The 57,394-nt window shown below is 62.4% G+C and carries 51 protein-coding genes and 1 pseudogene (2 of these 52 only partly in view); 17 read left to right on the top strand and 35 right to left on the bottom strand.

The annotated features are described in order from the left end of the window. Window positions 1-709: the 5' portion of a hybrid sensor histidine kinase/response regulator gene (locus tag B0G75_RS05720; RefSeq protein ID WP_106301607.1), read on the bottom strand. It extends 458 nt beyond the left edge of the window; only the first 709 of its 1,167 coding nucleotides appear in the window; it begins with the start codon at window positions 707-709; its stop codon lies beyond the left edge, outside the window. Window positions 710-1,017: 308 nt separating this feature from the next. Here B0G75_RS05720 and B0G75_RS05715 point away from each other — a divergent pair, with 308 nt between their 5' ends. Next, window positions 1,018-2,853: an ABC transporter ATP-binding protein gene (locus B0G75_RS05715; protein WP_106301604.1), complete on the top strand. Its 1,836-nt coding sequence runs from the start codon at window positions 1,018-1,020 to the stop codon at window positions 2,851-2,853. Window positions 2,854-2,886: 33 nt separating this feature from the next. Here the strand turns inward: B0G75_RS05715 and B0G75_RS05710 are convergent, their stop codons facing one another. Continuing rightward, window positions 2,887-3,108 (bottom strand): hypothetical protein, encoded by a 222-nt coding sequence (locus B0G75_RS05710; RefSeq protein ID WP_106301601.1) that lies wholly within the window; start codon window positions 3,106-3,108, stop codon window positions 2,887-2,889. Between the two features lie 422 nt (window positions 3,109-3,530). Here B0G75_RS05710 and B0G75_RS05705 point away from each other — a divergent pair, with 422 nt between their 5' ends. The 4 genes from B0G75_RS05705 to B0G75_RS05690 are packed head-to-tail and all read left to right on the top strand — an operon-like array spanning window position 3,531 to window position 12,747. Next, entirely contained in the window at window positions 3,531-4,784 is a 1,254-nt protein-coding gene (locus B0G75_RS05705; protein WP_106301597.1) for an efflux RND transporter periplasmic adaptor subunit, read from the top strand. 15 nt (window positions 4,785-4,799) lie between these two features. Beyond that, complete coding sequence (locus B0G75_RS05700; RefSeq protein WP_106301594.1) at window positions 4,800-7,925, top strand: efflux RND transporter permease subunit; 3,126 nt, start codon at window positions 4,800-4,802, stop codon at window positions 7,923-7,925. Continuing rightward, window positions 7,922-11,242: an efflux RND transporter permease subunit gene (locus B0G75_RS05695; RefSeq protein WP_106301591.1), complete on the top strand. Its 3,321-nt coding sequence runs from the start codon at window positions 7,922-7,924 to the stop codon at window positions 11,240-11,242. Before B0G75_RS05700 ends, B0G75_RS05695 begins: the two co-directional genes overlap by 4 nt. Beyond that, on the top strand, window positions 11,239-12,747 hold the full coding sequence (locus tag B0G75_RS05690) for an efflux transporter outer membrane subunit (protein WP_106301952.1): 1,509 nt from the start codon (window positions 11,239-11,241) through the stop codon (window positions 12,745-12,747). The genes B0G75_RS05695 and B0G75_RS05690 overlap by 4 nt, the downstream gene beginning before the upstream one ends. 45 nt (window positions 12,748-12,792) lie before the next feature. On the opposite strand, the gene B0G75_RS05685 is transcribed toward B0G75_RS05690, so the two are convergent. Then, window positions 12,793-13,512, bottom strand: coding sequence for an ABC transporter substrate-binding protein (locus tag B0G75_RS05685; protein ID WP_181309179.1), 720 nt, complete (start codon window positions 13,510-13,512; stop codon window positions 12,793-12,795). Window positions 13,513-13,698: 186 nt separating this feature from the next. Further along, the gene (locus tag B0G75_RS05680; protein WP_106301585.1) at window positions 13,699-13,926 is read right to left on the bottom strand and encodes a hypothetical protein; all 228 of its coding nucleotides are present in this window, start codon (window positions 13,924-13,926) and stop codon (window positions 13,699-13,701) included. Between the two features lie 320 nt (window positions 13,927-14,246). Between B0G75_RS05680 and B0G75_RS05675 the strand changes: the two genes are divergently transcribed. Both B0G75_RS05675 and B0G75_RS05670 read left to right on the top strand, forming a co-directional pair. Further along, window positions 14,247-14,747, top strand: a complete 501-nt coding sequence (locus tag B0G75_RS05675; RefSeq protein ID WP_146142477.1) for a hypothetical protein — start codon at window positions 14,247-14,249, stop codon at window positions 14,745-14,747. Window positions 14,748-14,949: 202 nt separating this feature from the next. Continuing rightward, on the top strand, window positions 14,950-16,017 hold the full coding sequence (locus B0G75_RS05670) for a catalase (protein ID WP_106301579.1): 1,068 nt from the start codon (window positions 14,950-14,952) through the stop codon (window positions 16,015-16,017). Between the two features lie 64 nt (window positions 16,018-16,081). Here the strand turns inward: B0G75_RS05670 and B0G75_RS05665 are convergent, their stop codons facing one another. The 16 genes from B0G75_RS05665 to B0G75_RS05595 all read right to left on the bottom strand — a co-directional run bounded on the left by B0G75_RS05665 (window position 16,082) and on the right by B0G75_RS05595 (window position 31,210). Next, the gene (locus B0G75_RS05665; RefSeq protein WP_374956875.1) at window positions 16,082-17,185 is read right to left on the bottom strand and encodes a porin; all 1,104 of its coding nucleotides are present in this window, start codon (window positions 17,183-17,185) and stop codon (window positions 16,082-16,084) included. Between the two features lie 26 nt (window positions 17,186-17,211). Next, complete coding sequence (locus tag B0G75_RS05660) at window positions 17,212-17,580, bottom strand: Rieske 2Fe-2S domain-containing protein (RefSeq protein WP_106301572.1); 369 nt, start codon at window positions 17,578-17,580, stop codon at window positions 17,212-17,214. A gap of 12 nt (window positions 17,581-17,592) precedes the next feature. Beyond that, a complete protein-coding gene (locus B0G75_RS05655; RefSeq protein ID WP_258194232.1) occupies window positions 17,593-18,456 on the bottom strand; it encodes an intradiol ring-cleavage dioxygenase in 864 nt (287 codons plus the stop codon). Between the two features lie 8 nt (window positions 18,457-18,464). Then, on the bottom strand, window positions 18,465-19,556 hold the full coding sequence (locus tag B0G75_RS05650) for a branched-chain amino acid ABC transporter permease (RefSeq protein ID WP_258194231.1): 1,092 nt from the start codon (window positions 19,554-19,556) through the stop codon (window positions 18,465-18,467). Between the two features lie 10 nt (window positions 19,557-19,566). Further along, window positions 19,567-20,433: a branched-chain amino acid ABC transporter permease gene (locus tag B0G75_RS05645; protein ID WP_106301566.1), complete on the bottom strand. Its 867-nt coding sequence runs from the start codon at window positions 20,431-20,433 to the stop codon at window positions 19,567-19,569. Then, a complete protein-coding gene (locus B0G75_RS05640; RefSeq protein WP_106301563.1) occupies window positions 20,430-21,140 on the bottom strand; it encodes an ABC transporter ATP-binding protein in 711 nt (236 codons plus the stop codon). The genes B0G75_RS05645 and B0G75_RS05640 overlap by 4 nt, the downstream gene beginning before the upstream one ends. A 2-nt stretch (window positions 21,141-21,142) precedes the next feature. Next, window positions 21,143-21,865: an ABC transporter ATP-binding protein gene (locus B0G75_RS05635; protein ID WP_106301560.1), complete on the bottom strand. Its 723-nt coding sequence runs from the start codon at window positions 21,863-21,865 to the stop codon at window positions 21,143-21,145. A gap of 20 nt (window positions 21,866-21,885) precedes the next feature. Beyond that, window positions 21,886-22,836 carry an ABC transporter substrate-binding protein gene (locus tag B0G75_RS05630; protein WP_258194230.1) on the bottom strand — a complete coding sequence of 317 codons (951 nt, stop codon included), beginning with the start codon at window positions 22,834-22,836 and terminating at the stop codon, window positions 21,886-21,888. Window positions 22,837-22,859: 23 nt separating this feature from the next. Then, entirely contained in the window at window positions 22,860-23,174 is a 315-nt protein-coding gene (locus B0G75_RS41185) for a hypothetical protein (RefSeq protein ID WP_258194229.1), read from the bottom strand. A gap of 41 nt (window positions 23,175-23,215) precedes the next feature. Continuing rightward, window positions 23,216-24,274, bottom strand: coding sequence for a maleylacetate reductase (locus B0G75_RS05625; protein ID WP_106301557.1), 1,059 nt, complete (start codon window positions 24,272-24,274; stop codon window positions 23,216-23,218). A 6-nt stretch (window positions 24,275-24,280) separates the two neighbouring features. Next, entirely contained in the window at window positions 24,281-25,744 is a 1,464-nt protein-coding gene (locus B0G75_RS05620; RefSeq protein ID WP_106301554.1) for an aldehyde dehydrogenase family protein, read from the bottom strand. Window positions 25,745-25,839: 95 nt separating this feature from the next. Beyond that, window positions 25,840-26,835, bottom strand: a complete 996-nt coding sequence (locus B0G75_RS05615) for a hydroxyquinol 1,2-dioxygenase (RefSeq protein WP_106301551.1) — start codon at window positions 26,833-26,835, stop codon at window positions 25,840-25,842. A 35-nt stretch (window positions 26,836-26,870) separates the two neighbouring features. Continuing rightward, complete coding sequence (locus B0G75_RS05610; protein ID WP_106301548.1) at window positions 26,871-27,362, bottom strand: hydroxyquinol 1,2-dioxygenase; 492 nt, start codon at window positions 27,360-27,362, stop codon at window positions 26,871-26,873. Between the two features lie 164 nt (window positions 27,363-27,526). Then, window positions 27,527-28,492: a LysR family transcriptional regulator gene (locus B0G75_RS05605; protein ID WP_106301545.1), complete on the bottom strand. Its 966-nt coding sequence runs from the start codon at window positions 28,490-28,492 to the stop codon at window positions 27,527-27,529. Between the two features lie 71 nt (window positions 28,493-28,563). Continuing rightward, window positions 28,564-29,937: an MFS transporter gene (locus B0G75_RS05600; RefSeq protein ID WP_106301542.1), complete on the bottom strand. Its 1,374-nt coding sequence runs from the start codon at window positions 29,935-29,937 to the stop codon at window positions 28,564-28,566. 139 nt (window positions 29,938-30,076) lie between these two features. Further along, window positions 30,077-31,210: a porin gene (locus B0G75_RS05595; RefSeq protein ID WP_106301539.1), complete on the bottom strand. Its 1,134-nt coding sequence runs from the start codon at window positions 31,208-31,210 to the stop codon at window positions 30,077-30,079. A gap of 543 nt (window positions 31,211-31,753) precedes the next feature. Between B0G75_RS05595 and B0G75_RS05590 the strand changes: the two genes are divergently transcribed. Then, on the top strand, window positions 31,754-32,308 hold the full coding sequence (locus B0G75_RS05590) for a DUF4863 family protein (protein ID WP_106301536.1): 555 nt from the start codon (window positions 31,754-31,756) through the stop codon (window positions 32,306-32,308). Window positions 32,309-32,447: 139 nt separating this feature from the next. Here B0G75_RS05590 and B0G75_RS05585 read toward each other — a convergent pair whose 3' ends face one another. The 3 genes from B0G75_RS05585 to B0G75_RS05575 all read right to left on the bottom strand — a co-directional run bounded on the left by B0G75_RS05585 (window position 32,448) and on the right by B0G75_RS05575 (window position 34,909). Further along, entirely contained in the window at window positions 32,448-33,095 is a 648-nt protein-coding gene (locus B0G75_RS05585) for an NADPH-dependent FMN reductase (protein ID WP_258194227.1), read from the bottom strand. Window positions 33,096-33,126: 31 nt separating this feature from the next. Next, entirely contained in the window at window positions 33,127-33,816 is a 690-nt protein-coding gene (locus B0G75_RS05580) for a nitroreductase (RefSeq protein ID WP_106301946.1), read from the bottom strand. Window positions 33,817-33,937: 121 nt separating this feature from the next. Continuing rightward, the gene (locus B0G75_RS05575) at window positions 33,938-34,909 is read right to left on the bottom strand and encodes a LysR family transcriptional regulator (RefSeq protein ID WP_106301530.1); all 972 of its coding nucleotides are present in this window, start codon (window positions 34,907-34,909) and stop codon (window positions 33,938-33,940) included. Between B0G75_RS05575 and B0G75_RS05570 the strand changes: the two genes are divergently transcribed. Further along, window positions 34,908-35,411, top strand: a complete 504-nt coding sequence (locus B0G75_RS05570) for a hypothetical protein (protein WP_106301527.1) — start codon at window positions 34,908-34,910, stop codon at window positions 35,409-35,411. The genes B0G75_RS05575 and B0G75_RS05570 overlap by 2 nt on opposite strands. Window positions 35,412-35,561: 150 nt before the next feature. Here B0G75_RS05570 and B0G75_RS41180 read toward each other — a convergent pair whose 3' ends face one another. Beyond that, window positions 35,562-35,843, bottom strand: coding sequence for a hypothetical protein (locus B0G75_RS41180; RefSeq protein WP_106301524.1), 282 nt, complete (start codon window positions 35,841-35,843; stop codon window positions 35,562-35,564). A 616-nt stretch (window positions 35,844-36,459) separates the two neighbouring features. On the opposite strand from B0G75_RS41180, the gene B0G75_RS05560 reads away from it, so the two are divergent. Next, window positions 36,460-37,632 (top strand): porin, encoded by a 1,173-nt coding sequence (locus B0G75_RS05560; protein ID WP_106301521.1) that lies wholly within the window; start codon window positions 36,460-36,462, stop codon window positions 37,630-37,632. 474 nt (window positions 37,633-38,106) lie between these two features. Here the strand turns inward: B0G75_RS05560 and B0G75_RS05555 are convergent, their stop codons facing one another. After that, complete coding sequence (locus B0G75_RS05555; protein WP_106301518.1) at window positions 38,107-39,840, bottom strand: FAD-dependent oxidoreductase; 1,734 nt, start codon at window positions 39,838-39,840, stop codon at window positions 38,107-38,109. 214 nt (window positions 39,841-40,054) lie between these two features. After that, window positions 40,055-40,357 carry a DUF4148 domain-containing protein gene (locus B0G75_RS05550; protein WP_106301515.1) on the bottom strand — a complete coding sequence of 101 codons (303 nt, stop codon included), beginning with the start codon at window positions 40,355-40,357 and terminating at the stop codon, window positions 40,055-40,057. Window positions 40,358-40,495: 138 nt separating this feature from the next. Here B0G75_RS05550 and B0G75_RS05545 point away from each other — a divergent pair, with 138 nt between their 5' ends. Beyond that, on the top strand, window positions 40,496-40,918 hold the full coding sequence (locus tag B0G75_RS05545; protein ID WP_106301511.1) for a VOC family protein: 423 nt from the start codon (window positions 40,496-40,498) through the stop codon (window positions 40,916-40,918). Window positions 40,919-40,943: 25 nt separating this feature from the next. Here the strand turns inward: B0G75_RS05545 and B0G75_RS05540 are convergent, their stop codons facing one another. Further along, window positions 40,944-41,465, bottom strand: a complete 522-nt coding sequence (locus B0G75_RS05540) for a heme-binding protein (RefSeq protein ID WP_258194226.1) — start codon at window positions 41,463-41,465, stop codon at window positions 40,944-40,946. Window positions 41,466-41,804: 339 nt separating this feature from the next. Here B0G75_RS05540 and B0G75_RS05535 point away from each other — a divergent pair, with 339 nt between their 5' ends. Beyond that, window positions 41,805-42,812, top strand: coding sequence for a TIGR03571 family LLM class oxidoreductase (locus tag B0G75_RS05535; RefSeq protein ID WP_106301506.1), 1,008 nt, complete (start codon window positions 41,805-41,807; stop codon window positions 42,810-42,812). A gap of 60 nt (window positions 42,813-42,872) precedes the next feature. Further along, window positions 42,873-43,037: pseudogene (locus tag B0G75_RS05530) on the top strand (cupin domain-containing protein); the annotation flags it as partial. Window positions 43,038-43,397: 360 nt separating this feature from the next. On the opposite strand, the gene B0G75_RS05525 reads toward B0G75_RS05530, so the two are convergent. Together B0G75_RS05525 and B0G75_RS05520 are read right to left on the bottom strand one after the other, a co-directional pair. After that, window positions 43,398-43,952, bottom strand: a complete 555-nt coding sequence (locus B0G75_RS05525; protein ID WP_106301503.1) for a carbonic anhydrase — start codon at window positions 43,950-43,952, stop codon at window positions 43,398-43,400. An 88-nt stretch (window positions 43,953-44,040) separates the two neighbouring features. Then, window positions 44,041-45,027 carry a nitrilase-related carbon-nitrogen hydrolase gene (locus B0G75_RS05520; protein ID WP_106301500.1) on the bottom strand — a complete coding sequence of 329 codons (987 nt, stop codon included), beginning with the start codon at window positions 45,025-45,027 and terminating at the stop codon, window positions 44,041-44,043. 214 nt (window positions 45,028-45,241) lie between these two features. Here B0G75_RS05520 and B0G75_RS05515 point away from each other — a divergent pair, with 214 nt between their 5' ends. The 3 genes from B0G75_RS05515 (at window position 45,242) to B0G75_RS05505 (ending at window position 49,140) form a co-directional block, all read left to right on the top strand. Continuing rightward, complete coding sequence (locus B0G75_RS05515; protein WP_106301497.1) at window positions 45,242-46,198, top strand: GlxA family transcriptional regulator; 957 nt, start codon at window positions 45,242-45,244, stop codon at window positions 46,196-46,198. A 270-nt stretch (window positions 46,199-46,468) separates the two neighbouring features. Next, the gene (locus B0G75_RS05510) at window positions 46,469-48,145 is read left to right on the top strand and encodes a 3-(methylthio)propionyl-CoA ligase (RefSeq protein WP_106301943.1); all 1,677 of its coding nucleotides are present in this window, start codon (window positions 46,469-46,471) and stop codon (window positions 48,143-48,145) included. 71 nt (window positions 48,146-48,216) lie between these two features. Continuing rightward, entirely contained in the window at window positions 48,217-49,140 is a 924-nt protein-coding gene (locus B0G75_RS05505) for a phosphorylase (protein WP_106301494.1), read from the top strand. A gap of 119 nt (window positions 49,141-49,259) precedes the next feature. Here B0G75_RS05505 and B0G75_RS05500 read toward each other — a convergent pair whose 3' ends face one another. The 5 genes from B0G75_RS05500 to manD all read right to left on the bottom strand — a co-directional run bounded on the left by B0G75_RS05500 (window position 49,260) and on the right by manD (window position 55,320). Further along, entirely contained in the window at window positions 49,260-50,093 is an 834-nt protein-coding gene (locus B0G75_RS05500) for a GntR family transcriptional regulator (RefSeq protein ID WP_106301491.1), read from the bottom strand. A gap of 95 nt (window positions 50,094-50,188) precedes the next feature. Next, window positions 50,189-51,481: an MFS transporter gene (locus tag B0G75_RS05495; RefSeq protein ID WP_106301488.1), complete on the bottom strand. Its 1,293-nt coding sequence runs from the start codon at window positions 51,479-51,481 to the stop codon at window positions 50,189-50,191. 108 nt (window positions 51,482-51,589) lie between these two features. Then, the gene (locus tag B0G75_RS05490) at window positions 51,590-52,636 is read right to left on the bottom strand and encodes an L-idonate 5-dehydrogenase (protein ID WP_106301485.1); all 1,047 of its coding nucleotides are present in this window, start codon (window positions 52,634-52,636) and stop codon (window positions 51,590-51,592) included. Between the two features lie 31 nt (window positions 52,637-52,667). Further along, a complete protein-coding gene (locus tag B0G75_RS05485; RefSeq protein ID WP_258194225.1) occupies window positions 52,668-54,065 on the bottom strand; it encodes an MFS transporter in 1,398 nt (465 codons plus the stop codon). A gap of 46 nt (window positions 54,066-54,111) precedes the next feature. Continuing rightward, on the bottom strand, window positions 54,112-55,320 hold the full coding sequence (gene manD / locus B0G75_RS05480; protein ID WP_106301482.1) for a D-mannonate dehydratase ManD: 1,209 nt from the start codon (window positions 55,318-55,320) through the stop codon (window positions 54,112-54,114). Between the two features lie 229 nt (window positions 55,321-55,549). Here manD and B0G75_RS05475 point away from each other — a divergent pair, with 229 nt between their 5' ends. Continuing rightward, window positions 55,550-57,040 carry a mannitol dehydrogenase family protein gene (locus tag B0G75_RS05475; protein WP_106301479.1) on the top strand — a complete coding sequence of 497 codons (1,491 nt, stop codon included), beginning with the start codon at window positions 55,550-55,552 and terminating at the stop codon, window positions 57,038-57,040. Window positions 57,041-57,156: 116 nt separating this feature from the next. Here B0G75_RS05475 and B0G75_RS05470 read toward each other — a convergent pair whose 3' ends face one another. Further along, on the bottom strand, window positions 57,157-57,394 hold the end of the coding sequence (locus B0G75_RS05470; RefSeq protein WP_106301476.1) for an acetoacetate--CoA ligase. It continues 2,828 nt past the right edge of the window; 238 of the gene's 3,066 nt are visible here — the last part of the coding sequence; the start codon falls outside the window, past its right edge — the gene reads right to left on this strand; it ends in the stop codon at window positions 57,157-57,159.

Below are 57,394 nucleotides of genomic sequence, written 5' to 3'. Positions count from 1 at the left end.
TGTCGAGCAGCGTGGCGATCAGGCGCGTCGCCCTGACCGCGCGCGTGCCGCCGCCAGAGGCGGACTTCTGGCCGCCGCTCTTGTGCACGGTCGCCCAGAACGACGAGATCAGCGTCAGGCAATACTGCGCGTTGTTCAACATGGACTTCGCCGCGAGGCCGATCTCCCGCTGACGCTCGGGATCGTATTGCTCGGCCACGTCGTTCTCGACGGAGCGCGCGAATAGCGAGATCGTGGCCAGCGGCGTGTTCAGTTCGTGAGCGAGGAAGGCGAGCGTCTCGTCCATGGCGAGCAGCCGCTGCTGACGCGTTTCCCGTTCGGTGTAACGCGCGGTTGCGAGGTGCAGCACCTCGCGCACCATGTCCGTTCGCAGCGGCTTTTCGATAATGCGGAACACGTCGCCGGTATTGACCGTTTGCAGCAGCATGTCCTTGTCGGCATAAGCGGTCACGAGAATACGCACGATCTGCGGATACTCGCGCGCCACCTCGCGCAGCAGATCGTCGCCGTCGCGGCCAGGCATGCGGAAGTCCGTCACCAGCACGGCAATCTCGGAGGCGTGCCTGGCTAGCACCGTTATCGCCTCATCGGCGCTTTGTGCGACATACACTTTGTAATCGGCACTCATCGCGCGCGCGAAGTGATTGCGCGACATCTCGTCGTCGTCGACGAAGAGAATGGAAAACGGCGGCTGCATAGGGTCACTCATCGCATTCCCAGGCGGATGGCGGCGGCTCGACATTGAACGAAGCCCGCGTTGCGGATGATAAAAATGGCTTGCCGCGCGGCAAGCAGTGGATCGTTTTGGCGTTTGGAAGTATAGGGTATCGCGTCTCTCGAAAAATGGGGAATCACCGCACAGCCTTATCCAATATGCATGAGCGCAAACCAGCCCGGCTCGCTGCGTACAGCGGCACGGTGCTTGCGAGCGGACAGAGCCGGACTGATCCACTGTCGCCTGCGCCGCGGGGTCGCACAGCATGGACGCCGACACCTTCCACCAGGGAAAGCCGTGTCATGGAACTGACCAACGATGGCGATGCAGGCCGGGCCGGGCGCGTGCGCAGACGGCGGCAGTCGCGCGTGCTGTCGCGATACGCCGGGCGGCCCATCCGGCTGATCTGGCGTTACGTGGCGCGCCGCAAGCTGGCGCACGCCGTCGTGCTGGCCAGCGTCGTGGCTGCCATCGGCTGCGCGCTGGGGTCGCAATACGGGATCCGCAATCTGGTCGACGCCTTGCCGGGCGGCCGCGCGCATCCGCAACACGTGATTCACGCGTTTACCGTACTGGTCGCGCTGATCCTCGCCGACAATCTGTTCTGGCGCATCGCCGGCTGGGTCTCGGCCCACACGTTCGTGGCCGTGACGGGCGACATCCGGCGCGAGATGTTCGACTATCTCACGGTGCACGCCCCCACCTTCTTCTCCGACAAGCAACCCGGCGTGCTGTCGAGCCGGATCTCGGCGACGGCCAACGCGGTGTACGTGATCGAAAACACGGTGGCGTGGACGGCCTTGCCACCGTGTCTGACCGTGATCGGCGCCATCGTCATGGTCGGTGCGGTCAGCATTCCCATGAGCCTCACGCTGGTCGGCATTTCGGCCGGACTGGCTTTCTGCCTGTTCCTGCTGGCCCGCAAAGGCACGTCCAGGCACGAGGCGTTCGCTGCGCAGGCTGCCTCGGTCGACGGCGAACTGGTGGACGTGATCGGCAATATGGGGCTGGTCCGGGCATTCTGCGCCCTGGTGCTCGAGCGGCGCCGCTTCGACGCGCTGCTCGCCGCCGAAGGCGACGCCCGCAAGCGCAGCCTGCTTTATCTCGAGAAGCTGCGCCTGTTGCACGCGTTCGCTATCTGCGTTCTGTCGGCTGGCGTGCTCGGGTGGACCGTGTGGCTGTGGAGCGTCGGGCGTGCCACAACCGGCGACGTCGTTCTGGTCGGCTCGCTCGGCTTCTCGATATTGCATGGTTCGCGCGACATCGCCGTGGCGTTCGTCGATCTGACGCAGTATGTCGCCCGGCTCGGCGAAGCCTCGCAGACACTGCTGATCCCGCACGCCATGCCGGAGCCGACCAGAGCGACGCCGCTCGAAGTCCGGCAAGCCACCGTCGACTTCGAAAACGTGACGTTCGCGTATCCGGGCCGCCGCCCGGTGTTGACCGGTCTGAACCTGCATATCGGCGCGGGCGAGCGCGTCGGTCTGATCGGCCCCTCGGGCGCGGGGAAATCGACCATCCTCGCGCTCCTTCAACACTTCTACGAGCCGGACTCCGGCTGCGTGCGGATTTCAGGCCAGGATATCGCGCATGTCACGCTACAGAGCTTGCAAGGCGCCATCTCGGTCGTGCCGCAAGACGCGTCGCTGTTTCACCGCTCGCTGCTGGACAACATCCGCTACGGTTGCCCCGACGCCACCGAGGCCGACGTGCGCCGCGCGTGCGAGGACGCCTACTGCCTCGATTTCATCAACGCGATGCCCGAAGGTCTCAACACCATTGCGGGCGATCGCGGCACCAAGCTTTCCGGCGGACAACGGCAGCGCATCGCGATCGCCCGGGCCATCCTGAAAGACTCGCCCATCCTGCTGCTCGACGAAGCGACCTCCGCGCTCGACACTGCATCGGAGATCGCCATTCAGGCCGCGCTCGAACGGCTCATGCAGCATCGCACCGTCGTCGCGATCGCTCACCGGCTGTCGACCTTGCAGTCGTTCGACCGGATCGTGGTGCTCAACCGCGGCCGCGTCGTTCAGCAAGGCACGCCGGCCGAGCTGGCCGCCGTGCCGGGCATCTATCGCGACACGCTGGCGCGGCAGATCAGACGCACGCCCGCACCGCGCCCCGATCTCATGTGACCGAGACGCCGTTGACGGCGCAAGCTCTTTCCTTCACACGCCGCCGCCCTCGCCAAACAGACGGCGCACGAGTTCACGGCCCCGGCTCGTCAGCCGCAGCGTCGATGTGCCGCCCACCATCACGCCCTCCTCGCGCCGGTCGATTTCGATCAGCTCGTATCGGCTCAGCGCGAGCACATCGGAATCGATGGCCTCCAGACGCCGACCGGTGTCGGCAAGACGCAGCAGTGTCGCGAGTTCATGATGGCTCAGCATCGGTTACCTCGTCGGTTGAGACTGGACAAGGCCGTCATGCTAGTTCGCGAGTCCGACATTCAGGCTACGGTTCTGTTGCGTCAAGTTACGCGGTTACACGCCGGCAGCGCGCGTATGCGCCGCTTGTTCCCCCGGCACGGCCCGCGTCGTTGCTACTTTTCCCGTATGACCGCGCTTGCGCCCGGGCAGACGGCACGGCGCCACGGCCCGGCCGGCCGTAACAAATCGAAACGCCCGTCAAGGCACTGTCGTGAGAATTAGCTCCACACTCGGATAGACTCTGTTCGTGATTGTCTGGATTCCTGTCGCCGGCAACGGCGATGCCCCATCCTGGGAGTTCGTATGACGCTCTTCGACAGCAATTGGCCGGGCCGTCCATCGACGCCGTTCGGCGGATGCCACGGATCCGGCGGGAGACCGTTATGAGCGAAGCGCCGGCAATCCAGGTCAAGCGTCCACGGCGTGGCCGCATCGTGCTCGCAATCGTGGTGCTGGCGCTGATCGCGCTGGTGGCGTTTCATGTGCTGCGCTCGAAGCCGGCCAAGCCCGCCGTGGCGCCCCAGGTCGTGACGGTCGCCGCCGCCACCACGGGACCGATGCCGGAAATTTTGAGCGAGCTAGGCACCGTGACGCCCGTCGCCACCGTCACCGTGCTGCCGCAACTGAGCGGTTATCTGACCGCCGTCGGCTATCGCGAAGGCCAGGACGTGCAGAAAGGCCAATTCCTCGCGCAGATCGACCCGCGCCAGTACGAAATCAGCAAGCGGCAAGCGGAGGCGCAACTCGCCAAGGACAAGGCGGCGCTCGCCCAGGCGCGTGCCGATCTCGCGCGCTATACGCAACTGAACGAGCATAAGTCGATCGCCGAGCAGACCTATGCGGACCAGAAGTTTCTCGTCCAGCAGGATGAGGCGGCCATCAAGGCCGACGAAGCCAACATCGCCCAATTCGATCTCGACCTGATCTACTGCCGCATCACCGCGCCGGTATCAGGCCGGGTCGGGTTGCGTCTCGTCGACCCGGGCAACTACGTGACCGCGTCGAGTCAACCTGGCATCGCGGTCATCACGACGATGAAGCCGACCACCGTCCAGTTCACGGTTCCGCAGACCGCGCTCGATAAGGTGCTGCAGCGCGTCAACGCCGGCGCGCAATTGCCGGTCGCCGTGTTCAGCAGCGACAACTCCCGGCAGATCGCGACCGGCATGCTGTACGCGATCAATAACCAGATGGCGACCGCGACCGGCACCGTCACGCTGCGCGCAACCGTCCCCAACGACGACGAGGCGCTCTTTCCCAACGAGTTCGTCAACGTCAGGCTGCTGGTCGATACGCTGCAAAACGCTGTGCTGGTGCCCACGCCCGCGGTGCAGAGCGGCGCGCCTGGCGACTACGTGTATCTGGTCAACGCCGACAATACGGTGTCGGTGCGCAAGGTCACGCTGGGACCGGGCGACGGCCAGCATACGGTGATTACGGCGGGGCTCGCCGCGGGCAACGTGGTCGTCACCGACGGCATGGACCGCTTGAGTGACGGTGTGAAGATCAAGCCGTCGGCGGCGCGGCCGGCTTCGGGTGCTTCGGGTGCAACGCCGGCGGCGCCGCCCGGGTCCGCGTCCACCGCGCGGCGCACACGTCCGGCGTCCGCGCCCGGCACGGCATCCACAGCCTCTTAGCACGCCGCCCTGTCGATGAAGTTCTCCCGCCTGTTCATCCTGAGACCCGTGGCGACGTCGCTGCTGATGGTCGCGCTCGTACTCGTGGGTCTGGTCGCGGTGCGCTTCCTGCCGGTCTCGTCGCTGCCCGCCGTCGATTATCCGACCATCCAGGTCCAAACGTTCTACCCGGGCGCGAGTCCGAACGTGATGGCGACCACCGTCACCGCGCCGCTCGAAGTCCAGCTCGGCGAGATTCCCGGCTTGCAGCAGATGGTGTCTTACAGTTCGGAAGGCGCGTCGGTGATCACGCTGCAATTCGATCTCTCGCTGAATCTGGACATCGCCGAACAGAACGTGCAGCAGGCGATCAATGCCGCCAACAGCTTCCTGCCGGCCGGCCTGCCCGCGCCGCCGACCTACGCCAAGGTCAATCCAGCCGATCAGCCAATCCTCACACTCGCGGTCACGTCGAAGTCCATGTCGCTGACGCAGTTGCAGGACACCGCCAACAATCGCCTCGCCACCAAGATTTCTGAAGTCCCCGGCGTCGGTCTCGTCACGACTGCCGGCGGCAACGTGCCGGCTGTGCGCGTCGAAGCGGACCCACAGAAGCTCGCCGCCTACGGCCTGAATCTCGACGATCTGCGCACGCTGCTCGCGAACGTCAACGTCAGCCAGCCAAAGGGCAATTTCGATGGACCGGAGCTCGACTACACGATCAACGCGAACGATCAGATCGTCGACCCGCAAGATTATCTGGCCACGGTGGTCGCGTATCAGAATGGCGCGCCGGTGTATCTGCGTGACGTCGCGCGCGTGAGCCAGGCCGCGCAGGACGTGGAACGCGGCGCGTGGTACAACCGCACGCCGGCCATCGTGCTGAACGTGCAGCGTCAGCCCGGCGCGAACGTGATCGCCACCGTCAACCAGATCATGAAGCAGTTGCCGGCGCTCGAATCGACGCTGCCCGCCGGTTTGCAAGTCACGGTGGTGGCGAACACCACCGGTGTGATCCGCTCCTCGGTGTCGGACGCCGCATTCGAACTGGTGCTCGCCGTCGTGCTGGTCGTGCTGGTAATTTTCGTGTTCCTGCGCAACGTGCCCGCCACCACCATTCCGAGCATCTCCGTGCCGGTCTCGCTGATCGGCACGCTCGCCGTGATGTACCAGCTCAACTATTCGATCGACAACCTCTCGCTGATGGCGCTGATCATCGCCACGGGCTTCGTCGTGGACGATTCGATCGTGATGATCGAGAACATCGTGCGCTATCTGGAGGAAGGCAAGACGCCGCTCGAAGCCGCGCTCGAAGGTGCCGGCCAGATCGGCTTCACGATCCTCTCGCTGACGGTCTCGCTGATCGCCGTGCTGATTCCGCTGCTGTTCATGGGCGGCGTGATCGGCCGGCTCTTCAGCGAATTCGCCATCACGCTCGCGGTGACGATCGTGATCTCGGCGGTGGTCTCGCTGACCGTCGTGCCGATGCTATGCGCGCGTCTGTTGCGCGCGCAGGCGCAACGTCATCCGAGCCGCTTCGAGCGCATCAGCGAAGGCCTGTTCGACAAGACGCTCGCCGCGTACGAGCGCGGCCTCGTCTGGGTGCTCGATCACCAGTTGCTGACGCTGGTCGTCGCGCTGATTACCGTCGCGCTCACCGCGATCCTGTACATCGTGATTCCGAAGGGACTGTTCCCGGTGCAGGACGTCGGCGTGATTCAGGGCATTAGCGTGGCCGACAACTCGGTTTCGTACACGGCCATGGTCCGGCGTCAAAGCGCCCTCGCCGACGCCATTCTGAAGGATCCGGACGTGGTGTCGCTGACTTCGTATGTCGGCATCGACGGGACCAATCCGACGCTGAACAACGGCCGCTTCCTGATCAATCTGCGCCCGCGCGACGACCGCTCGGTCACCGCCGAGGAAATCGGCCGCCGCATCCAGCAGGAAGTCGCCGACGTGCCCGGCATTCGCCTCTATGTGCAACCCGAACAGGACCTGACGCTCGACACCTCGATCGCGCGCAACCAGTACAACTTCGTGCTGCGCGGGCCGAACCAGCAGGCTTTCAATCAATACGTGCCCGCGCTGATCGCGCGCATGAAACAGATTTCCGCGATCACCGACGTCACCAGCGATCTGAACACCAACGGCCTGAGCGTGAACGTCGAAGTGAACCGCCAGCTTGCCGCGCGCTACGGCATTACGGCAGCCACGATCGACAACGCGCTGTACGACGCGCTCGGCCAACGCATCGTCTCGACCATCTTCCAGCAGTCCGATCAGTACCGCGTGATTCTGGTGGCGAAGCCCGAGACGATTCCCACGGTGCAATCCATCGGCAATCTGTATTTGCCGAGTCAAACCAGCAGCACCGGGCAGGTGCCGCTGTCGGGCATCGCGAAGATCAGCATCACGCAATCGCCGTTGTTGATCAGCCACCTCGCGCAGTTCCCTTCCGTCACGATCTCGTTCAACCTCGCGCAGGACGCGTCGCTCAGCGCCGCCGTGGCGCAAATCCGCGACGCCGAGAAAGCGGTGGATCTGCCGCCTTCCATCACGACATCGTTCCAGGGCGCGGCCCAGGCGTTCGAAGATTCGCTTTCCAGCGAGGTGTATCTGCTGATCGCCGCGCTAGTCGCGGTGTATATCGTGCTCGGCGTGCTGTACGAAAGCTACATTCACCCGGTGACGATTCTCTCGACGCTGCCCTCGGCGGGCATCGGCGCTCTGCTCGCGTTGATGATCGCGGGCAGCGATCTCGACGTGATCGGCATCATCGGCATCGTGCTGCTGATCGGCATCGTCAAGAAGAACGCGATCATGATGGTCGACTTCGCGCTCGAAGCGGAGCGCGTGCACGGCAAGCCGCCGCGCGAAGCGATTTTCGAAGCATCGCTGCTGCGCTTCCGGCCGATCCTGATGACCACGCTCGCCGCCATGCTCGGCGCGCTGCCCATGCTGCTCGGCACCGGCACCGGCTCTGAACTGCGCCGGCCACTCGGGCTTGCGATCATCGGCGGGCTCACGCTCAGCCAGGTGCTGACGCTGTTCACGACGCCGGTGATCTATCTGTTCTTCGACCGCCTCGCGCAGCGCGTGAAGAACCGCCGCCGCGCCGCGAATGACGGCGCCACGGCACCGCCGGAGAACGCGCCGTGAACATCTCGGCGCTCTTCATCCGGCGCCCGGTCGCGACCGTGCTGCTGGCCTTCGCGATCCTGATATTCGGCGCGCTTGCCTATTTCCGCCTGCCGGTGGCCCCGCTGCCGAACATCGCCTTTCCGGTGATCGCGTTGCAAGCGAATATGGCCGGCGCGAGTCCGGAAATCATGGCGGCCACGGTTGCCGCACCATTGGAGCGGCGCCTCGCCACCATCGCCGACGTGAACCAGCTCACCTCGATCAGTTACGTGGGCTCGTCGCTGATCATCGTGGTGTTCGGCCTGAACCGCGACATCAACGGCGCGGCGCGCGACGTGCAGGCCGCCATTCAAGCCGCGCGCGCCGATCTGCCGACCACGCTGCGCAGCAATCCGACGTATCGCCAGTACAACCCGGCCGGCGCGCCGATCATGGTGCTCGCGCTGACCTCCGACACGCTGACCAAAGCCCAGCTCTACGACTCTGCCGATTCCGTGATCCAGCAGCAGTTGTCGCAGATCACCGGCGTCGGGCAAATCACGCTCGGCGGCGGCGCGTTGCCCTCGGTGCGCGTCGAGTTGGAGCCGGGCAAGCTCAACAGTTACGGCATCGGCCTCGAAGACGTGCGCGCGGCGATCGGCGCGGCCAATGCGAACAGCGCGAAAGGGCATGTCGATCAGGGCGAACAGCGCTATGTCGTCACGTCGAACGATCAGATCAGCAAGGCCGCGCCGTATCGCGACGTGGTGATCGCCTATCGCGACGGCGCACCCGTGCTGCTGCGCGACGTCGCCCAGGTGCGCGATTCGAATGAAAACATCCGCAATGCCGGCCTCTACAACGGCAAGTCGGCGGTGCTCGTGATCGTTTATCCGACGCCGGGCAGCAATGTCGTGCAGACAGTCGGGCAAATTCGCGCACGTCTGCCGATCATCGAGGCGGCGTTGCCGAGCGCGATTCATGTGAACGTCGCCATCGACCGCTCGGAGTCCGTGAACTCCTCTGTGGCCGATACCGAGCGCACGCTGTTCATCGCGGTGCTGCTGGTGGTGGGCGTGGTGTTCGTGTTCCTGCTGTCGCCGCGCGCCACGCTGATTCCGGCGGTCGCGCTGCCGCTGTCGATCGTCGGCGCGTTCGGACCGATGTATCTGCTCGGCTATAGCATCGACAACCTCTCGCTGATGGCGCTCACCATCGGCACCGGGTTCGTGGTCGACGACGCCGTGGTGGTGCTGGAAAACATCGTGCGTCATCTCGAAGCCGGTGTCGAGCCGAAAGAAGCCGCGCTGCGCGGCAGCGCCGAGGTCGGCTTCACCGTGATCTCGATGAGCCTCTCGCTGATCGCGGTGTTCTTGCCGATCCTGTTGATGCCCGGCATTGTCGGGCTGCTGTTTCACGAGTTCGCGGTCACGCTATCGATTGCGATCATTTTGTCGCTGATCATCTCGCTGACCGTTACACCGGTCATGTGCGCCTACCTGCTCAGCCACGAACGCGCGACGCATTCGAAGGCGCGCTGGGCCCGCTGGATCGAGGCGCAGTTCGAGCGCTTCAAGCAGGCCTATTCCCGCTCGCTCGCGACGGCGCTCGACCATGCGCTAGCGGTCGTCCTGCTGCTGATCGGCCTGCTAGTGGCCAACGTGTTTCTTGTGCGGCTGCTGTCCGGAACGTTCTTCCCGGAGCAGGACACCGGCATACTCATCGGGCAGATCATCGCCGATCAAAGCGTCTCGTTTAGCGCCATGGAAAAGAAGCTCGCGCAATTGCAGTCGATCGTGAAGCAGGATCCGGCGGTGGCCTCGGTCGCGGGCTTCACCGGCGGACGTGCGCTGAATACCGCGAACGTATTCATCGAACTCAAACCGCTCGCGCAACGCCATCTATCGGCGACTGAAGTGGTCAACCGCTTGCGGCCGAAGATCAACGCGGTTTCCGGAGCACGGCTCTTCCTGCAGGCGCAGCAGGATCTGCAGATCGGCGGACGCCAGGCCGCGGCCGAATACCAGTACACGCTCTCCAGCGACGATGCCAACGCGCTCTTCACGTGGGTGCCGAAACTCGTGACCGAACTCGGCAAATATCGCGGCAAGATGGAAGACGTGAACTCGGACCTGCAACAGAACGGCTTGCAGACCTACGTGAACTTCAGCCGCGCGACCGCCGCGCGCTATGGTTTTCAGCCGAACCAGATCGACAACGTGCTGTACGACGCTTTCGGCCAGCGCACCGTGTCGACCATTTACAACCCGCTGAACCAGTACTTCGTGGTGATGGAAGTCGCGCCGGCCTATTGGCAGTATCCGCAAGCGCTCAATCAGATCTACCTGAGCACCGCCGCCGGCAACGCGAACGGCACGCAGCAGACGCAGATGTCGCGCGCTACCGTCACAGCCGTGCAGCAGCCGGCGGCTGTCAGAAGCGCGTCGAGCACCAGCGCGAACACAAATTCGCTGAACGCCGATGCCGAAGCGAACCAGCAGACCAACAGCATCTCGAACAGCAAGGGCGGCAATTCGAGCGGCAGCGCGGACAGTACCGCGGCTGAAACCATGGTGCCGCTCGCCGCGCTAATGACCTTCTCGAACAGCCACACCGCGACGCAGGTGAACCACCAGAGCGGACTCGTCGCCGGCACCATCTCGTTCAATCTGCCCGCGGGCGGATCGCTGAGCGAGGCCGGCCAGATCATTGAGCAGGCCGAGCGCGACATCGGCATGCCCGCATCGGTCCATGGCGCGTTCGCGGGCGCCGCGCAAGCGTATGCGCAATCGATGGGCGCCGTGCCGCTGCTGATTCTCGCCGCGCTGGTGGTGGTGTATCTCGTGCTCGGCGTGCTGTACGAGAACACGGTGCACCCGCTCACGATCCTGTCGACGCTGCCGTCAGCGGGCATTGGCGCGACATTGGCGCTGCTGATCTTCGGCACGCCCTTTTCGGTGATCGCGATGATCGGCATCATTCTGCTGATCGGCGTCGTCAAGAAAAACGGCATCATGATGGTCGATGTCGCGATTCAGTTGCAGCGGCACGAAGGCATGAACGCGCGCGATGCGATTCACGAGGCCGCGGTCGTGCGGCTGCGTCCGATCATGATGACGACGGCCGCCGCCGTGCTGGGCGCCGTGCCGCTCGCGATCGGCATTGGCCAGGGCGCGTCGCTGCGCCAGCCGCTCGGCGTGACGGTCATGGGCGGCCTGCTGGTCAGCCAGGTTTTTACGTTGTACACGACGCCGGTGATTTATCTGTATCTCGACCGGCTGCGCGCAAGACTAGCAAGATGGTCAGCGCGCCTGCCGTGGAATCGCCGCGGCGAAGCACCGGATACGAGCGCATGATGAAGACGATCTTCCCCACCCGACTGGCCGGCGCGATGCTGGTGTTATCGACCGTGTTATCGGCTGTGTTGACAGGCGGTTGCACGGTCGGCCCCGACTATCATCGCCCGCCCGTCGCGACGCCGGCCACGTGGAAAGAACTGCCCGGCTGGACCGAAGCGCAGCCCGCCGCCGAGGCTCCCAAAGGCGACTGGTGGACAGGCTTCAACGATCCGCTCATGGATGAGTTCGAGCCGCTCGTCTCGGTCTCGAACCAGACCGTGCGCCAAAGCTATGCGAACTACCAGCAGGCGCTGGCTGAAGTGCGGCTTGCGCGCAGCGCCCTGTTTCCGACGATCGGCGTGACCGGATCGGCGACCCGCTCACGTTCGTCGACCGGCAATTTCAGCAGCGGGTCACTTGGCGGCCTTGCGGGCGCGAGCAGTTTTCAGCGCATCAACAACGCCGGCTCGCTCGAAGCCAACGCCAGCTGGGCGCCCGACCTGTGGGGCCTCGTGCGCCGCAATATCGAGGAGAGCGCCGCCACCGCCCAGGCGAGCCAGGCGACGCTCGCGAACGCCACGCTCTCCGAACAGATCGCGCTGGCGAACGCGATCATCGATCTGCGCGTGACGGACGCGAATATCGACTTGCTCACTCACACCGTCGATGCGTTCCAGCAATCGTTGCGCGTCGTCGCCGAACAGGACAGAGCCGGCACCGTGCCGCCGTCCGATCTGGTGAGCGCGCAGACACAACTGGAGTCGGCGCAATCGAGTCTGATCGCGCTGGGCGTCGCGCGCGCTCAGAACGTTCATGCGATCGCCGTGCTGGTCGGCAAGAATCCGGAAGAGCTCGACATAGCCCCGAACACCACGCTGCCGACGCTGCCGTCCATTCCGGTCAGCGTACCGTCCACGCTGCTGCAGCGCCGGCCCGACATTGCCGCCGCCGAGCGCCAGATGGCCGCGCAGAACGCCGCGATCGGCGTGGCCGTCGCCGCGTATTACCCGACGATTTCGCTGTCGGCGCTGGACGGCTTCACGCAGTCGCCGTTGGCCGGCCTGCTGCATATCGGCAACTATGTGTGGTCGTTGGGCGGCCAGGCGAGCGAGACGCTGTTCGACGGCGGCCAGCGCAGCGCGCAGGTCGATGCGGCCAAGGCGTCTTACGAAGCGGCCGTGGCCAGTTATCGCGGCACCGTTTTGACGGCGTTCCAGGGCGTGGAGAACGACCTGGCCGGCTTGCGCATCCTCGCGCAGCAATCCGAAGTGCTGGAGCGCGCCGTGCGCGACGCAACGCGCGGTACCGAGATCGCGCGCAATGAATACCAGGCCGGCACGGTGGACTTTACGACGGTCGCGACCGCGCAAGCCACTCAACTGAATCTTCAGCAAACCGCTTTGAACGTGCAGCAAACACGCTTGCTCGATGCGGCGTCGTTGATCGGCGACCTGGGCGGCGGCTGGTCCGATAGCGAACTGAGAGATCCGCGCAAGCCAGGGCAACAGAGTGCGTCGCCCTAAGCCCTGACTCGCCGTTCTGTTTCGCCGATCTGTTCGCTTGAGACGTTAGTCGCTCTCTTTCGCCACCACCGCGCCGGCGATCTGATGCCGCGCCAGCGACGCCGTGACGAAGCCGGACGCCTTCATGTCCTCGACGAATTTCGACAGGTACGCGGCGGCGTCATCGCCTTTTGCTTTGGGTACGCCCATTGCCTGACGGATCACCATGAAGCGCTGATCCAGTATTCGCAGCCCATTTTTGCCGGCCGCGTCTTTCTCGAGTTGCTGCTTGACGCCAGCGGCCACGTCCAGATGCTGCTCTAGAAAACCCTGTACGACTGCGGGCGAAGTCGGAATGCGGACGAGAGTCGCATGGTGCAGCTCACGCGTCAGAAACAGATCGTAGGCGCTGCCCTTGCCGACCGCGACGGTCAGGCCGGTTTGATCGACCTGCTCGTTCGTGGTGATCGGTGAGCCGTCGCGCACGAGATAAAAGCCTTCTATCAGCACGTACGGTTTCGTGAAAGCGATTTCCTGTCCACGCTTCGGATCGGCGGCGAAGAAACCGATGTCGGCCTTGCCCTGCTCGACATTCTCAACCGACGCGCCCGCCGACTTCACCGCGATCAGTTGCAGCGGCACGCCGAGCCGCTTGGCGAGTTCCGTGGCGAGATCGACGGATACGCCGACGGGTTGACCCGTCGCCGGATCGAGCGCGGCCAGCACGGGGTTGCCGAGATTGATCGATGCGCGCAGCGTGCCGCTCGGAGCGAATACGGCGGCCATCGATGCGCTGGCGGGTTTTGACGTGGCGGCCTGCGCGGCGCTCGCGTCGTTGGGTTGCGCGAATGCGGGCAAGACCGCGCTGGATACCAGGATGGATGTGAGTAGTCTAAGCATGCTGCTGTGTCGCTTCGTACTTTAAAAGTTTGTTATAGGGCATGCAGGCCCTCCCGGAGCATCCCAGCCTCCTCAGGATAGCGAAGCAAGCATGTTCGACAGCCGTCTGATGTGAGCCTTGAATGCGTCGCTAGCTTCGCGGTCGGTGGTGGGGTTCAGTTGCGAGGTCTCGGCGAGTTGCGCCTGCTCGTGGAAATCGTTAGCGACCGCGCGTCGCACGTCCGGCGGCAACGAGCGCACGATGGAGACCAGCAGTGCCTCTTCGGCGTGGATCATGCCCAGAATCGAATGCGTGTCCATGGCAACAACTCCGTTGATGGCGCAATAAGTTCAATCTAGCACGCTCCGCGCCGAATATTCCGGTTACTTCCGCATACCTCTCGTTACAAACCGCCGGCGGCCGGTTGGTTATGATGTGCGATCGCATCGCTCTGAGCATCCGTTGGCTAATTATGAGGAATTTCGGAAAAGCATTGGTAGTCGGCCTGGTGCTAGCAGAAGTCGCATTCGCCGTTTACCTACTGTCCCCCAAAAATGATCCGTCGACCCGCGATCCGGGAGCCGTTACGGATGGCTCTGCCGCGCTGGCTTCGGATAAGGTTCAGTCCGGCACCCTGCAAGTGACCGCCGGCAATGCAAACGGCGCACCGTCGCCCGGCGCGAGCACGGATGACGCCGCACGCGTGCCCGCGCAAATCCCCGCGCAATCTGTGCGGGGACACATCACATCTGCGCCCGCGCCCGAACCGTCAACAGAGCACACCGCGCAATTGCCGCAGCAACCGGCGCAACCGCACCCGCAAACCGTGCAAACGCCCGCAGTGGCGACCGTGCTGGCCGGCAACGATTCAAAAACAGCCACCGTCGTGCAACCCGGCCGCGGCCGTGACGGCCTGCACCGCCGCGATTCGAGTTCGGTCTCGTCCTCGGCAACGGACGAACTCGTCAGGGAATCCGCCAAGCTCGATCCGACGCTGCCGCCGCCTGAGCCATTCGTGCACGATGATCAGCCTCATCGCGGCTCGAACGCGGTCGGGGCCGCGATGACGGAACAACTCGTCAGAGAGTCCGCCAAGCTCGGTCCGTCATTGCCGCCGCCGAATCCGTCGGGCGTGCACTAATTGGGTGAACCGCCGCGCGTGCGACCACGTCGATCGACGTGAGCGCCACGATCACGCGCCAACTGCTCAAGCGATGATGAGTTCGATTGCGCCGTAGTCTACGATGTAGTGCACGTCCATGTGCTCCAGCAGCAGCACAGCCGCTATCCCGGCGCAGGCTTGGACGCATTCCCATCGCAGCGCCCCTTGATGGAGGACGAGCATGGCCAACGACTCCCCCGACATGGCAGAACGCGGCACCGGCTGGATCGACCAGCCCGACAATGCTCAGGCGATCGCACTGCTCGTCGAAAAAATCAAGGCACAGCAGGCGACGATTGCCGCGAGCAGCGCGACTCATCTTGACGGACGCATCGATCGCGGCCAGCATCAGAAGCAAACGCTGGGCGCCTTCGGCACGCTGCGGATCTTCGAAACGATCCCCACTGCGCTCAAGCATGGTCCTTTCGCGAAACAGGACGAGCTGGAGCGCTCGCTTTGCTATCGGGTCGCCTGCCGTTTTTCGAACGGCCAGCCCTGTCCTTTCTCCGACCAGGCCGCCGACGTTCGCGGCGTCGCCATCAAGTTCTTCACCGCCGAAGGCATTGAAACCGACCTCCTCATGACCAACGAGGGCGGCCGTTCGCACGCGCGAAACGCGGTGCAGTTCATGGATTTCGCCGATATCCTCGTCGCCCAGATCGCCAGGGGCGCGTTTGGGGCCTTGGAGCAGGCGTCGATGGAACTGTTGAGCGGCACGCTGGGCCCAGTCGAGACGGCACGTATCGTCGCGATCCTTGCCAGGGAAACGACGCTGCACTCCGTCGAAAGCCTGACGACCGAGCGGTTCTGGGGCTCGGTCGTGAAGCTCGGTCCCGCAGCAATCAAGTATTCGCTGCAACCTGAAGACACGACTGCGCCGGGGACCGACGGCGACCGTCACGGCGACGACTATCTGCGCGAAGACCTGTTGAACCGCCTGAATAAAGCTCCGCTCAAGTGGCAACTCTGCGCGCAGTTCTTCGTGGATGAAGAAAGCACGCCGGTCAACGATGCATCGGTGGTATGGGCCGGGACGCCGATTGCGATCGGCGTGCTGGAGATTGCGTCGATGGCTTCCGCCGACGACGAAGCGCGCATCAACCAGATGGCATTCAACCCGGCCAACGGCTTCGAACCGCTCGGCATCACGCACGCCCGCAAGGACGTCTACGCGGCCAGCGCCGCAAATCGCAAGGACCGCGGCGTCTTGTCGAGCGAGGAAGCGCGCCGGTGCATTGGGCCGGCGTGAAAACCGCATGCAGCGAGGTGGATCGTCGCGAAGCTTCGCGACGAGACCGTGCGCCGCTGCCCTGTCAAAAGCTCGTACGCAAACCAATGCGCGCAAGCGTCTGCGACCGGTTGCTCGCCGCGCCATCCGGTTGCAGCAAACCGTTGATCCATGCCCGCGTCACAGCCGCGTCGCCGCTGGCGCGCTGATAGATCGCCTCGACGTAAGCGGTGGTGCGTTTCGAAAAGCTGTACTGCAACGCGGTGGTGACCTGTTGCGCCTTGTTGTTCAGCAGCACGTCGTTGCCCTTCATATACGCGTAGTCGAGACCGAGCGTCCACGGCGCTGAGATCGTCCATGACGCGCCGCCCTTGTAGACGTCGATCTTCGCGCCGCTCGCGGTATTTTTCGTATTGGTGTAGAGCAGCATCGCCAGCACGCTGCCGAAGTTGTAATGCGCGCCAAAGCCAAAATTGCGGATGCCGTCGTGACCGTCGCCCAGTTGCGGGTACTTCACCTCGACATACGCCGCGCCGATACCCAGCGGGCCGTTCGCATAGTTGGCGCCGAAGCTCATTGTCGAGTCCGACGAGAAAGAGCCGGGCACGCCGCCGAATCCATAGAGCGCCCCAAACGTGAAACCCGAGATGTCGGGGCTGCGATACTTGACCGAGTTTCCTACTCGCGTCGCGCCTGCCATGCGGTCGAAATCGAATGAACCGGCTGGATTGTTCGGCACGCCAAGCGCGGTGAACGGCCCCTGGCGAAAATCGTAGATGCCGCCGAACAGGAATGCGCCGTCGTACAGGCCGAGTGTTAGCGTCTCGAACATGAAATCGTACTGGTTGCCGAAGGTCAGCGAGCCGAAGCGGTCGTTGGTGAGACCGACCAGCGCCGTGCGGTTGAACAACTGCCCTGCGCCTGGAATCGTCGCGCCGGTGCCCAGATCGAACTGCGACGTGAGTTCGAAGATCGCCTTGTTGCCGGCGCCCAGATCTTCGCTGCCTTTGAACGTCAGCAAGTCCGGCGACAGCACGCCGCTATCGAACAGCGTCGCGGCGCCGCCATGCTGGTTATTCACGTAGGTGACGCCCGCGTCGATCACGCCTTGCAGCGTCACGCTGCTTTGCGCGCCGGCTATATTCGGCACGATACCCGGCGCGATGCAGGCGAACGTGAAGCCTGCGATCGCCAGGCACTTCGGTTTCCTGCGTTTCATAGCTGTCTCCTCCAGTCGTTGTTGAATATCTGTCGTTGTTCGATGCGGATCTCGACCGGCGTGAGCGATGCGCCCTCACACGGTCCATCGACGCACGCGCCGTCTTCGAAGCGGAACATCGCGCTGTGATGCGCGCACATCAGCAGTTCGGCGTCGTAGGCCCAGAACGTGTTCGGTTCGTAGTTCAGCGGAATCGAAAAGTGCGGGCACATGTTGCGGTATGCCCATGCGTCGTCGCCGCGGCGCAGAACCACGATGCCTGGCGCGCCAGCCCGATCAGCGGGGATTTCAAGCGCGCCGCCGTCGGGAATGTCATCGAGCGTGCAGAGAAAGCCTTGAAGAGGATCGGGACTCGCCGCGTTCATCGCCTCGCCTCCTCATGCGCGATGAGCGGACAGCACGAAGTCGCGCTGTACTTCGAAGAACGGACTCGGCAGCGCCCACTCTTTTGCGGCGGCTGCGTCGTGATTCGGCACGTAGTCGATCACGAGCGACGGCTTCGAGCCGAACACCGCGTCCGATTTGACATAGGGATCGCCGTCGGAGTAAAGCGCGGTTGTCAGCGTCTCGTAGCCGGGCGCGACGATCAGGAAATGGATATGGGCAGGCCGCATCGGATGACGTCCGGTCGCCAGGAGCATCTGCCCGACCGGGCCGTCGGTCGGAATGGGATAGCTGGTCGGTTTGATGGTCCTGAATGCGTATTCGCCGTTCGGCCCTGAGCGGAATTTGCCGCGCAGGTTGCTCTCGGGCTGATCGGGATCCTGGCCTTCGTACATGCCGTTGTTCGCGGTTTCCCACACCTCGATCAACGCACCGGCCACCGGCGCGCCGCGCTCATCGACGAGACGGCCATGAATCAGCGTCGGCTCGCCTTCCGTGCGCGCGATGTTGGCGCCGAATTCCTCTTCCTTCGCACCCTCGCGATAGAACGGGCCGAGCAGGCTGCTTTCGGTGGTGACACCGCCGCGCTCGTGATTGATCGCATCGACCATGATCGACAGGCCGAGCGTGTCCGACAGCAGGATGAACTCCTGGCGGATGCCTTTGCACATCTTGCCGGTGGCCGTCAAAAACTCGATGCCGCGAAGCCATTCGTCGCCGGTCAGTTCAACTTCGCTGGCGAAAGCATGCAGGTGTGTGACCAGCGCGGTCATGATCTGCTTGAGGCGTGGATCGGTGCAATCGGCGAACGTATCGAGCACGTTCTGAGTTAAGGGATGGATGGTTTTATCGTTCATGGTTGGCCTCATGCGCGGTGTGCCGCCGAGCCCGCGTCGAGCGAATCCGACGCGCCGTCGGGCGAGCGTTGTTGAGCCGGGCCGGCGTCGCGAAACACGACGCGCCGGCCCACGGGGAACAATTGCAGGCCGTAACGGTGCGAGACGAAGCCCCATAGTCCTTGCGGAAAGAACAGGGTCACGACGATCGCCAGCGCACCGAGGCCGATCAGATACCAGGTGCCGAAATCGGACAGGAACTGGTTCAATAGAAAGAAGATCAGCGCGCCGATGATCGGCCCTTCGAGCGTGCCCAGCCCGCCGATCATCACGATGAAAATACCGAACGCGCTCCAGTTCACCGAAAACGCGGCGTCGGGCGAAATGCGCAGGTTGCCGATGAAGTACAGGCCGCCCGCCAACGCGGTGCCGCACGCCGACACCAGATAGACGATCAGGCGCGCGCGCTTCACGTCCACGCCCTGACTGCTGGCCGCCACCGCGTTGTCGCGCATCGCAGTGAGCGCGAGACCGGCTTTCGAACGCAGGAACAGATACAGCAAGCCGATCGCCGCCGCGACGATGGCCAGCGCGAGCCACAGCGTCAGCGATTCGCGCAATGCACGCGGCACGTCCTGCAATGCGGTAAGACTCGTGCCCGAGCCGCCGCCGAGCAGCGAGACGTTCGCCACCGTGAGCCGGAACACTTCAGCGATCACCCAGGTGCCGATCGCGAAGTAGCCGCCTTCGAGCCGGAACGCCACCATCGACACCGGAATCGCCACCACCGTCGCAATCATCGCCGCAATCGGCACCGCGATGAACGGCGAGATGCCGCAGTAGTTGGCGAGAATCAGCATCCCGTAGCCGCCGATGCCGAAGAACGCCTGCTGGCCGATCGACACCATCCCGCCATAACCCGCCAGCAGGTTCCACATCAACGCGAATACCAGGTAGGACGCCAGCTGTACGAAGTCGCGCATCGCATCGCGTCCGGCCCACCACGGCGCACTTGCCACCGCCAGCGCGACGATCAGCAGCACGATCACCGCCACGCGGCTCGCACGCGTCGCGCGCCGCACCTCGAAGCCCGCTGCGGGCTGGTTCAATTGCATGGTCATGTCGAAGCCTCTATGCGGTTTTGGGCAGCAAGCCCTGCGGCCGCGCCACCAGCACGCCGAGAAACACCACGTGGCCGAGCCAGATGCCCCAGCCGGGGTCGAAGTAAAAGCCCACCTGCTGCGCGATACCCAGCGCCATACCGCCGACGAAGGTGCCCCAGAACGACCCCATGCCGCCGATGATCACCGCCTCGAACGCATACAGCAGCAGGGCCGGCCCATCGGTCGGCGACACCGCTGTGCGCATCGAATAGAGCGCCGCGGCCACCGCGGTCAGCACGAAGGCGATGCCCATCGCCAGCGCATAAGTGCGGCGATACGAGACACCCATCAGCTGCACGATCTCGCGGTCGTCCGAGGTGGCGCGAAACGCGCGGCCGAGCGGCGTGCGGCCGAACAGCCACTGCATCGCGAAGGCGAGCGCCACGGTTGCCACCAGCGTGACGAGCGGCAGATAGCCGAGCGTGATGCCACCCGCCAGCGTGATGCTGCGCGACTCGAAACTGCCGGTGGCGATGGAACGTGGATCGGCGGAAAAGATCTGCTGCAGCACGTTCTGAATCACGATCGACAGACCGAACGTGACGATCAGCGACGGCAGCGGATCACGGCTGCTGACGCGGTTGAGCAGCGCGAACTGCACGCCATAGCCCGCACCGAACGCGATCACGAGCAACAGCACGAGCGCGACGGCGAGCGGCAGATGGGCGAAGCTCGTCAACGCGAACAGCACGAACACCAGCAGCACGATAAAGTCGCCATGCGCGGTATTGGTGAGCCGCATCACGCCGAACACGAGTGACTGGCCCATCGCGAAGAGCCCGTAGAGCGCGCCCAACAGCACGCCCTGCACGACGATATTGATGAACGTGTTCATGCGGCCACTCCAAAATATGCCTGCGTGATCGCCTCGTCCGACACCTCCGCCGATACGCCCGTCAACGAAACACGCCCTTCCTGCAAGCAATAAAAACGCGACGACACGCGGCGTGCGAGCTGCACGTCCTGTTCGACGACGATCGCGCTCATGCCATGCGCGACGATCTCAGGCAACGCCGCATAGATTTCGCGGACGATCACCGGCGCGAGGCCGAGCGAAAGTTCGTCGCACATCAGCAGATCGGGGTTGCTCATCAAGGCGCGGCCGATCGCCACCATCTGTTGCTGACCGCCCGACAACGCGGTGGCAGCGTGATGGCGGCGCTCCCGCAACGCCGGGAACAGCGCATAGACGCTTTGCAGATTCCAGCGTCCCGGCCGCTTGCTGAACGCGCCCAGCAACAGGTTTTCTTCGACGGTCAAACTCGCGAACAGGCGCCGCCCTTCCGGCACCAGCGCAATGCCCTTACCAACGATGCTCGCTGCCGCAGCAGCGCCGATCGGCTCGCCGCGATAGAGAATCTGCTCGGCAGTGCGCGGGCGCAGCAGGCCAGCCACCGATTTCAGAAAGGTCGATTTACCCGCGCCGTTCGATCCGATCAGCGCGACTACTTCGCCCGGCGCAACCTTCACGTCGATGCCGAACAGCGCCTGGAAGTCGCCGTAAAACGCGCTCAGCGCATGAGTCTCCAATAGTGCCGCCATGGTCAAGCCTCCAGTCCGAGATACACGCGCCGCACTTCGGGGTCGTCCATCACGGCGGCGGGCAGGCCCTCCGCGAGGCGCTTGCCGAAGTTGATGACCAGCAGACGGTCGGCCACCGCGAGCAGCGCATGCACGACATGTTCGATCCACACGATCGTCACGCCACGCTCCTTGACGCGGCGAATCTCGTCGACGAGGGCGTGCGTTTCAGGTTCGGTAAGGCCGCCCGCGATCTCGTCGAGCAGCAGCAGTTGCGGCTGCGTGGCGAGCGCGCGAGCCAGTTCTAGCCGCTTGCGGTCGAGCAATCCCAACGTTCCGGCCAACTGGTTGGCCCGAGCTTTGAGGCCAGTGCGTTCGAGCACATCGACGCAGACGTCGTACGCGGCGTGGCCGCTCAATTGGCCGCCGAAGGTCGCACCGACCAGCAGGTTCTCGAACACCGTCATTCCGCCGAACGGCCGCGGCACCTGATACGAGCGGCCGATCCCCGCCGCGCAACGTCGATGCGGCGGCAAGTGATTCACATCCGCGCCGTCGAACTCGACGCTGCCCTGATCGGGCCGCACGTCGCCGCTGACGAGGTTGAATAGCGTGGTCTTGCCGGCGCCGTTCGGACCAAGAATGCCGTACGTTTCGCCGCGTTCGACCGCGAAGCTGATGTCGTCGGTCACCTGCAGCGCGCCGTAACGCTTCGACACGCTGGTGAGTCTGAGCACTGGGTTCATCGCTGCTCTCCGCTTTGAATTCAGGCAATCAACTTGAGTGGGCCGGATAGCGGCACGCTCGGCGCGAGCTGGTTGTTGACGATGGCGAGATCGAAGGGATGCTTCTGCCCTTTCACCCATTGGCCGCCGACGAGCGGCGTCTTCGCGACGTTCTTCACCGGACCGTTGCCCCACGCGACATGGCCGACCAGCGTATCGAGCTTCGTCGAGGCCACGGCGTCGCGGATCGCTTCGTTCGAGTCGACGTCTTTTGCGCGCTTCAATGAATCGACCGCGATTTCGAACAGCGCGTGAGCGAAGCCGATTGGCTGGGTCCATTGCTTCGAGGTAACGCGTTCGTAGTCGTCGGCGACTTGCCGCGCGCTTTGCCCCGTCAGCGACGATTTGAACGGATGCGAAGGCGACCACCACACCTCAGTGGAAAGTCCGTCGCCGAGATCGCCGAGCGCTTCGATCGAGGTCGGAAACAGCAGCGCCTTGCCGATCGAAATGACCTTGGGTTTCAAACCCTGCTGACGCGCCTGAACGAGAAAGTTCTTGGCGTCGGGCGGAATCACGACACCCGTGACGATCTGCGCATTCGACTGCTTGAATGAAGAAATCTGCGCGGAGAAGTCCTGCGTCATGCTCTGGAAGCGGCCCGGGTCCTTGAGCGTGAAGCCCTTCTGCGCGAGCACCGGCGGAAAGCCGAGCTTTGCGTCGCCCCATGCATTGCCGTCGCCGTCGTTGGGGAACAGACCGCCCACGCTGTGATTGGTCTGCACCGATTGCCACATGCCGGTATAGACGGTGATCACATCTTCCAGTCCCCAGAAGAAGTGATAGGTGAAGCGGAAGCCTTTCTTCGGATCGCCCTTTCTGCCGAAGAACCACGGCTGCCACGGCACCACCGTCGACACGCACGGCATCTCGTTCAGCTCGCACGCGTCGCTCACGGGATTGGCGGTCTCCGGCGTGCCGGACACCAGCATGATGTCGACCTTGTCCTTGAGGATCAGGTCGTTGGCGACTTCGCGGCGCGGTTCGGGTTCGACTGGCTGTCCTTGACCACGATCGACACCGGATACGATTTGCCGCCGATCACGATGCCGTTCTTCAGCGCGGTCTGCATCTGCTGGATCGTGAAGCGATCTGCTTCCCCGAATGGCGCGAGCGGTCCGGTTTGCGGCGATACGTAGCCGATTTTCAGCGTGCGCGGACCGGCCGCGAAAACAAGCGGCGAAAACGCCGAGGTCGTGGCGGCGAGCGCGCCGCCTGCCGCGAGGCTGACAAAGCGGCGGCGCCTCGCATCGAAAGTATGTGAGTCCATGGTTGTCTCCTGAATTTTTTTGTATGAGTGAAGTGGGCGCGCTAGTCGGGTCGCCGTCCGTCGAAGGCGGCTTCGAGCAAGGCACGCAGTGGTATTCGTTCGACCGGCCGCGGATTCCAGTACGGGTTCTTCAATGCGAGATCGAGTGCGACATCGAGATCGGTTGCGGTTAGGCCGATGTCTTTTAACGCCGTCGGTGCACCGTGATCGTGTGCGAGATCGAACACGGCTTGCGCCGCGTCGTCGGCGTGCAATGCATGGGCGATACGCTTCATCGCCTCGGGAGCGGCCGCGCGGTTGTAGGCGAGCACGTGCGGCAAGACGATGGTGTGCGTCTCCGCGTGCGGCAGATTGAAGGTGCCGCCAAGCGTATGGCACAGCTTGTGATGCAAGGCCATGCCGACACTGCCGAGCACCGCGCCGCATAGCCAGGCGCCGTACAGGCAATCGCCACGTGCGCTAAGGTTTTCCGGTTGTTGCATCACGCGAGGCAGTCCCTGACCGAGCGCGCGAATGCCCTCTTCCGCCATCAGGCTGACGATCGGATTCGCGTCCTGTGCGTAGAGCCCTTCCGCCGCGTGGGCGATGGCGTTGATGCCGCTCGTCAGCGACAACGCGGGCGGCAGCGACGTCGTCAATTCCGGGTCGTAGATCACCGTCTTCGGCAGCACACGCAAATCGCGGCCGGTCTTTTTGACGCCGCCCTCGGTGAGGCCGTAGATCGGTGTCATCTCGGAGCCCGCATACGTGGTCGGAATCGCAATGATCGGTAGCGCGGTTTCGAGCGCAATCGCCTTGCCGAGCCCTGTGGTGGAACCGCCGCCTATCGCGATCGCGCAATCGGCGCCGACGCTTGCGGCGAAGTCGCGTGCCGCGCGAGCGGTTTCGACTGGCACGTGCATCACGGCTTCGGCGTACACGCCTGCCGCCCGCGAGCCGAGACTTGCCGCGAGCGCTTCGGCCTGCGCACGCTGTTGCGGCGTGGACAGCACGATCGCCCGCGTGGCGCCGAGCAAACCGATCTCGCGATCGAGCTGGTCGAGACTCCCCGCGCCGAAAATCACGCGTGACGGCAGTCCGTTATAGATGAACGGTTCCATGGTGGCTCAGCGCGGGTAGTAAGGCGGAATCTGCGCGTCCACGTTGACCCAGACCGACTTGGGCTGCGTGTATTCGCGCATCGCTTCGAAGCCCATTTCACGGCCGTAGCCGCTTGCGCCGACGCCGCCGAACGGCGACGCGGGGCTCACGCGCTTATAGCAGTTGATCCACACCATGCCGGCGCGAATCTCGCGAGCCACCAGATGCGCGCGTTGCAGATCGCGGGTCCACAGACCCGCGCCGAGACCGTATTCGGTGCCGTTCGCAATCGCTAGCGCTTCTTCGTCGGTGCGGAATGTCGTGACCGTCATGAACGGCCCGAACACTTCTTCCTGCGAGACCCGATGCTCCGGCTTCGCTTCGACGATGGTCGGCTCGACATAGCAACCGTTGGCGAGCGCGGCATTGTCCGGCGCTTTGCCTCCTGCCAGCACGCGGCCGCCCTGTTCGCGGGCGACATCGACAAACGACAGCACGCGGTCGCGATGCTGACGCGACGTGAGCGGCCCCATTTCGGTGGATGGATCGAGCGGATCGCCGATCTTGATCGTGCGGCTCAATGCGGCGAACTTTTCGAGCACCTCGTCGGCGATCGATTCATGCACGATCATCCGCGAACCGGCGATGCAGGCCTGCCCCTGGTTGTGAAAGATGGCGAACGCGGAGCCTTGCACCACGGCGTCGATATTGGCGTCGCCGAATACGATGTTCGCGCCCTTGCCGCCGAGTTCGAGCTGCACCTTCTTCAGATTTCCGCTCGACGCCTGCACGATTTTGCGGCCCACCGCGGTCGATCCAGTGAAGGCGACCTTGCTGATCTCCGGATGTTCGGCAATATACTGCCCCGTCACGTGCCCTAGGCCTGGCAGAATATTGACGACGCCTTCCGGAAAACCCACTTCGGCCATCAGCTCGGCAATCGCGAGACTCGAGAGCGGCGTGAGTTCGGCGGGCTTCATGATCACGCAGTTGCCTGCGGCGAGCGCCGGCGCCATCTTCCAGCTCGTGAACATCAACGGGAAATTCCACGGCACCACTTGCCCAACGATGCCGACCGGCTCGCGCGTCATATAGTTCAGAAAGCCCTGCTCGACCGGAATCACCGAACCTTCGAACTTGTCGGCCATGCCGCCGAAATAGCGGAACGTGACTGCTGTGCGCGGCACATCGAGATTGCGCGTATCGCGGATCGGGTGGCCCGTATCGAGCGATTCGAGGCGCGCGAGTTGATCGGCATTCGCTTCGATCGCGTCAGCCAGTTTGAGAAGCAGGCGCCCGCGCTCCATCGCGGCGAGATTGCTCCACTTCGGAAACGCCGCCTTCGCTGCCGCGACGGCGCGATCGACATCGGCCGGGCCCGCCATCGCGACTTCGGCGATCACCGAGTTGTCGTGCGGATTGAGGGAGGCGAGCGTTTCGCCGTTTGCAGCCGGCACGAAGCGGCCGCCGATGAAGAGTTGCGTTTGCATGTCAGTCCTGTGCAAGTAAAACCTGGACGCGACTTTCCCCGCGGCGCCAGCGGTCTGGCGCCGTTCGATCGACGATCAGGGGGAATGCCGGAGAGTTACATCTGGATCGGATACGGCGGCAGTTCACCGCTTTCGTAGCGCTTGGGCAGATCGGGCGTGGCGTTCTCCCACACCAGCAGCATCGAACGCTTCTGCGAGTAGCCCTTGTGGCGGATATCGGCCGGCATCGCGGCAATATCGCCTGCGTTCATCGTGATGCGTGCGCGCGGCTCGCCGCTGTCCTTGTCGGCGACATCCCAGATGATCTGGTCGGACAGTTGCAGGAACCACTCGACGCGGTCGTTGCCGTGAAACACCGGCAGCACGAATTCCTCGGTGGTCGGGCAGAACAGGCTCTGCTGGCACACCGACGTGACCGACGGATTCCACGTCACGTCCGAGCGCGACAGGTATTTGAAAAGACTGAACGCATGCAGCGCGCCTTCAAAACCCGGCTCCGCGTGAATCTCGGGTTCGTCCTGGCCGACGTCGGCAAACTGGCGATTGACGGGCAGATCGTCGCGCAACGGCGAGTCGCCTTCGAGGCCCGGCATGCGCTTGGTGGCAATCCGCGTGCGCTCGATTGCGGCAATGTTGTCGCCGTGTTTCGTGCCGAATGCGGAGCCGGTTTCTTCCGGCGCGGCGAACGGGTCGAAGCCTTCGTTGACCCAGTCCTTCAGGATCGCCTTGAAGGTCGCCATGATGAGCGGGGTGTCGAATTGCTGCATATGATCGACGCCCGCCTCCTTGAAGCTCGCGTTATACGCGCCGGCGTACATGTCGACCTTGCCGTAGTGATTGCGCGTGCCGATCACCTCGTCGAAGTTGACCCAGCCGTAGAAGAAACCCCATGCGACGTCGCGCATCATCGCGCGCAGGAAGTCGTCGGCGTGCATCTGGTGCGAGCGGGTCTGGCCTTTGGCCGGCCATCTGACGGTGGCGAAATAAGCGTCGCGGCTGAATTCGAAATCGCCGAGGCAGAAGGTGCGATAGCCGGTGACCGCGTCGGCCTCGCTCGCGGTGACGTTTTGCAGGGTGCTCGGTTTGTTCATGATGGGCTCCGGATGGATCGATCGTGTAGAGGGATTCAGTGGATGCAGATGTCGGCCCACTTCTCGACCGAATAGCGTCCGAGGATCGTCTGCACGAGCAGCACGCCTTTGGTCTTCGCTTCGAAGCGATAGGCGGCGCCGGCGGGCAGGAGTGCCTGATGGCCGCGACGCAGCCGCACGTGTCCCATCGACTGGCCCGATGGCTGGCCTTCGAGGCGCACGCTGCCTTCGGTCTGCGCGTCGACCAGCGGGCCATCCGAGGGCTTGATGAAATAGATGTCGATCTCGCCGTCGAGCACGACCGCGAACTCATCGTGCGACGCAGCAAACCACGGCGACGAACCTTCCGCGCGCAGCGTCTCGATCACGTACTTGAGATTCTTGCCGACGACGACTTTCTCGTAGGGCTCAGCGCGGCTCGCCACGTCGAACACATTCGACATCGCGTAATGTTCCGGTTTGCCCTTGATGATTTCGATGGAGCCTTTCCGAAAGTTGTCCAGGCTGCCGAACCAGGTTTGTTGCATGTCTGCCTCCAGTTGATCCACGAATGCGTTGCTTGCATCGAAGATTAAGCGGCGGCAGGCGCTACAGCAATGCTCTGAGGGTCGGGAAACACGAACCTTAGGTGCTCCAGAATCGCGCCAGGGAAACTACCTGGTGGCGAACCCTGGGCGGCCTCGAACGGCCCTCAACTGTCGGATAGTTCCTCGCCGACGCTTTTCGTTTCGTCGTCCGGCGGTGCGATGCCGAGCGCCCTGTCCCACTGCGGCTCACGCAGATAGCGCGCGCGCAGGAAGTCGACGAAGGTCTTGACCTTGGTGGTCGAGCGGTGCGATGCAGGATACACCGCCGAGAGCCACAGCGGCGGCGCCGCGTACTCGGGCAGCACGCGCTCGAGCCGGCGCTCGAGCAGGTCGGCGGCGGCAACCATGGTCGGCAGATAGACGACGCCCGCGCCGGCTCTCGCGAATTCCAGCAGCAGGTGCACGCTATTGGTTTTGAGCACCGGATTCAGCGCGATTTCAAAGCACTCGTTGCCGCGCATCAGCGGCCACTTGTCGCCCCACGGGTAATACGAATAGCGGGCGAAATCGTGGCGCAGCAAATCGAGCGGTGTCTCGATCAGCGGTTCCTCCTTCAGATAGCCGGGCGCGGCACAGAGCACCCCGCGCACCGGAAAGAGACGGCGTTCGACCAGCAGGTTCGACGCCGGCGGATAGATTTGCAACGCCAGATCGAAGCCTTCCTGAACCGGATCGATAACGCGGTCGTTGACGGTCACGACGAATTCCACGCGCGGGTATGCGGCGCGGAATTCGATCAGCGTCTGCGAAAAATGGCCGAGCGCGAAGCCCGGCAGAACGTGGATATTGAGCGTGCCCGCGAGCGCCTGCGGATCGCCGCGCGAGCGGCCGGACAGATCGTGGACCTTGGTGACCAGTTCGGCGCACTCGCGGTAATACGTCTCGCCGAGTTCCGACAGGCGCACCGCCCGGGTCGAACGATGAAAGAGCGGCACGCCGAAATGGTCTTCGAGCTGCTTGACGCGCGAGGTCACCACCGACTTGGCGACACCCAGCTGGCGCGCCGCGCCGGCGAAGCTCTGCGCTTCCGCGGCGCGGACGAACGCTTCCATCGATGTGAATAGATCCAATGCTGTCTCCTGTCGCCGTCATCTCCTCTGTACCGAGATGCTAACTCGAATTCGGCGACGTGCCGCTTTTCTTATGGACTCGGATCGACAATTGCGGCTTGCAAGCTCCCCTGCTTACTATTGACCGACACCGCCACAAGCAATGCCATCGCCGCGACACAGGCGGGCGCCGCCATCGAAGTCAAAATGGCGATCATGCTATAGCCGGCAGCTGAGAGCGCGCCCCCACCGAGCGCACCGAGAATACCGCCCAGGCGCCCGATGCCCAGCATCCACGCAACGCCGGATGCGCGCCCGTGCGTCGGATAGAACAGCGCCGCAAGGGCCAGCATCGACATTTGCGCGCCCGTCATGCAGACACCCGCCACGAAAGTCGCGATCCCAAGCGACTGAACATTGGCCGTGCCTTGCCCCATTGCGCAGACAGCGCCACCTAGCAGCAGAAATGCGAGCGCGACCACTCGCCAGGGATTAAAGCGGTCCATCAACCAGCCGCAGCCCAAAGCGCCGATTACGCCTCCCGCCGGAAACAGTGCCGACACCAGCGACGCCTGACGCAATGTGAACCCCGCGTCATGGATCATCGTCGGCATCCAGCTCGTCAGCATGTAATAGACAAGCAGGCCCATGAAGTACGCTACCCACAGCATCAACGTGCCGAATCTGTAACGTGCGGAAAGGATAAGCGCAAGCGGCGCTTTTTCCTTCTCGCTCACCCGCTCGGATACAGAGAACTTGGAAACAGTCACCGGTTCTCCATTGGCAATTCTTTGAAGTACTCGGCGAATCTGCTCAGCTGGCCAACCCTTGATCACCATGAATCGCACCGACTCCGGCAGCGCGACAAGGGCACATGCAAGCAGGACCGGGGCAATGCCGCCTGCGACGAAGATCGCGCGCCATCCGAACTCAGGTATCAATGCAGCCGAGACCACGCCACCGGCTGAAGCGCCTAACGTGAATCCGCAGAACATGACGTTCAACAGCAAGGAGCGAGATCTCGCCGGCACATATTCCGACAGCAACGTCGTCGCGTTGGGAAGTGCGGCGCCAAGCCCGATGCCGGTCAGAAATCGAAAGACCGATAGTTGCCAAACACCCGAGGCGAACACGCAGGCAATCGTCCACACACCGAAAAAGCAGACTGATCCGATCAGAACCTTGCGACGCCCGATCCTGTCGGCAATCGGTCCGGCAAGCAGTGCCCCAATTGCGAGGCCCACGAGCGCGGCACTCAATACGGGGCCCAGCGCGATTTTTGTCACGCCCCACTCTTTCGCGATCGCCGGCGCAACGAAGCCGATTGCGCTGGTATCGAATCCGTCCAGCGCGACGATCAGAAAGCAGAAAAACAAAATCAGCCACTGATAAGGTGAAAATCTCCGATCGTCGATGAAACGCTCGACGTCGAGTACATTCTGCTCGCCGATACTCTGTGTGCTCATACCAACTCCGTTATCAGGCGGGCGGAGCGTTCGCCAGAACACCGTCCGCCTGTCTTGATTAATGTTTGCCCTGCGGATTCACGCAGCACGAGTGGCCCGTCGCTTCGATCGGGCAACTCGTGCTTCGTCACGTGCCCGCTCAGAACAGATGCCGAATGCCTGCCATCGCGCCGAACTGGCCCATACCCGCCGCCGGTGTCGTGCCCCCACCGCCCGCGCTCGCAGAAAAGCGCGCCTTCGCGCTGTTCCACAAATAAGTACCGCCGATATAAACAGCGGTAGCTTTCGACAGGAAGTAAGTGGCGCGAAGCGTTGTCATCGTTGCCCGCGCATCCTGCTCCCGAACCACGATCCGAAAGCCTTCGCCGTCGATCACAAAGCTCGGTGTCACGAAATACTCGGCGCCTACGAAGAAGAGATTCGATCGCACATCGGGCGCGGTTATGGCGTTCGTCTCGACGTGTCTTCCCAGCCACCCCGCGCCGAGCTTCAAGCCGGCGAATTTCACGTACCCGTTCGCCGCGATGCGCGTGTCCTTGTCCACGCCCGACGTAATGGGAAATGTCCCGAGGCCGTCAAAGAAATTCGCTGCGGCATTTGTACCGCCTCGCTGTTCGTCGTACGCAGTCGCAACGCCAAAGCTTGCCCCGTCGTACTTGAGCGTTGCACTCCACTCGTGACATGGGTTGAACTGACCTGCAACCTGACCAGCACAGGTGCCCTGTCCCGGCGAATTGCCGGTGCCAGCCGAGTCGCGTCCGAACGAATACGAGGCGCCGACAGTCACTCCTTTGAAGGTGCCTTTGTAGACGATGCTGTTATCGCTACGCGCATTAGGCAGATAGTTGTCCAGCGCGCCAATCCCGTGGACATCGGGACCCAGCATGTCCGCATCGGACAAAGCCCAATAGACCATGTTGTATTGGCGTCCAAAGTTTAGCGCCCCCCACGGTCCATCAAGGCCAACCCATGCCTGCCGACCGAAAAGACGCCCTCCTTGTCCAATGTCTCCGGCTCTCGTATTGAAGCCGTTCTCGAGGGTAAAGACGGCCTTCCAACCGCCCCCGAGGTCCTCGGCTCCGCGCATCCCCCATCGCGACGGCAATTCCCCGCTGATACCCGGCATCCGAATGACGTGATCGCCCGCGGCATTTGCATGAGACACGTACTCGATACCGGTATCGATCAAGCCATACAGTGTGACGCTGCTCTGTGCGAAAGCCGATGCACTCAACATCCCAAGACCGATTGCTGCAAACCCTCCACGCTTCATACTCCTCCCAATGATTGACTAGTCTCTTCGTCATCCAAACTACTTTATGTGATACGGATCATTGGTCCGGAGCTTATGTTTGCAAATAAAAAGCAACAACACGGTGAAACGCGGGGCGACGGAAATCCGCCCTGCATCTGCGGAACGTATGAAAAATTTAAATTCTCCTGCCGGCACGCAGATGCGTGTACTTTTCTTTTGCGCGGCGCGGACAGAGGTGACTTTCATACGCTCACGTCTTTAAGAGAGAACCGCCGGGCCACTAGCTTATCGAAATGAATTGTGTTCATATGCCTATTGAACGTAGCAACTCGCAGCCTCCACACGGCGCCTCGACCGGTTCCTATTGCGGCGTGCGGCACTTGAACATCATTCAATGTGGTATTGAAAACTCGCCCCTTCGTCCTCGAGCAGCGATGTGGCATCGTGACTGCAGCGGTGAGCGCCTGAGCGATAAACGTCGACGGGCAACGCCCACCATCTTCGACGCGGCGTCGTCGATCCGGACTGCACGAGCAGCCCTTCACATCAGTGAGGACCAACTTGTCACAAGCCAACCCAAGCAATAGAGATGAACTGATAGCGAAATGCCTGCCGTTTCTCGAAGAGGTCAAGGACATGACTACGGGTAACGAGGTCGAACAGTGGCTCAACGAAAAATACGGCACGTCGAGCGAGTTTTACAAGGATCTCAAACGCCTGATCACAATTGGCGTAGTGGAAGAAGGCTGGGCGGCCAACATTGAAATAGCCGGACGCAAGTATCGGCGCGCACGTCTTGTCGACCCGTCAGAAGAGACTTTTGGATTCAGCATTACGGCCGTCTATATGGACAGTGCCGGCAATGACCAGAACAATCCGGAGGGAAGCTTCCGGGGTGATTACCATGCGCATCCGTACGGCGAATTCAACATGGTGGTGTCGCTAAACGAAGGTGCGGCCCTCGCCGGTCCAAACGGTTGGTGCTATGGCGGTTGGACCGCGCCGGCGCCGGGCAGTCATCACTATCCGGAAGCAAAGGGCGGTGCAATTATCGCGTTGTTTTTTCTGCCTGCTGGCCGCATTGCGTACAACGTCAAGGCGCCTGACGCAGATTGATCGAATGCAGGACCCGTCGGTAACGGCGTGTCCTGCATTTGCTTGCGTTGTGTCGACACCGGTTCCTCTTCAGTCCGGGAGCCGGAGCGCCAGACCGACGTCACTGCGGGCGCGCTGAGTCGCGCCCGCGCGCCGACAATCAGTTGCCGGCCAGTTGCTTCGTCACGCCGACGAGACCAAGACCGACACGTCGCACTTCGGCATCCGCCTTCTCATCGATCAGCCGGCCATTTTCGCCGAATGCCTGATGGGCAGAACCCAGCGAGAACCCTTGAGGAATCAGGATCGCGCCCAGCTTCTCAAGAACACCGCGCAATCCGAGCATCGCTCGAATACCGCCCATCGGCCCCGGCGATGCTGAAACAACCGCGGCCACCTTACCCGCGAATAGCGAGAGGCCAGAGCTTCCCGATGCGGTCGGCCTGCTGACCCAGTCCAGCATGTTCTTGAGCGCAGCGGTGTAACCACCGTTATGCTCGGGCGAAGCGACCAACAGCGCATCATGTCCGGCAAACAATTCCTGCAGTGCTCGCACTCGCTCAGGAACACCATGCGCACTTTCAACATCAACGTCATAGATCGGCAGGGGAAAGTCGGCGAGTGAGATAAACGTGACTTCTGCGCCATCTGATTGCGCCGCAGAAGCAGCGATTTCCAGCAGCTTTTGATTAAGGGACTCACGGCGGGGACTCCCGCAGAAGGCAAGGATCTTTACTGTCATATTTGGAAAGGTAGATGCGCGCACCGCAATTGCGGTGTGCGCGGGTTCTGAATTGAGAACGGCCAATTAGGCGATCGGGGAACAACCGCCGTCGGCGCTATGCCTCTTCGTCGAAGCCGACAAACGTGGCAAATTTTTCGACCGCCTCGCGTGGAATAGCGAGTCTGTTGACCGCCGAATCCTGGTCTGCGTAACCGAGCGACATACCGCACACCACGTCAAAGCCCGGCTCGAGTAAGAGATGTTCCGCGATGATCGTCTGATACCGCGCGAACGATACTTGCGGGCACGTATCGAGGCCGCGTGCACGGGCCGCGAGCATGACCGTCTGCAGAAAGAGACCATAATCGAGCCAACTGTGCTTCTTTAGTCTCGCGTCGATCGTGAAGATCAGGCCGACAGGTGCTCCAAAAAACCCGAAGTTCCGGCCTGTCGCGCGGGCTCGGCCAGCGACGTCCGCCTTGTCGATACCAAGGGCACCGTAATATCGCGCGCCGAACTCCTCCTGCATCGGGCGATAAGCTTCCGGCATCGGATCTGGAACATGCTGTAGCGGCGGATGCAAATCCGCGACATGGGCGCGCACAAGGGCCTCACTCAGCGACTCCTTGCTTCGTCCGCGCAGCACGTGTACCCGCCACGGCTGCATGTTCGAGTTGCTTGGCGCTGCGCGAGCGACATCGAGAATCTCAACGATGTCTTTCTGTGAGACCGCATCGGGACGAAAAACGCGAACGGCTTTCCGTGACCGGATAACCGAATCGACGACTTGAGCGTCCGAATGCATTTGATGGCCGGTCTCCACGGCCTTGGGGATATCTATCTGCATAGTGTCCCCATGATGGCACAGCCAGAACATCGAGCGCGGTGAAAAACCTGCAAGATGATCTTGAAGAAAACGGGATCGGCTAGCTTCGAACCTGCCTGCCGATGTCGATTATCTGCGCCCGCAGCCACTGTAACGCCGGGTCGTGGGCGTTTCGCGCATGCCACACCGCTCTGACCGCGGACTCCGGCGGCGGGTACGGCGTTGCCCGCGTTTTCAGTTCGCCGTAACGCTCGAACTCGCGCCCCAACGGGGAAGGTACGACGGCGAACATCTCGCTGTTACGCAGCAACGCAGGGATAGCCAGCGAATGAGCGACCGCGACCCGCAGCCGCGGACGCGCGAGTCCCTCTGGAAAAGCATCCTCCAACGCCTGCCGATCGAACATTTCCGACTGCCGCGCCAAGCCCCGTTCAACGATAAAACCGCCCACCGCCCCCTCTTCCGCGCCACCTAGTGAGATGGCCACGAGTGGATAGTTCAACAGATCATCATGAGTAACGGCCCGGTCGCCGATGGGATGATCCTGACGCATCACCAGCACATCTCTCTGCTGCCACACCATCATCGACTGAAAGCGCGGGGGCACTTCCGCAAAGATCCCAATGGCGATGTCGATCCGGCCGATGTCGATCTGCCCGGCGAGATCCAGTCGCGTGGAAGGCCGTATGACGAGGTTCACCATCGGCGCTTCCGCGGCGAGTCTCTGACTGAGACGGCCGAGAAGAAGCATCGTGATGTAGTCGTTCGCCGCGACGACAAACTCGCGCTCGGCAACGTCGGGGCGGAACGGCTCGTCGCCCAGCGCCACCTGAATCTGGTGGAGTGCGTTGCGCAACGGGGCTGCCATTGCGACTGCCCGCGCCGTTGGCTCCATTCCTTTCGAGGTCCGGACGAACAGGTCATCTTCCAGTGCGTCCCGCAACCGCCCCAGCGCGTGACTCACGGCGGACTGGCTGAGATTCAACCGCTTTCCGGCAAGGACCAGATTGCGGTCCTCGAACACTGCGTCGAATACTCGCAGGAGATTAAGGTCGATCCGGCCGAGGTTCATGTTTTCTAACGGGTTGGCGTGGCGGTCGGATTATTTTACTCGCGCCGACTCGTGGTTCGAAATCGGCACGATCGACGCAATCGACGGCCTCAACAATATTCGGCCGACGCTCGGTCTGAGCGGTCTGCCACAGTACGACACGTCCGTATTGTCGTCGGTCAATATGCAGTTCGATGTGACGGGCGATGGCCGAGCGCAGTCTGGGGTTCGGGCGCCCAACGCGACCGGGCCATCACAAGTTATCTCGCGCAGTTCGACAATGCTTCACGCGACGCTGGACCAGTCGTCCAATCAGTCGGTACGGCAATCCGAATATGTGAGAGGTGTGTTGCTGTCGGATGTCACCACGCCAACGAACATGTCGAATTTGAAAGATCTGCTGGCGTTGCTGAACCTTTGTTTGACGATAACGAGGCCGCACGGAACAGCAGTGCATGGCAACAGACGCTTTCGGGGCATACACGGGACCGTTTTACTAAAAGGCGAGCGCAAACTGAAATAGCCCGCGGTAGCTCGCATGATGATGCGTCGCCGCTCCGCGCGCGTTTATCGAGTGTTTGTTTCTCCTGACGTCGAGGCCTGCTGCTCTATTAGCCTCGCGGCGAGAGTTCGGTCGCAGAGCGCTGCATGAACGCGCCCCGCGACCGGGTTATCAATTGCCTCGATACATCACGCCGTCACTGTCCACCGGGGCACGCGTGCCAGACTGCGATCTGACCGATTCGTTACCGCCGACGCCGCTACCGTTTTCACCAACCGTGCTTCCTGGGCTACTTTCCGCGGCCAACGTCTGGGCGCTTAGACTACGTTGCGCTGCCGACTTGCCGACGTCGGGGCGATAGAAGGGTGCGGGTCCGTAACCGCTCGCGAAAGCGGGAGCAGCCAACCAGGCAGAGCTTGCAACTAACAAAGCGACGATAAACTTCGACTTCATAAGCACTCCAATAACTTTGTTGAATACCCGAATGCACCCGCTCGGGGTCCATTTTCGGCGCGCTATTCAACGTTGACGGAAGAAATAAACGGCCTGTCGCGCGCTGACAGGAAGGCTCAAACGAACAACGCACTTCCAATTGAATGTGAGCAATCTTTCCGACGCCGCGGCGAAAGCATGAAACCGGTCGTTGTTGCGCCCGCCGCTACTGATGCATGGGTTATGCCAAGCCGGATGCGCTTACGCTCTCACCGCCCCTAACCACCTGAAAATAAAAAGGCTTTGATTTCAACCACAAAGATGTTCGGTGAAAGCGTGAGCGACGATGTCTGACTGTATCGAACGCTTTTTCGGGGCTTTGTATGCGGTAATCCAACAAGACAGAATGTGTCGTCGAGCAGCGCGCACAATCCGCATTGGCTATGAAACAGCCGCAGAATTTCTACCGGATGTTTTTGTGTACAGGCAGACGCCTTCGATTTGATCTCAGTGTGAAATCCGCACATGAAAAGTGTCAGAATTTCGCGACAGACTTTCGTTTTTGCTTCGGTATCCCAAGGTGTGGAGTTACGCTCAGCTTCGCAACAGCACACTAATCGTCTGCGTGGAGAAATCGATGAAACGAATCGCTCTATCTACCGTCTCGCTTGCACTGCTCGGTGCAACCGGCGCAGTACATGCACAAAGCAGCGTTACCCTCTACGGCGTCATCGATGAAGCGTTCCAGTTCGTGCACAACGCCAATCCGGAGGGCAAGAACCTGTACCAACTGGCCGGCGGCAACCTGCAGGGCAACCGCTGGGGCTTAAAGGGTACGGAAGATCTCGGTGGCGGTCTGAAGGCGATCTTCCAGTTGGAAAACGGCTTTGACATCAACAACGGCCAACTGAATCAGGGCGGCCGCATGTTCGGCCGTCAGGCGTACGTCGGCCTGGCGCATCAAGCTTACGGTACCGTGACGCTTGGCCGTCAATATGACCCGCTCGTCGACCTGGTTCAGCCGCTAACGGCTGACAACTACTTCGGCAGCACATTCACGACTCCGGGCGACGTCGACAACAACGACAACAGTTCGCGCACGAATAGCGCGGTCAAGTACACCTCGCCGACGTGGTCGGGCTTCCAGTTCGAAGGCATGTATGCATTCGGCGGCGTAGCGGGCCAGACGGGTTCGCAGCAAACGTGGTCCGGTGCGGCAACTTACGCAACGGGTCCGTTCAGCGTAGCGGCAGGCTACATCCGCATGAACAACGCCAACTCGAGCGTAATACGGCCGAACAACTCCTTCACGAGTACCTCTGACGGCACGATCGATTCGATCGTCAACGGCGCATACGCGACGGCAAAGTCGATCGGCATCGCTTCGGTTGCCGTGCAATTCGTCACCGGCCCGTTCACGGCGAGCGTGCGTTATAGCAATGCGCAATACAAACCTGACGGCGCGTCGACGTTCGTCTCCACCGAGCGCTACAACGTAGCCGGCGGCTATTTGGGCTACCAGGTGACACCGGCCGCATTGCTAGGTCTCGGCTATACCTACACGCACGGCTCGGGCGACACGTCCGCATCGTATAACCAGGTTTCGCTGGGCGGAGACTACAACCTGTCGAAGCGCACGGACCTTTACCTGGTCGGTGCCTGGCAGCGCGCGAGCGGCACGCAGCGCAATCCGCGCAGTTCGCCGCCGCAGCAGCTACAACCTGCGGTTGCGTCGGTGGCTGACTACGGCTTCACGGGAGACTCGCGCACGCAGGAAATCGTCAGCCTCGGCATTCGTCACAAGTTCTAATCAGAGCTTGTTGTATAGCTGAAGCAAGGACGCTGTCGGAGTGCGGGTATTGCTGTGTTGCTCCGCGCGTCATGGGATCTTGCAGGTCTGGAGTACTGCTGGAAAGCCTGGTTTTGCGTGACGTCTGCCCGGTGTCGTGCCATCGCCGGGCAACGTCGTCGCAAGCCATGGGAATGCGGCATGATCATTGGCAAAACGTTGCGGCAACGCTTCCTTGAGAAACTCGACCGATGTCCTGAGGAACCCATAGCATCGGTCCGTGCGAGTTAAACCACCCGATCTCCCGAGTTCGCCTGCTGCATAGGGGTATTGCCTGCCGCACGCTCGCGGCAGTCATGACGACAGGTAAGCACTTCGTGCTGTCACTGCGGTTCTTTTCGACTGCGGTCATTTACCTGGTGGTGAATCAGCGAGTCATAAGCGACACCGTAATAGATGGTCGTGCCGCAAATAAAGACTGCGCCGGGAATAGAGTCACCCCACGCCCGCCAGAAAACCATGAATCTGCCCCACCACGGCCGCGCCCTCCCCCACCGCCGACGCGACACGCTTGGTCGATCCTGAACGCACGTCGCCGATCGCAAAGATACCCTTGACGCTCGTCTGCAGTGGCATCGAATGGACGCCCGCTTCCCCAAGATCGGTGCCCGTCAAGACGAACCCTTTGCTGTCGAGCGACACACTGCATGTCTTGAGCCATTCCGTATTCGGTTCCGCACCGATGAATACGAACAGATGATGTGCCGTCATGCTTCCTTCAATGCCGCCGGCACCGCGGTAATACACGCGATCGAGGCGTGACGCTCCTTCAAGCGCGGTTAATTCGATATGCGTATGAAGCGTCACGTTCGGCAGCGATGCGACACGCTCGGTCAGATAGTGCGACATGCTGTGCGCGAGGCTCGCGCCGCGAATGAACATATGCACATGCTCCGCGTGTGAAGCCAGAAACACCGCCGCCTGCCCCGCGGAATTGCCGCCACCGAGCAGCAACACCGGCTCCTTGCGGCACAGTCTCGCCTCGATCGGTGTAGCCCAGTAATAGACGCCACAGCGTTCGAAGCGCGGCAGGTCCTCGACGACAGGCCGCCGATACTCCGCACCGCTGGCAATGACCACAGTGCGCGTCGTGATGCGGCTGCCATCGGCAAGCTCCAGGACTGGCGGCTGCTTGTGGCAATACAACGCCTTGACCTCACACGGAATGCCGATATGCGCGCCGAACTTCTGCGCCTGGACGAACGCGCGGCCCGCAAGCGCTTGCCCGGTGATGCCGGTGGGAAAGCCCAGATAGTTTTCGATGCGCGCGCTCGTACCGGCCTGGCCGCCAGGTGCGCGACAGTCGAGCGCCGCCACCGACAGTCCCTCGGATGCGGCGTAGACTGCCGCGGCAAGTCCTGCGGGACCTGCGCCGACGATCGCCACATCGTAGACATGCGTCGGATCGAACTCGGGAATCAGCCCGAGGCACGATGCGAGATGCCCCTCGTCGGGATTTCTCAACACAGTACCGTTCGGACAAACGACAAGCGGGAAGTCATTGGGCTGCGGCGTCAGGCGTTCGAGCAGCGCAATGGCTTCGGCGTCCTGCTCCGCATCGAGCGTCATGTTCGGAAAGGCATTACGGCGCAGGAAATTCTGCAAAGCGAGGAGTTGTGGGTGATTGGACGAGCCCACAAGAATGACCCCCTGGCCGCGCTCGATCACGAGGACACGCCGCAGAATCAGTGCGCGCATGATCTTTTCGCCGAGATCGGCTTCACTGATCATCATGGCGCTGAGTTCGTCGGGCCGCACCAACACCGCTTCGACATCTTCGACCACATGCGCGTCGACAACCGCGGGCTTGCTCGAGAGCTGGGTGACATCCGAGGTGAACTCGCCGCGCTGCGTATAGGTGTGAATGGTCCGTTCGTGGCCGAGGCCGTCACGGCCGACTATCCGGACTTTGCCTGACAGCAGAACGAACATGCCGGGGCAGAGACTTCCCGCGCGGTAGAGCAATTCGCCTTTGACGTAGCGGGACAAGCTGCCGAAGCGGCGCACCCGGTCGACTTCGGCATCGGTGAGAACCGGAAACATCTGCTGGTAACGCGGATGATCGCGCACCGCAGGGTCATCGGCGAGCGCGCCGTCGTCGATACGGCTTTCATCCGCGGGCGGCAGTGGAGCAGGCGTATCGCCTTGCGGCCCTGACTCGTTGCTCATCGCGGCCCCTCCTTCAACGCGTCGTTGGCAGCGCCGTCGCGTGGCCGACGGCCTACGCGACTGCAATGAAAAGAGTAATCGAGTTATAGCCGCCAACCAAGATTTCCTCTATTCGTTCTTTGGGTCCGCGCCGGACTTTACCGATGCGCGCCGGCGTAAACAAGGACGGCGGGCCGCTACGCCCGCGGCCTGGTTAAGAAAGACTATTGGACGCTCAGCGGCTATACATTGCATTCCAGTCCGCAGCCGACACGCCGCCGCCTGATTGTGACGTGCCCGATGCGCCGCCGTAGTTGCTCGTCGATGCAGCGCGCGCCGCCACCTTCGCTTCGGCGGCCTGGATTGCATCAGGATAGCGCGTCGTATCGCCGTCACCGACGTGATAACCCACGCTCTCCAGTTGCACGAGTTCTGCACGGACCTGCGCACGTGTTGTGTGTTCGGTCGACTGAGCGAACGACGCAACGGGAATCACAAGCGCGCTGGCAATAAGGACTCCACGGATAATTGATTTCATGGCAAACACCTCGATAAAGGTTGGACCTGCCTGCAACAAACTCACTTGTCTGAAGCTGTGAATGAAGTCTATTCTTCAACGTTGTCATCCACATTGCTTTTCTGCGGTAGCATCACCACCACAACCCGGAGGCTCGAAATGACTGCGAAACCGCTGACACTTGGCATCGATCACATCGGCTTGACCGTTCGCGATCTGCATCTCACTCGCGACTTTTTCATCAATTGTTTGGGATGGACGCAAGTTGGCGAGAAGCCAGACTATCCAGCTGCGTTCGTATCCGACGGACAGGTAGTGCTGACGCTGTGGGAAGTCCAGAATCAAGCGGGCCGCGTGGAATTCGACCGCAAAACGAACGTGGGCCTGCACCACCTCGCGCTGCGCGTCGGCAGTGAAGCCGCGCTCGACGACGTGTTCTCGAAAGTGTCCAAATGGCCCGGCGTCGAGGTTCAATTTGCACCAGAAACCTTGGGTGCCGGCCCGAAGCGGCACACGATGATTTTCGAACCGGGCGGCATCCGGCTCGAGTTCGACTTCGATCCGCGAGTCGCGGCTGCCTGAGCGCGCGCCGTTACCGGAAGCGCACTCAGTGCGGCAGGCGGTCCGCAATTTTCGCTACGCCCGCCGCCGCGCACACTTCGTCCTTGTCGCCGCCGGGTGCGCCACCGATACCGAGCGCGCCCACCATCTCTCCATTCACCTTGAACGCAACCGCGCCCGGCAACGCCATGACGTTGTGCACGGTGGCGAGTTGCGGTGCGTATGGACTCGTCTTCATCAATTCGAAAAATCCGCTCGACCGGTCGAAGCCGAATTCCGGCCCCAGTGTCACAACCGTAAAGGCTTTACGCATGCTCGATTCGGCGGTGTGGACCGTGCTCCTGTCTCCGCGCAATATCACCTGCGGCACGCCATCCATATCGAGCACCGTAGCGGTCACCCAGTAATGCTTCGTTTCGCACACGCGAATCGCTTCTTTCGCCGCGTCGAGCGCGACGTCGAGCGGCAAGGTGTAGTGGTAGCCGGACGGCTGCGGTTCTTGCGCCTGACTCGCCGGCGACATGAGCGACGCAATGCACAGCGACGCGGTCAGACTAAAACGTTTCATGATTACACCGTGCGGCGCCGCCATGGCGCCGTTTGAACAGATCGTTAAAGGGCAGTAGTGCGCACATAAAGTCTCGGCCCATGTCGACTGTTAAGACCGGCTTGCGGTCCAAGCGAACTATAGGAGTCGCGGCGGCTATTTGGCACGGCCTGTCGTTGAACAACAGTTTTTCCCCGACGGAATAAATGCTTTCGGGAATGTATCGGTTGGTTTTCGTACGCCACGCGTTGCCAATATCGGCGGACTTTCTTGACTCCGTGTATCAAGTGTTGTTTGTACGACTGCGTTCTTCCCAGACCAGAAAGTGCGTAACCTCGTGCCACGCTCTGAGGAAACGCCATGGATATGTCCGTCACGCTTGCCCCCACCCACGCAACCGCGAGCACGATTCGACTCGAATCGCATCCGGGGTACAACCGCGTATTCCGGTCGCGCGAACTCACTGTGGGGCTGATTCTGCCGTTGGAAACGCACCCCGGCATGCCGTACCCCACAATGCGCGACCACATATCGATGGCGCAGCGCGCCGAGAGCCTGGGCGTGGCAGCATTATGGGCACGCGACATTCCATTCTTCGATCCCGCTTATGGCGACGCCGGGCAGATTTTCGAGCCGCTGATCTATATCGCGCAACTCGCTGCCGCAACGCGCAGCATCACACTCGGCACGACGGGCATCGTGCTGCCGATGCGCGAACCGCTGCTGTTGGCGAAACAGGTCAATTCGCTCGATCAACTGACGGACGGACGCGTAGTGATCGGCATGTCGAGCGGCGACCGGCCGTCGGAATACCCCGTCTTCGGCATTGACTTCGAAACACGCGGCGAACGGTTCAGAGACGCCTACGGGGTTTACCGGAATGTCAGCGAACGCGCGTTCCCGCAGTTCGCCTCGGCGCGCTTCGGACAGTCGCCCGGTGGGCTGGATATGCTTCCCAAGCCACCGTATGGCCGAACGCCCGCAATTGCCGTCGGCCGTTCACAGCAGACCTTGCAGTGGATCGCCGAGAACATGGATGGTTATCTCGGGTTCGTTCCGGATCCATCCGGGTTGCGCAGCTTCGCAGAAGAATGGCGAAGCCTCACACAATCCGCCGCCGACACGGCCGCATTCAAACCACTGGCCTTTGGTGGATTCCTTTATTTGCATCCCAAGCCCGATCATCCATTTACACGGATTCGCGGCGGGTTCGCCATAGGCAGCCGCGCGTTGAGGGACTTCCTCGAGCAGGCGCGAGACGCCGGCGTCAATCACGTCGCGCTCAACCCTCGGGTCACGCCGCGTCCGTATGTCGAAATACTCGATGAACTCGGCTCGATCGTACTACCCGCTTTCCCTCCTCAATGAAGGCAGTAAGCCGATGCCCATGCCTTCGTACAAAGCGGCTGCCATTGCATGGGGCGCAGCCCGCCGGGTCACGAGCATTGGCACGGCGCATCCGCCACGACCTCGATGACCCATATTGGCGTTCAGGAAGCGCTGGACGGTGTAAGCGTCGTCTGGATGGAGAAGGTGATTGACGCGGAATATCAGGTCGGGCCTACTGGCGGCGAGTATGGCCACGATCATTGATAGTGCGGCGCAGTAAGGGCAATCTTCTAAACGCCCGAACTGGCCACGGGCTGCCGGGCGTTACTCCGGCTGCTATGTCCGCATCACTGTGTCGGGCGATTTTCCGACCATACGCTGGCGAGTGACGCGCACCTTCACACCTGCGATGCAGGCGCCCGTGGTTGTTCATTGTGCGCTCATAGGCGCCAGCATGGCAGGGACGCGGACCGCAAGCCGGCTCCGGGCAGCGACCGGGCCAATGGCACGCAGCAGAAGTATCGGTCGGCCAAGGCTCGTTTCATCTATCGGACTCATGCTTGCCCCTTCGCGCTGAGTGAAGAGTCAGTCGCGTCGACGCGCATCGCCCAGCGGCGAGCCGCGCTACTCGCCGTCACCGGGCGGCAGACTCCCGCAAGGCGCCGGCGGGACGACGCTCTCGATCCGGCCGGTCTTGACGTCATAGACCAGACCCGACACGATCAATCCGTCCGGGAGTTCCCTGTTTGCCTTAAGTGCCGCGACATCGAGGGCCACCGCCTCGTAGGGCTCCGTAATAGCGAGCTTGTCGAGCTCGGCCGTCTCGACACCCAGATGCCTCGCGAGCAATCCAGGTGCGTGCTTATGGCAGCCGATGATCCCGCAATCCGTATGCTGTAGCAGGACGAGATTGCGCGCACCATCCGGGCGGCCCGCCGCTTTCGCGACGACGGCGAGGACCGCCAGCGTCTCGAGCAACGATCGGTTGACGCGGCCACCGACGTTACGGATTACCGCCGCTTCACCTTGTTTCAACCCCAGCACGCTCGCGGGATCGACCCGGGGATCAACGCAGCCGACGACAATCGTTCCCGTCGACGGCATCATCTTGAGATCCGGTGCGAACCCCGTATTGGCGAAGTCGGCATTGCGCTCCAGCATGACATCATTGAAGTCCATTTTTGCTCCAGTGTATCGATGGGCAAAATTGCCCGGTGAATTCCATAGGCGAGATGACGACGACCGTATTGCCCGATACGACACGCCTTCAGGCGAGTACTTCGAGATCCCTCACTGCCTCTTCACCTGGCGCGCGTAGCGTTCGCTCCAGCACGTGTGTTTTCGGCGTGCGGTCGATCACCAGCCCAAGGACGTCCGGACGGCTGTAATGACCGCGCGAGTCCATCATGCGTTTGCGCTTGTCGATCTGCCAGAAATCCAGGTCCGCAATGATCTCGCCCTCTCCTTCGCGCAGCGGCTGGCCGCCCATGTACTCACCCTCGGGCGAAACAATCGCAGTGAAACAGCCGCTGGAAATCGGGCCAACCTGGCTGGTATTTGTATCGTGCAGAATCTGCTGTTGCTGCTCGGGGGTCAGCCACGCAGTCGCGTTGACAACGAAGGCTCCAGCCTCCAGCGCGTGCTGCCGGATATTGACGGAGATCTGCTCCGAGAACAGGTCGCCCGCGAACGAGCCCGGGTACATCGCCGAATGGATTTCCTCGCCGTCCGCCATCAGCGCATAGCGCGCAAGCGGGTTGTAGTGCTCCCAGCAGGCCAGCTGACCGACCCGGCCCACGGCGGTATCGATTGCGCGCAAGCCTGAGCCGTCGCCCATTCCCCAGACCATTCGCTCGTGATAAGTCGGCGAGAGCTTGCGGCGACGCTGCACCAGCGTGCCGTCGGCATCGAACAGAAGCTGGGTGTTGTAGATCGTGCCGCCGTCGCGTTCGTTGACGCCGATCGACACCACCATGCCGGCCTGGCGCGCCGCCTCGCCAATCGCACGGGTGGTCTCCGACGGCACAGTGACTGCCTGATCGAGCAGCTTGTAATGCTCGGCTCCCATGGCGAACGGCGATTCGATGAACGAGAAGTACGGGTAATAGGGCACGACAGTTTCAGGGAAGGTCGCGAACTGAACGCCCTGCTTGCCGAGCTCCAGAATTTTCCTGACGACCTTGTCGACCGTGCCTTCCCGACTGTAGAGGACGGGCGCGATCTGGACGGCTGCGGCACGGATGATTTTCGACATGACGGTGATCCTTTCGTTGACTGTGAGGCGGCTGAGAGAAGTGCTTGTACCTTAACGCCTCGGGCCATTACGATGGATGTCGTTGTTGCCACCTTTCATGACATCTGTGATTCGAGCACGGCAAACCCACTACTCGAGCTCATTGGCCCGACATCCGGGAATGCGACTCGAACAGCACGTATTCACTTTTCTATTGCAGACGGCAGGAACAGATATGCATCGGATCGGCTTTATCGTGCCGCCAAGATTTCAGCTAATGAGCCTCGCGGCCCTGACGGTGTTCGAGCTTGCGAACATGCCCCCAACAGGCCGCTGCTACGACGTCCACTTGCTGTCCGAACATGGCGGTCCCGTCGAATCATCGGGTGGCATGACATTGCAAACCGAGGCATTCGGCGATCCAGGATTCGACACGGTTATCGTGGGCTCGATCACCGAAATGAAAATGCCGTCGTCCAGTGCAACGATGATTGCGTTCGTGAAAGAAGCAGCCAAAGTCTCGCGACGGATAACCTCCATCTGCAGCGGCGCATTCGTTCTTGCCGAGGCCGGGCTTCTGGATGGCCGGCGCGCGACAATGCATTGGGTACATGCAGCTGAATTCAGGGCGCGCTTTCCGAACGTCATAACGGAAGAAGATCGGATCTTCGTCAACGACGGTCCAATCTGGACTTCAGCGGGAATGACGGCCGGCATCGACCTTGCGCTGGCGCTGCTCGATAACGACCTTGGTCCCGATACCGCGAAAATGGTCGCCAGACTTCTCGTCATGAATCAGCGTCGACTAGGCGGGCAGAAGCAGCATTCCGCGCTGCTCGACATGACGCCGAAGTCCGATCGGATCGAAGCGGTGCTGGCACATATTCGCCGAAATCTGCGCAATTCGCTGACCGTCGAGGAGCTTGCGGATGTGGCCAACCTCAGCCCCCGTCAGTTCAGCCGCGCCTTTGTGGCCGAGACCGGTCAGTCGCCGGCCAAGGCGGTGGAACAGCTTCGGCTGGAAGCAGCCCGATTCATGATCGAGCAGGGCCGGCACACCATTAACGTGGTGGCGCAGGAAACGGGCTTTGCGGACCGCGAACGCATGCGCCGCGCGTTCGTCCGAACGTTCGGCGTGCCCGCCGATTTCCTGCGCAGGAGCGCTCGGCGGGAAGCGGTCGCCGGCGGCTGAAATCTGCCAGACCGTATTATCGGTATCGTTAATTAGCCAACTGAGGGACCTCTTCGCGGCAGGCGTCATCGAAGCCGGCTAATATTCCCGTTAGCATTCCATTAGCCATTTGCAACAGGTCTGGGGCTAGCCTATCTTGAATCACTGAACGAGATTGGCCACGTGGTTTCGGTCAAAGGCCAATCGAAGCATCAGCCGGTCAATTCGAGCACGGATAGCCAGCCTTCGCATGCCAAAGCGAAGCGTCGACGACAGCAGGGAGACGCGGCCATGACGACACCGCTGCATGGTCAGATGATGGACGTGCCGCTGATGGTTTCTTCGTTGCTGGCGCATGCGTCGCGCCACTTCCGCACGACGCAGATCGTGTCGAAGCGCGTCGAGGGCGACGTGCATCGCTACACGTATCGCGACTGCGAGCGGCGCGCGAAGCAGCTCGCGCAGGCGCTGATCGCGCTTGGCGTCGAAGCGGGCGACCGGATCGGCACGCTCGCATGGAACGGCTACCGGCATCTGGAAACGTACTACGGCACGACGGGCTTCGGCGCCGTGTGCCACACGATCAATCCGCGGCTTTTTCCCGACCAGATCGCCTATATCGTCAATCACGCCGACGATAGCTACGTACTGTTCGACATCACGTTCGCGCCGCTCGTCGATATACTCGCGCCGCAATGTCCGAACGTGTCTGGCTGGATTGCGATGACAGACGCGGCGCATATGCCGCGCATGTCGACGGAAGTATCGTGCTACGAAGCGTTGCTGATGGCGAAGGACGGTGACTTCGACTGGCCGCTCATCGACGAGCGAAGCGCGGCGAATCTTTGCTACACGTCGGGCACGACGGGCAATCCGAAAGGCGCGCTGTATTCCCATCGCTCCACCGTACTGCATGCGTTAGGCGCATCGCTACCCGATGCGATGGGCCTGTCCGCGCGCGATTCCGTGCTGCCCGTCGTGCCGATGTTCCATGTGAACGCGTGGGGCATTCCGCATTCAGCGCCGTTGACCGGCGCGAAGCTGGTGTTCCCCGGCAAGGACCTCGACGGCAAGTCGCTCTACGAGTTGATGGAAGCCGAACGCGTCACGTGTTCGGCGGGTGTGCCGACCGTGTGGCTCGGGCTGCTCAACTACGTGCGCGAAGCGGGCGTGCGGTTCTCGTCGCTGGAGCGCACCATAATCGGCGGCTCGGCGTGCCCGCCCGCGATGCTCAGAATGTTCAAGGACGACTATGGCGTGGAGGCCATCCACGGCTGGGGCATGACCGAGATGTCGCCGCTTGGGACGCTTGCAAGACTCAACTGGGAGCAGACGCAGCGCTCGCCCGACGAGCAGCGCAGGCTGCTCGATAAGCAGGGACATGTGGTCTATGGCGTCGACATGAAGATCGTCGGCGACGGCGGGCGCGAATTGCCGTGGGACGGCGTTGCGTTCGGCGATCTGCATGTGCGCGGGCCGTGGGTGATCGACCGCTACTTCCGCCACGATGCATCGCCGCTCGTCGACGGCTGGTTTCCGACCGGTGACGTGGCCACGATCGATCGCGACGGCTTCATGCGCATCACCGATCGCAGCAAGGACCTGATCAAGTCCGGCTGCGAGTGGATCAGTTCCATCGACATCGAGAACGTAGCGGTCGCGCATCCCGCAGTGGCGGAAGCGGCGTGCATTGCCTGCGCGCATCCCTTGTGGGCGGAGCGGCCGCTGCTGGTGGTCGTCAAGCGTCCCGATACCGACGTCACCCAGGACGAGTTGCGCGGATTCTACGAAGGCAAGGTAGCCAGGTGGTGGATTCCTGACGACGTCGTTTTCGTCGACGAGTTGCCGCACACCGCAACCGGAAAACTGCATAAGCTGAAGCTGCGCGAGCAGTTCCGCGATTACATATTGCCGACGGCACGCGAAGCTCAGAACTGTCCCCTGACCGATCGGCTGACGCGCGATTAGTACGCGCCTGGAAGTTGCGGTAAAGCGGTGCACTGGCTGACCCAATCACGAATCAATCTCCGCAACGAACCATGCAAAATCGCCGCCTTCAACCTGGAACCCTGTGGCCCGCCATGCTGCGCCAGGCGGAACACGCGCTGCGTTGCGGCGCGCTGCAACGGATCGAGACCTCCCAGACAGTGCTCGAAAGCGACGGCATCCGCTTTGTCGTGCGGCAGGTCTCGAGCCTGATCCGCAAGGAGCAGCAGCGCCGGCAAACGCAACAGCGTCATGATGAGGAGCGCCCATCGGCGAATCCATTCCTGCCCTACGAGCCGGATCTCTTCGTCGCGGATATCTCCGACACGCATCTTGCTTTGCTCAACAAGTTCAATGTCATCGACAATCATCTGCTGATCGTTACCCGTAACTTCCAATCGCAAAACGCGCTCCTCAACCTGGCCGACTTCGAGTCGCTGATTGTCTGCATGGCTGAATTCGACGGCATCGGTTTTTACAATGCAGGCGCTGCCGCGGGCGCGAGTCAGGCGCACAAGCATCTGCAAATCGTGCCAGTGCCGCTGGGCGTTTCTGAAACGCCGGTTCCCATCGAGCCCATTCTGGCAACTACGCTCCTCGATGGTCTGGCGCAAAACGTACCAGGCTTGCCATTCCGGCACGCGTTTGCGCGCCTCGAGCCCGGCGCCGCGATCTCCGTGGATGCGGCGCAGTCGCTCCTCTCCTGTTATCGCGCACTGCTCGAAGCCGCCGGCGTCCAGCCGGTCGAGGTCGACGGCGAACTTCATCAATCGGCGCCGTACAACCTGCTCGTTACACGTCGATGGATGCTGCTCGTGCCGAGATCGCAAGAGCGTGTCGAGGGCGTGTCGATCAACGCACTGGGATTCGCCGGATCGCTCTTCGTGCGTGACGCGGCGCAGATGAAAGCGATCGAGCGGCTTGGGCCGATGGCCGCGCTGCAGCGGGTCGCGCTGCCCGCTAGCGCTTTGCGATAGTGCGTACACGCCAGGTCCGCACCTCGCAGAAGGCGATCGGCAACAGCAGTCAGAAACGCACGTACGTCTGCGCTTTTTTGCGCGACAACTGCAACGAGCGAGACCCTTCACGGCTCGCGTCACGTCGACAAGGGCACGCGCTCCGGTTCGTCCGCATCGAACCACGCCGGATTGCGCGCTGCAATCGGACCAAGCGACATCAGAATCTCGCGCAGATGGCTGCGCATCGCCTCTTCGGCGGCGCCCGGGTCGTGCGCGCGAAGGCCCGCCAGAATTTTCGCGTGCTGCTTGATCAGCAGATCGAGCGGCGATACGTCGGGCAAGCTCAGGTAGCGCACCCGATCCATCTGCGCCTTGATGTCCTGAATCGTTTCCCACGCCGCCGTGCAATCAATCGCTTGGGCAATCGCGTAATGAAACGCCTCATCGAGCGCGAGGAAAGCGGCGGTGTCGTTTGCTTTCGCCGCGATCTTCTGGTCGCGAAGATTGTCGGCCAGCGCCTGCAACTGCCCGTCGGAAATCGACACGGCGGCCTTCTTCACCACCGCCGTCTCGATCGCTTCGCGAATGAAGCGCCCTTCCCGCACCTGGCGCGGCGAAATGCGCTTCACGAAGGTGCCACGCTGCGGCAATACCTGAAGCACGCCCGCTTCGACCAACTTGATGAACGCCTCCCGCACCGGTTGTCGCGACACCTGAAACATGTCGGACACTTCCTTTTCAGAGAGCGGCGTGCCCGGCACCAGTTGACCGACAAAAATCGCCTCACGCAGCGCACGGAAAATCTGTTTGCCGATCGGCTCGTGTGAGTCGAACGAGACGCTGGCGGTCAGATCCGGCAGTTCGACGCGCGCACCGGCCTGCACGCTCGCGCGGCGTCGTGCGCGGGGCGCGACGAGCGCGACATCGGTGGAAAAAGAAGACGCGTTGGCGTGGAGTTTCTTGGTCGGCATCGGCTAAAGCAGCGAATGGCAGCGAATGACTGGCGAGGGAGGCGGCACGCACCATGAATACCCGCCTGGCTATTAGTAAAGCGTGTCGCACCATACTACCATGCACGCTCCATGTTCAACGCACTCGCCCGCGGCTCGCGAATCCACACCAGCGAACACACCGCGCCGAGCACGGCAATCACCCCGGCCAGCACGAACGCACTAGCGTAATTGCCGTGCGTCGCTTCAACGATGAAGCCCGTCACGGCAGGCCCGATCACGCCGGCCAGATTCGCCAGCAAGTGCACAAAACCACCTACGCCGCCGACGTGTTCTCGCGGCACGGTGTCCTGAATCACAGCCCAGTACACCGCGCCCGTCACGTACAGGAAGAAGATCGACACCGACATCAGCGCGACCGCACCCTGAGTACTGGCGACGCGCCCCGCCAACGCGACACACACCGCCGCCGCGCCGAGGCAACTGGCCAGCACGAGCTTGCGCGAAAGCAGCGGCTTGCCGGTCAGGCGCAAGATGAAGTCCGAGATGAAGCCACCCGCCGCGAGCCCGATACTGCCGAGCAGCCATGGAATCACCGTGGCGAAACTCATGTCGCGCAGGCTCAGGTGATGCGCCTCGGTCAGATAGGTCGGGAACCACGACAGGAAAAAGAACAGCACATAGTTGTATGAGAAGAAAGCGAACGCGGTCGCAAGAATGATCGGCTTGCGCAGGAAGTGCCGGAGGCCAAGCCTTTCGCCGTTGGCCGAATGCGCGATCGCATGCTCGTCCGCCTGACCGGCGCGGATGAGTTCGATTTCGTCAGGTGTGACGCGCGAATTCTGGTGCGGGTGTTCGGTCGTCGTTGCCACCCACAGGACGAGCCACAGGAGTCCCAGCAGCATGATCGCGACAAAGGCCCAGCGCCAGCCGAACTGCACTGCCATGAACCCGACCACCGGACCCGCCAGTGCGCCGCCGAGCGGTGTGCCCGAACTGATCACGCCAATCGCGCTCGCGACTTCTTTGCGCGGGAACCAGTTATTCACCATCTTGCTGTTCGACGAACTGAACGGACCTTCGCCCATGCCGAACAGCACGCGCAGCACGATCAACGAACCGATGCCGGTTGCCAACGCGGTCGCGCCGCAAAACACCGACCACACGCCCATCGCGGTGCCGAACACACGCTTCGCGCCGACCTTGTCGGACAGTACGCCGCCCACAAAATTGAACAGCGCATAGCCGATAAAAAAACTGCTGAACACGATGCCCAGTTGCGCATGCGAGAAGTTCAGGTCTTTCTGGATCAACGGTGCGGCGATCGACAGCGCGGCTCGATCGAGGTAGTTGATGACGCCCGCCAGAAACAGTAGCGCGACGACAAACCAGCGTTGACTCTTGATCATCAGGTGTCTCCATCGGGGTCGCCTCTTGGCGGGCTTTTGAATAGTTCCAGCTTGCCTGGCTTCGGTAGGCGCTGCGCACCGGCGCAGCGCCCCTGCAACAGGGGAGGTTCAGTCGAAGGTCAGATGCACCTTCATCGACTGCGAGCGGTCGAGCGCCACTTCGAACGCACGGTTTGCTTCGCTCATCGCGAACGCATGCGTCATCAGCGGCCGCAGATCGACCTTGCCTGAGGCGATTTCATCGGCGGCAATGGCATATTCGCTGGTAAAGCGGAACGAGCCTTGATAGCGGAGTTCTTTCGACATCACGAGATTCGCCGCCACCGGCGACTGGCCGGCCGGCAGGTTGCCCACCTGAATCACCGTGCCGCCCGCGCGCGCCGCATGCAGCGCCGTATCGAGGCCGGCGGGACTGCCCGACGCCTCGATGACCACGTCGAACGTGCCGCGTTGCACGGACCATGGATCGATCACGGCGCGCTCCGCGGCGTTCACGGTCTGATCCGCGCCGAGTTGCCGCGCGACCTGCAACGCTCGATCTGAGAGATCCAACGCGACCACGCGATGCGCTCCGGCCCGGCGCGCCACGCTCAGCAGAATGCAACCGATCGGCCCGCAACCCACCAGCAACACACTCGCGCCGACCAGCGACCCGGCCTGCTTCACCGCATGCAACGCAACGGCGAGAGGCTCGGCCATCGACGCCTGCGCGAAATCTACGCCATCCGGCACCGGCACGCATTGCCGCGCCGCGACGACGATGTACTGACGAAACATGCCCTGCGTATGCGGGAACGTAGAGGCACTGCCCATGAAGCGCATGTTCAGACAATGATTCGGCATCCCCCCGACGCAAAAGCGGCACGTCCCGCAGGCCAGCCCCGGATTGACGGCAACGCGCTGCCCGGGCGTGAGCCGATGCTCCGCGCTCACGCCCTCGCCGAGCGAATCGATCTCGCCCGCCACTTCATGTCCGAGCACAAACGGCTCGCGCACGGCGAAATCGCCGCTCTTGCCTTTGAAGTAGTACGACAGATCTGAGCCGCAAATGCCGCCGGCGCGTACACGCACGCGTACCTGGCCTGGACCGGGTTCGGGCGGATCGACTTCGTCGATGCGGATCAGTTTGGGTTCGTGAAGCACGGCTGCAAGCATGATGGACTCCGGTATGGCAAAGGTCGCGCGCTCAGGGCTGCGCGAGGGAAGACGAAGATGAGGACGCTCGCGCTGCAGTACGCGCCTCGACCGGCTCACCGCCGCCCCAATCATGGAGATCGCCACCGCGGCGCAGAGGCGCGGTTTCCGGCAAAGCAAAGAGCGATACCGCCGACACGATGCCAAGCACCGCCACGTAGATGATCAACGCGAGCGAATTGCCATGCGTGAGCTGAATCAGCTTGACGGCCAGCAGTCCGAGTACACCGCTGCCGAGCAACGAGCCGATCTGCCAGATCAGCGCGATACCGCTGCACCGCACGCGCGCCGGGAAGAGTTCGGGGAACAGTGCCGCTTGCGGTGCATAGCAGAGACTGTGTCCCACGCTGATGGCGAGAATCATCAGGAGCTGGATCGCCGCGCGGTTGCCGCTATCGATCGCCATGAAAAACGGCACGACGAGCGCCACGTGCAACAACGCACCCGCGATAAAGGTCGGTCGCCGTCCGATGCGATCGGACAGGGCACCGGCAAGCGGAATCGTCACGAGTTCGAGCGCGACCGCGACGATCACCGTTTCGAGCAGCATGCCTTGCGCGATGCCGTGTGCTTTGCCGTAGGCGAGCACGATCATCGTGTACATCGCAAAGGCGCAAGCCTCGATCAATTTGGCGCCGACACCCTTGACGACGGTCGGGCCGAACTGCCGCACCACTTCCACCACCGGGCGCGAAGCCACTGCCTTGGTGCGCTGGATCGTCGCGAAGATCGGCGACTCCTCGGTGCGCAAGCGGATATACAGACCCACGGCGACCAGCAGCGCGCTCGCGAGAAACGGAATGCGCCAGCCCCAGTCGAGCAACTGCGCCTGCGTCAACGTCGCACCGAGCAGCGCGAACAGCCCCGACGGAATCAGGAAGCCCGCCGGTGCGCCGAGTTGCACGAGGCTCGCGAAGAAGCCGCGCCGCGCCGGCGGTGCGTATTCCGCCGTGAGCAGGACGGCGCCCGCCTGCTCGCCGCCCACGCCGAAGCCTTGCAAGACGCGTATCAAGATCAGCGCGATCGGCGCCCAGATGCCGATCGACTGATAGTCCGGCAGCAGGCCGATAGCGAACGTGCCCAAACCGACGATCAGGATCGTCACGATCAGCGCCTTCTTGCGGCCGACGCGATCGCCGAAGTGACCGAACACGATGCCGCCTAGCGGCCGCGCCAGAAAACCGACAGCGTACGTGGCGAAGGCGGCGAGCGTGCCGATCAGCGGGTCAGCGGAAGGGAAGAATTTCTGGCCGAACACCAGCACGGCAGCCGTGCCGTAGACGAAGAAATCGTAGTACTCGGCCGCGGTGCCGATGGTCGAGGCGAAGGCCACCCGACGCAGCATAGCGGTACTGGCCGGCGCGGCGGCTTGCGGACGTGCTGGGTTCACGCGTGTCTCCATGATTTTGTAGTCAGAACAGTCGAGCGAGATCAGCTCACCAGTTCCACAGCGTCCCGTCTTCGAGACGCGCGACCGGCAGGTACGCCGGGTCGTAGGGATACCGCGCGGCCGCTGCCTCGTCGATATCGACGCCATGGCCCGGCGCTTCGCCCGGATGCATCATGCCGCGCTCGAAGCGCCATGCATGCGGGAATACGTCGAGCGCTTCCTGCGGAAAGCCCATGTATTCCTGCACGCCGAAATTCGGCACCCACAGATCGAAGTGCAGCGCCGCGCCCATGCACACCGGCGACAGATCCGACGGTCCGTGGCAACCGGTCCGAACCTGGTAGAGCGAAGCAAAATCCGCAATGCGCCGCAGATGCGTAATGCCGCCCGCGTGCGTCAAGGTGGCGCGGATATAGTCGATCAACTGCTCCTCGATCAACTGTTTGCAATCCCAGATGCTGTTGAAAACTTCGCCCACCGCGATTGGGGTGACGGTGTGCTCGCGAATCAGCCGGAAGCCGGCCTGATTTTCCGCGGGCGTTGGGTCTTCCATCCAGAACAGGCGATACGGTTCGATCGATTTACCGAGACGCGCGGCTTCGATCGGCGTCAAACGGTGGTGGACGTCATGCAGCAAATGCGTATCGAAGCCGAACTTGTCGCGCACCGCGTCAAAGAGCTTCGGAACGAAGTCGAGATACTTTTCCGACGACCAGCTCTGCTCCTCGACCGCGCCCTTCGTAGCCGGCTCGTACATGCCGCTGCCCTTCGACACGCCGTACACCGAGCGCATATTCGGCACGCCGCATTGAATGCGAATCGCCTGATAGCCGGCTTCGATGTGTTCCGCGTAACGGTCGAGCGCTTCGGGAATATCGCGGCCGGTGGCGTGGCCGTACACCATCACGCTTTCTCGCGAGGCGCCGCCGAGCAGCTTGTACAGCGGCATGCCCGTCACTTTGCCGAGAATGTCCCACAGCGCCATATCGACCGCGGCGATCGCCGTCATCGTGACAGGACCGCGGCGCCAGTACGCGCCTTTGTACAGGTATTGCCAGGTGTCTTCGATACGGCCGGGATCGCGCCCGATCAGCAACGGGCACACGTGATCTTTCAGGTACGAAGCGACCGCGAGTTCGCGGCCGTTCAGCGTTGCATCTCCAATGCCGTGTACGCCTTCGTCCGTGACGATTTTCAATGTGACGAAATTGCGACCCGGGCACGTGACGATCACGTCGGCGCGAACGATCTTCATGACATCTTCCTTGCAAAGGCAAGTCACGAACCGCGCGGAACGGCGGCACGCGACTGGCTGTTTTTCGATGCTGGTTTCGGGCGCCGGTTGAGGTGGAAAATCACACGCGTCAACTGGTCTAAAACCGTTTGAACGATGCTACCATACAAGTATAGTGAAACGTCAAATCAGGGTTTTCCCGTTGAACGGCGCCGTCCCGGAGCCTTTTTCCGCCATCTGGATTCATGACATGATCTCTGTTGCCACCTTGCCTCGCCTCGTCCGCCAAGCACTGCCCACGCTGCAAACGCCTCTGCTGTCACCGCAATGGCAGGAGCCGCGCATCGGCATCGTTCATCTGGGGATCGGCAACTTCCATCGTGCGCATCAGGCCCTCTACACGGAGGAGGCCATGCTTGCCGCCGGCGGCGACTGGGGCATTTGCGGCGTCACGCTGCAAGGCGATGTCGGCAAGCGCGATGCGTTGATGGAGCAGCAAGGCCTCTATAGCGTGGTTGAACGCGGGCCACATGGCGCCAAGGTGACGGTCGTGCGTGCGCTGCGTGAGGTGCTGGCCATGCCGCACGATCAGGCCGCCCTGTTCGCGCGCCTCGCGGACCCGGCGGTACGGATCGTCTCGTTGACCGTGACTGAAAAAGGCTACTGCCGCGACCCGAGAACCGGCGAGGTCGCGCTGGACAATCCCGCCGTTGCACACGATCTGGCTTACCCGTTCGAACCGCGCACGGTGCCGGGCATCCTCGTCGCTGCATTGCGCCAGCGGCGCGACGATGCGCACGGCCAGCCGTTCACGGTGCTCTCGTGCGACAACCTTTCCCATAACGGCGCCGCGTTGCGCCAGGTGGTCTGTTCGTTCGCACGGCAACTCGATGCCGCGCTGGCTGACTGGATCGCCGCCCACGTTGCGTTTCCATCGACGATGGTCGACCGTATCGTGCCGGCCACCACCCACGCCGAACGCGTCACCGTGGCCCGCGCGATCGTCTATCAGGATGCCGCGCCGGTGCCGTGCGAGCCGTTCCGGCAATGGGTCATCGAAGACCGTTTCCCCGCAGGGCGCCCCGCATGGGAGGCGGTCGGCGCGCAACTCGTCGACGACGTGACGCCGTTCGAACTGGCGAAGCTTCGCATGCTGAACGGCACGCATTCGACGCTAGCCTATCTGTCGATGCTCGGCGGCTTCGAGACGATCGACGCAGCGATCTCTTACCCCGCCATGCGCGATCTCATCCACGCAATGATGGCGGAAGAAATCGCGCCGACGCTGAACATGCCGGTATCATTCGACCTGTCCGCCTATCGGGACGCATTGCTCGAGCGTTACGCGAATCCGGCGCTGAAACATCGCTGCTCGCAGATTGCAATGGACGGCAGCCAGAAGATTCCGCCGCGTCTGCTCGACACGATTGCGGCGCGGATCGACGCGGGTCAATCGTTCACGCGTCTCGCGCTGGCAGTAGCGGCCTGGATGATGTTTTTGCGGGGTCATGCAGACGACGGCACGCGTTATGAAATCAGCGACCCGCTGGCGAGCAGACTGCACGCGCTCGCCATATCCGCGCATGACGAACCGCAAGCGCTGATGGACGCATTACTATCGGTGCGCGAAGTGTTTCCGGCGGATCTGGCCGCACTTCCCGAGTTCAGAGAAGCGCTTCTGCGCGCATTGCGGTTGCTTCTTGAAAATGGCGCACGGGGCGCCATTGCCGCGTTGCAATGAAGTGCCGCTGTGCGGCGGCAGGTCCAGGCGGCAATGCGCGCTCAGGCTCCCGGCGGCGCGGTACGCTGGTCCGCAACCAGTTGCCATGAGCGGCACGCCGGCTGCCCTTCGACTGCCTACGCGCCGGCCAGCCTGCGCGCGAGCGTGTCGGCCACCGTTGCCAGGTTCGGCTCAACAACGAGATCGGTATGGGCGCCGTTGATGGTCTTCACCAGCAGCCCGCTCCTCGCCACGCGCTGCCAGGCCGGCAGCGGATCGCCCTGCCCGCCCTCCCTGCCGGACGCGCGCACGTAGACGATCGGGCTGCCAAGATAGCGGCGCGGACGATACGTCGCCATCGCGACGCGCATCGAC

The organism is Paraburkholderia sp. BL18I3N2 (assembly GCF_003001875.1).
Classification (GTDB): Bacteria; Pseudomonadota; Gammaproteobacteria; order Burkholderiales; family Burkholderiaceae; genus Paraburkholderia; species Paraburkholderia phytofirmans.
Note: the sequence above shows the minus strand (reverse complement) of the source record. Positions and strands in the feature narration are given on the sequence as shown.

Excerpts from the sequence above, each read along its gene's own strand:
- B0G75_RS05650 (WP_258194231.1), bottom strand. The coding sequence starts at position 19,556 with ATGACCATGCAATTGAACCAGCCCGCAGCGGGCTTCGAGGTGCGGCGC.
- B0G75_RS05645 (WP_106301566.1), bottom strand. The coding sequence starts at position 20,433 with ATGAACACGTTCATCAATATCGTCGTGCAGGGCGTGCTGTTGGGCGCG.
- B0G75_RS05705 (WP_106301597.1), top strand. The coding sequence starts at position 3,531 with ATGAGCGAAGCGCCGGCAATCCAGGTCAAGCGTCCACGGCGTGGCCGC.
- B0G75_RS05630 (WP_258194230.1), bottom strand. The coding sequence starts at position 22,836 with ATGCTGGTGTCCGGCACGCCGGAGACCGCCAATCCCGTGAGCGACGCG.
- B0G75_RS05615 (WP_106301551.1), bottom strand. The coding sequence starts at position 26,835 with ATGAACAAACCGAGCACCCTGCAAAACGTCACCGCGAGCGAGGCCGAC.
- B0G75_RS05535 (WP_106301506.1), top strand. The coding sequence starts at position 41,805 with ATGGATATGTCCGTCACGCTTGCCCCCACCCACGCAACCGCGAGCACG.
- B0G75_RS05655 (WP_258194232.1), bottom strand. The coding sequence starts at position 18,456 with ATGAACGATAAAACCATCCATCCCTTAACTCAGAACGTGCTCGATACG.
- B0G75_RS05500 (WP_106301491.1), bottom strand. The coding sequence starts at position 50,093 with ATGCCGACCAAGAAACTCCACGCCAACGCGTCTTCTTTTTCCACCGAT.
- B0G75_RS05540 (WP_258194226.1), bottom strand. The coding sequence starts at position 41,465 with ATGAAACGTTTTAGTCTGACCGCGTCGCTGTGCATTGCGTCGCTCATG.
- B0G75_RS41180 (WP_106301524.1), bottom strand. The coding sequence starts at position 35,843 with ATGAAGTCGAAGTTTATCGTCGCTTTGTTAGTTGCAAGCTCTGCCTGG.
- B0G75_RS05610 (WP_106301548.1), bottom strand. The coding sequence starts at position 27,362 with ATGCAACAAACCTGGTTCGGCAGCCTGGACAACTTTCGGAAAGGCTCC.
- B0G75_RS05570 (WP_106301527.1), top strand. The coding sequence starts at position 34,908 with ATGTTTTCTAACGGGTTGGCGTGGCGGTCGGATTATTTTACTCGCGCC.
- B0G75_RS05580 (WP_106301946.1), bottom strand. The coding sequence starts at position 33,816 with ATGCATTCGGACGCTCAAGTCGTCGATTCGGTTATCCGGTCACGGAAA.
- B0G75_RS05475 (WP_106301479.1), top strand. The coding sequence starts at position 55,550 with ATGATCTCTGTTGCCACCTTGCCTCGCCTCGTCCGCCAAGCACTGCCC.
- B0G75_RS05635 (WP_106301560.1), bottom strand. The coding sequence starts at position 21,865 with ATGAACCCAGTGCTCAGACTCACCAGCGTGTCGAAGCGTTACGGCGCG.
- B0G75_RS05700 (WP_106301594.1), top strand. The coding sequence starts at position 4,800 with ATGAAGTTCTCCCGCCTGTTCATCCTGAGACCCGTGGCGACGTCGCTG.
- B0G75_RS05680 (WP_106301585.1), bottom strand. The coding sequence starts at position 13,926 with ATGGACACGCATTCGATTCTGGGCATGATCCACGCCGAAGAGGCACTG.
- B0G75_RS05600 (WP_106301542.1), bottom strand. The coding sequence starts at position 29,937 with ATGAGCACACAGAGTATCGGCGAGCAGAATGTACTCGACGTCGAGCGT.
- B0G75_RS05545 (WP_106301511.1), top strand. The coding sequence starts at position 40,496 with ATGACTGCGAAACCGCTGACACTTGGCATCGATCACATCGGCTTGACC.
- B0G75_RS05555 (WP_106301518.1), bottom strand. The coding sequence starts at position 39,840 with ATGAGCAACGAGTCAGGGCCGCAAGGCGATACGCCTGCTCCACTGCCG.
- B0G75_RS41185 (WP_258194229.1), bottom strand. The coding sequence starts at position 23,174 with ATGGACTCACATACTTTCGATGCGAGGCGCCGCCGCTTTGTCAGCCTC.
- B0G75_RS05690 (WP_106301952.1), top strand. The coding sequence starts at position 11,239 with ATGATGAAGACGATCTTCCCCACCCGACTGGCCGGCGCGATGCTGGTG.
- B0G75_RS05495 (WP_106301488.1), bottom strand. The coding sequence starts at position 51,481 with ATGATCAAGAGTCAACGCTGGTTTGTCGTCGCGCTACTGTTTCTGGCG.
- B0G75_RS05660 (WP_106301572.1), bottom strand. The coding sequence starts at position 17,580 with ATGAACGCGGCGAGTCCCGATCCTCTTCAAGGCTTTCTCTGCACGCTC.
- B0G75_RS05715 (WP_106301604.1), top strand. The coding sequence starts at position 1,018 with ATGGAACTGACCAACGATGGCGATGCAGGCCGGGCCGGGCGCGTGCGC.
- B0G75_RS05510 (WP_106301943.1), top strand. The coding sequence starts at position 46,469 with ATGACGACACCGCTGCATGGTCAGATGATGGACGTGCCGCTGATGGTT.
- B0G75_RS05710 (WP_106301601.1), bottom strand. The coding sequence starts at position 3,108 with ATGCTGAGCCATCATGAACTCGCGACACTGCTGCGTCTTGCCGACACC.
- B0G75_RS05685 (WP_181309179.1), bottom strand. The coding sequence starts at position 13,512 with ATGGCCGCCGTATTCGCTCCGAGCGGCACGCTGCGCGCATCGATCAAT.
- B0G75_RS05575 (WP_106301530.1), bottom strand. The coding sequence starts at position 34,909 with ATGAACCTCGGCCGGATCGACCTTAATCTCCTGCGAGTATTCGACGCA.
- B0G75_RS05520 (WP_106301500.1), bottom strand. The coding sequence starts at position 45,027 with ATGTCGAAAATCATCCGTGCCGCAGCCGTCCAGATCGCGCCCGTCCTC.
- manD (WP_106301482.1), bottom strand. The coding sequence starts at position 55,320 with ATGAAGATCGTTCGCGCCGACGTGATCGTCACGTGCCCGGGTCGCAAT.
- B0G75_RS05525 (WP_106301503.1), bottom strand. The coding sequence starts at position 43,952 with ATGGACTTCAATGATGTCATGCTGGAGCGCAATGCCGACTTCGCCAAT.
- B0G75_RS05515 (WP_106301497.1), top strand. The coding sequence starts at position 45,242 with ATGCATCGGATCGGCTTTATCGTGCCGCCAAGATTTCAGCTAATGAGC.
- B0G75_RS05505 (WP_106301494.1), top strand. The coding sequence starts at position 48,217 with ATGCAAAATCGCCGCCTTCAACCTGGAACCCTGTGGCCCGCCATGCTG.
- B0G75_RS05550 (WP_106301515.1), bottom strand. The coding sequence starts at position 40,357 with ATGAAATCAATTATCCGTGGAGTCCTTATTGCCAGCGCGCTTGTGATT.
- B0G75_RS05620 (WP_106301554.1), bottom strand. The coding sequence starts at position 25,744 with ATGCAAACGCAACTCTTCATCGGCGGCCGCTTCGTGCCGGCTGCAAAC.
- B0G75_RS05640 (WP_106301563.1), bottom strand. The coding sequence starts at position 21,140 with ATGGCGGCACTATTGGAGACTCATGCGCTGAGCGCGTTTTACGGCGAC.
- B0G75_RS05560 (WP_106301521.1), top strand. The coding sequence starts at position 36,460 with ATGAAACGAATCGCTCTATCTACCGTCTCGCTTGCACTGCTCGGTGCA.
- B0G75_RS05625 (WP_106301557.1), bottom strand. The coding sequence starts at position 24,274 with ATGGAACCGTTCATCTATAACGGACTGCCGTCACGCGTGATTTTCGGC.
- B0G75_RS05595 (WP_106301539.1), bottom strand. The coding sequence starts at position 31,210 with ATGAAGCGTGGAGGGTTTGCAGCAATCGGTCTTGGGATGTTGAGTGCA.
- B0G75_RS05670 (WP_106301579.1), top strand. The coding sequence starts at position 14,950 with ATGGCCAACGACTCCCCCGACATGGCAGAACGCGGCACCGGCTGGATC.
- B0G75_RS05490 (WP_106301485.1), bottom strand. The coding sequence starts at position 52,636 with ATGCTTGCAGCCGTGCTTCACGAACCCAAACTGATCCGCATCGACGAA.